The organism is Bacillus australimaris (genome assembly GCF_001307105.1).
Lineage (GTDB): Bacteria > Bacillota > Bacilli > Bacillales > Bacillaceae > Bacillus > Bacillus australimaris.
On record NZ_LGYN01000001.1, the window covers coordinates 456,255 to 513,925 of the forward strand.

At 41.1% G+C, this 57,671-nt stretch carries 66 protein-coding genes and 1 other annotated feature (1 of these 67 only partly in view); of the genes, 15 read left to right on the forward strand and 51 right to left on the reverse strand.

All coding sequences use genetic code 11. The annotated features are described in order from the left end of the window. Positions 1–141 precede the first annotated feature (141 nt). The 5 genes from AKG37_RS02455 to AKG37_RS02475 form a co-directional block, all read right to left on the reverse strand. Positions 142–333 carry a hypothetical protein gene (locus AKG37_RS02455; protein ID WP_060697416.1) on the reverse strand — a complete coding sequence of 64 codons (192 nt, stop codon included), beginning with the start codon at positions 331–333 and terminating at the stop codon, positions 142–144. Positions 334–430: 97 nt separating this feature from the next. Then, positions 431–1,834: a polysaccharide deacetylase family protein gene (locus AKG37_RS02460; RefSeq protein ID WP_060697417.1), complete on the reverse strand. Its 1,404-nt coding sequence runs from the start codon at positions 1,832–1,834 to the stop codon at positions 431–433. 161 nt (positions 1,835–1,995) lie between these two features. Beyond that, entirely contained in the window at positions 1,996–2,550 is a 555-nt protein-coding gene (locus AKG37_RS02465) for a hypothetical protein (RefSeq protein WP_060697418.1), read from the reverse strand. Between the two features lie 16 nt (positions 2,551–2,566). Next, positions 2,567–3,166 (reverse strand): GNAT family N-acetyltransferase, encoded by a 600-nt coding sequence (locus tag AKG37_RS02470; RefSeq protein ID WP_237697576.1) that lies wholly within the window; start codon positions 3,164–3,166, stop codon positions 2,567–2,569. A gap of 18 nt (positions 3,167–3,184) precedes the next feature. Further along, the gene (locus tag AKG37_RS02475; protein ID WP_060697419.1) at positions 3,185–3,463 is read right to left on the reverse strand and encodes a spore coat protein; all 279 of its coding nucleotides are present in this window, start codon (positions 3,461–3,463) and stop codon (positions 3,185–3,187) included. Positions 3,464–3,641: 178 nt separating this feature from the next. Between AKG37_RS02475 and AKG37_RS02480 the strand changes: the two genes are divergently transcribed. The 3 genes from AKG37_RS02480 to AKG37_RS02490 all read left to right on the forward strand — a co-directional run bounded on the left by AKG37_RS02480 (position 3,642) and on the right by AKG37_RS02490 (position 5,199). After that, a complete protein-coding gene (locus AKG37_RS02480) occupies positions 3,642–3,959 on the forward strand; it encodes a hypothetical protein (protein ID WP_060697420.1) in 318 nt (105 codons plus the stop codon). A 33-nt stretch (positions 3,960–3,992) separates the two neighbouring features. After that, positions 3,993–4,205 (forward strand): hypothetical protein, encoded by a 213-nt coding sequence (locus AKG37_RS02485; RefSeq protein WP_060697421.1) that lies wholly within the window; start codon positions 3,993–3,995, stop codon positions 4,203–4,205. 445 nt (positions 4,206–4,650) lie between these two features. After that, complete coding sequence (locus AKG37_RS02490) at positions 4,651–5,199, forward strand: GNAT family N-acetyltransferase (RefSeq protein WP_060697422.1); 549 nt, start codon at positions 4,651–4,653, stop codon at positions 5,197–5,199. A 354-nt stretch (positions 5,200–5,553) separates the two neighbouring features. Here the strand turns inward: AKG37_RS02490 and AKG37_RS19110 are convergent, their stop codons facing one another. From AKG37_RS19110 to AKG37_RS02515, 5 genes are all read right to left on the reverse strand, one after another. Beyond that, on the reverse strand, positions 5,554–5,826 hold the full coding sequence (locus AKG37_RS19110; RefSeq protein WP_237697577.1) for a hypothetical protein: 273 nt from the start codon (positions 5,824–5,826) through the stop codon (positions 5,554–5,556). Between the two features lie 166 nt (positions 5,827–5,992). Beyond that, positions 5,993–7,333, reverse strand: a complete 1,341-nt coding sequence (locus tag AKG37_RS02500; protein WP_060697423.1) for a sugar porter family MFS transporter — start codon at positions 7,331–7,333, stop codon at positions 5,993–5,995. Between the two features lie 84 nt (positions 7,334–7,417). Next, positions 7,418–8,839, reverse strand: a complete 1,422-nt coding sequence (gene araA, locus AKG37_RS02505; RefSeq protein WP_060697424.1) for an L-arabinose isomerase — start codon at positions 8,837–8,839, stop codon at positions 7,418–7,420. Between the two features lie 17 nt (positions 8,840–8,856). Continuing rightward, on the reverse strand, positions 8,857–9,561 hold the full coding sequence (locus AKG37_RS02510; protein WP_060697425.1) for an L-ribulose-5-phosphate 4-epimerase: 705 nt from the start codon (positions 9,559–9,561) through the stop codon (positions 8,857–8,859). Further along, positions 9,555–11,180: a xylulokinase gene (locus AKG37_RS02515; protein ID WP_060697426.1), complete on the reverse strand. Its 1,626-nt coding sequence runs from the start codon at positions 11,178–11,180 to the stop codon at positions 9,555–9,557. Before AKG37_RS02515 ends, AKG37_RS02510 begins: the two co-directional genes overlap by 7 nt. A 273-nt stretch (positions 11,181–11,453) precedes the next feature. Between AKG37_RS02515 and AKG37_RS02520 the strand changes: the two genes are divergently transcribed. Beyond that, entirely contained in the window at positions 11,454–12,554 is a 1,101-nt protein-coding gene (locus AKG37_RS02520) for a GntR family transcriptional regulator (RefSeq protein ID WP_060697427.1), read from the forward strand. An 18-nt stretch (positions 12,555–12,572) separates the two neighbouring features. Here AKG37_RS02520 and AKG37_RS02525 read toward each other — a convergent pair whose 3' ends face one another. The 12 genes from AKG37_RS02525 to AKG37_RS02580 all read right to left on the reverse strand — a co-directional run bounded on the left by AKG37_RS02525 (position 12,573) and on the right by AKG37_RS02580 (position 21,250). After that, complete coding sequence (locus tag AKG37_RS02525; protein WP_237697578.1) at positions 12,573–13,583, reverse strand: serine hydrolase domain-containing protein; 1,011 nt, start codon at positions 13,581–13,583, stop codon at positions 12,573–12,575. Then, positions 13,583–14,038 carry a MarR family winged helix-turn-helix transcriptional regulator gene (locus AKG37_RS02530; RefSeq protein ID WP_077233681.1) on the reverse strand — a complete coding sequence of 152 codons (456 nt, stop codon included), beginning with the start codon at positions 14,036–14,038 and terminating at the stop codon, positions 13,583–13,585. Before AKG37_RS02530 ends, AKG37_RS02525 begins: the two co-directional genes overlap by 1 nt. Before the next feature lie 94 nt (positions 14,039–14,132). After that, complete coding sequence (locus AKG37_RS02535; protein ID WP_060697430.1) at positions 14,133–14,858, reverse strand: DsbA family oxidoreductase; 726 nt, start codon at positions 14,856–14,858, stop codon at positions 14,133–14,135. 140 nt (positions 14,859–14,998) lie between these two features. Next, positions 14,999–15,556 (reverse strand): 6-phospho-3-hexuloisomerase, encoded by a 558-nt coding sequence (gene hxlB, locus AKG37_RS02540; protein ID WP_060697431.1) that lies wholly within the window; start codon positions 15,554–15,556, stop codon positions 14,999–15,001. Next, positions 15,553–16,185, reverse strand: a complete 633-nt coding sequence (gene hxlA / locus AKG37_RS02545) for a 3-hexulose-6-phosphate synthase (protein WP_024718772.1) — start codon at positions 16,183–16,185, stop codon at positions 15,553–15,555. Before hxlA ends, hxlB begins: the two co-directional genes overlap by 4 nt. 257 nt (positions 16,186–16,442) lie before the next feature. Beyond that, complete coding sequence (gene hxlR / locus AKG37_RS02550; protein WP_029708013.1) at positions 16,443–16,799, reverse strand: transcriptional activator HxlR; 357 nt, start codon at positions 16,797–16,799, stop codon at positions 16,443–16,445. A gap of 75 nt (positions 16,800–16,874) precedes the next feature. Further along, positions 16,875–17,741 carry an alpha/beta hydrolase gene (locus tag AKG37_RS02555; protein WP_060697432.1) on the reverse strand — a complete coding sequence of 289 codons (867 nt, stop codon included), beginning with the start codon at positions 17,739–17,741 and terminating at the stop codon, positions 16,875–16,877. Between the two features lie 37 nt (positions 17,742–17,778). Then, positions 17,779–17,988 carry a hypothetical protein gene (locus AKG37_RS02560; RefSeq protein WP_060697433.1) on the reverse strand — a complete coding sequence of 70 codons (210 nt, stop codon included), beginning with the start codon at positions 17,986–17,988 and terminating at the stop codon, positions 17,779–17,781. 18 nt (positions 17,989–18,006) lie between these two features. Next, entirely contained in the window at positions 18,007–18,354 is a 348-nt protein-coding gene (locus tag AKG37_RS02565) for a YxiJ family protein (RefSeq protein WP_060697434.1), read from the reverse strand. Positions 18,355–18,793: 439 nt separating this feature from the next. Then, positions 18,794–19,060 carry a hypothetical protein gene (locus tag AKG37_RS19115; protein WP_237697579.1) on the reverse strand — a complete coding sequence of 89 codons (267 nt, stop codon included), beginning with the start codon at positions 19,058–19,060 and terminating at the stop codon, positions 18,794–18,796. 112 nt (positions 19,061–19,172) lie between these two features. Further along, on the reverse strand, positions 19,173–19,961 hold the full coding sequence (gene blaBPU, locus AKG37_RS02575; RefSeq protein WP_060697752.1) for a BPU family class D beta-lactamase: 789 nt from the start codon (positions 19,959–19,961) through the stop codon (positions 19,173–19,175). Between the two features lie 125 nt (positions 19,962–20,086). Next, entirely contained in the window at positions 20,087–21,250 is a 1,164-nt protein-coding gene (locus AKG37_RS02580; RefSeq protein ID WP_060697435.1) for an acyl-CoA dehydrogenase family protein, read from the reverse strand. A 143-nt stretch (positions 21,251–21,393) separates the two neighbouring features. Between AKG37_RS02580 and AKG37_RS02585 the strand changes: the two genes are divergently transcribed. From AKG37_RS02585 to AKG37_RS02600, 4 genes are read left to right on the forward strand one after another with little or no spacing between them, the layout of a single operon-like run. Further along, positions 21,394–22,158, forward strand: a complete 765-nt coding sequence (locus tag AKG37_RS02585; RefSeq protein WP_060697753.1) for an amino acid ABC transporter ATP-binding protein — start codon at positions 21,394–21,396, stop codon at positions 22,156–22,158. Further along, positions 22,155–23,015, forward strand: coding sequence for an amino acid ABC transporter substrate-binding protein (locus tag AKG37_RS02590; RefSeq protein WP_060697436.1), 861 nt, complete (start codon positions 22,155–22,157; stop codon positions 23,013–23,015). The genes AKG37_RS02585 and AKG37_RS02590 overlap by 4 nt, the downstream gene beginning before the upstream one ends. After that, a complete protein-coding gene (locus AKG37_RS02595) occupies positions 23,012–23,710 on the forward strand; it encodes an amino acid ABC transporter permease (RefSeq protein ID WP_060697437.1) in 699 nt (232 codons plus the stop codon). Before AKG37_RS02590 ends, AKG37_RS02595 begins: the two co-directional genes overlap by 4 nt. Before the next feature lie 12 nt (positions 23,711–23,722). Next, positions 23,723–24,436, forward strand: coding sequence for an amino acid ABC transporter permease (locus tag AKG37_RS02600; RefSeq protein WP_060697438.1), 714 nt, complete (start codon positions 23,723–23,725; stop codon positions 24,434–24,436). 313 nt (positions 24,437–24,749) lie between these two features. On the opposite strand, the gene AKG37_RS02605 is transcribed toward AKG37_RS02600, so the two are convergent. From AKG37_RS02605 to AKG37_RS02635, 6 genes are all read right to left on the reverse strand, one after another. Beyond that, a complete protein-coding gene (locus AKG37_RS02605; RefSeq protein WP_060697439.1) occupies positions 24,750–25,790 on the reverse strand; it encodes a 2,3-butanediol dehydrogenase in 1,041 nt (346 codons plus the stop codon). A 70-nt stretch (positions 25,791–25,860) separates the two neighbouring features. Beyond that, on the reverse strand, positions 25,861–27,081 hold the full coding sequence (locus AKG37_RS02610) for an MFS transporter (protein WP_060697440.1): 1,221 nt from the start codon (positions 27,079–27,081) through the stop codon (positions 25,861–25,863). Between the two features lie 372 nt (positions 27,082–27,453). Next, complete coding sequence (locus AKG37_RS02620) at positions 27,454–28,203, reverse strand: glucose 1-dehydrogenase (RefSeq protein WP_060697754.1); 750 nt, start codon at positions 28,201–28,203, stop codon at positions 27,454–27,456. A 43-nt stretch (positions 28,204–28,246) separates the two neighbouring features. Further along, the gene (locus AKG37_RS02625) at positions 28,247–29,020 is read right to left on the reverse strand and encodes a class I SAM-dependent methyltransferase (protein WP_060697442.1); all 774 of its coding nucleotides are present in this window, start codon (positions 29,018–29,020) and stop codon (positions 28,247–28,249) included. A 98-nt stretch (positions 29,021–29,118) separates the two neighbouring features. Continuing rightward, positions 29,119–30,333 carry a formaldehyde dehydrogenase, glutathione-independent gene (fdhA, locus tag AKG37_RS02630; RefSeq protein ID WP_060697443.1) on the reverse strand — a complete coding sequence of 405 codons (1,215 nt, stop codon included), beginning with the start codon at positions 30,331–30,333 and terminating at the stop codon, positions 29,119–29,121. Positions 30,334–30,745: 412 nt separating this feature from the next. Next, positions 30,746–31,348 (reverse strand): class I SAM-dependent methyltransferase, encoded by a 603-nt coding sequence (locus AKG37_RS02635; protein WP_060697444.1) that lies wholly within the window; start codon positions 31,346–31,348, stop codon positions 30,746–30,748. 268 nt (positions 31,349–31,616) lie between these two features. Here AKG37_RS02635 and AKG37_RS19350 point away from each other — a divergent pair, with 268 nt between their 5' ends. Continuing rightward, on the forward strand, positions 31,617–31,742 hold the full coding sequence (locus AKG37_RS19350; protein ID WP_008342643.1) for a YjcZ family sporulation protein: 126 nt from the start codon (positions 31,617–31,619) through the stop codon (positions 31,740–31,742). Positions 31,743–31,785: 43 nt separating this feature from the next. On the opposite strand, the gene AKG37_RS18905 is transcribed toward AKG37_RS19350, so the two are convergent. The 7 genes from AKG37_RS18905 to AKG37_RS02660 form a co-directional block, all read right to left on the reverse strand. Further along, the gene (locus tag AKG37_RS18905) at positions 31,786–31,947 is read right to left on the reverse strand and encodes a hypothetical protein (RefSeq protein WP_160316318.1); all 162 of its coding nucleotides are present in this window, start codon (positions 31,945–31,947) and stop codon (positions 31,786–31,788) included. 160 nt (positions 31,948–32,107) lie between these two features. After that, on the reverse strand, positions 32,108–32,242 hold the full coding sequence (locus AKG37_RS18400) for a YrzI family small protein (protein WP_077233676.1): 135 nt from the start codon (positions 32,240–32,242) through the stop codon (positions 32,108–32,110). 452 nt (positions 32,243–32,694) lie between these two features. After that, a complete protein-coding gene (locus AKG37_RS02640) occupies positions 32,695–32,925 on the reverse strand; it encodes a YrhC family protein (protein WP_060697445.1) in 231 nt (76 codons plus the stop codon). Positions 32,926–32,996: 71 nt separating this feature from the next. Continuing rightward, entirely contained in the window at positions 32,997–34,145 is a 1,149-nt protein-coding gene (locus tag AKG37_RS02645; RefSeq protein WP_060697446.1) for a bifunctional cystathionine gamma-lyase/homocysteine desulfhydrase, read from the reverse strand. 1 nt (position 34,146) lies between these two features. After that, positions 34,147–35,070 carry a PLP-dependent cysteine synthase family protein gene (locus tag AKG37_RS02650; RefSeq protein WP_060697447.1) on the reverse strand — a complete coding sequence of 308 codons (924 nt, stop codon included), beginning with the start codon at positions 35,068–35,070 and terminating at the stop codon, positions 34,147–34,149. A gap of 46 nt (positions 35,071–35,116) precedes the next feature. Beyond that, positions 35,117–35,812: a 5'-methylthioadenosine/S-adenosylhomocysteine nucleosidase gene (gene mtnN, locus AKG37_RS02655; protein WP_060697448.1), complete on the reverse strand. Its 696-nt coding sequence runs from the start codon at positions 35,810–35,812 to the stop codon at positions 35,117–35,119. A gap of 15 nt (positions 35,813–35,827) precedes the next feature. Then, a complete protein-coding gene (locus AKG37_RS02660; RefSeq protein WP_060697449.1) occupies positions 35,828–36,469 on the reverse strand; it encodes a class I SAM-dependent DNA methyltransferase in 642 nt (213 codons plus the stop codon). Between the two features lie 185 nt (positions 36,470–36,654). Between AKG37_RS02660 and AKG37_RS02665 the strand changes: the two genes are divergently transcribed. Then, positions 36,655–36,858 carry a YrzA family protein gene (locus tag AKG37_RS02665; RefSeq protein WP_060697755.1) on the forward strand — a complete coding sequence of 68 codons (204 nt, stop codon included), beginning with the start codon at positions 36,655–36,657 and terminating at the stop codon, positions 36,856–36,858. A gap of 38 nt (positions 36,859–36,896) precedes the next feature. Here the strand turns inward: AKG37_RS02665 and AKG37_RS02670 are convergent, their stop codons facing one another. From AKG37_RS02670 to AKG37_RS02720, 11 genes are all read right to left on the reverse strand, one after another. Further along, positions 36,897–37,562, reverse strand: a complete 666-nt coding sequence (locus AKG37_RS02670) for a YrrS family protein (protein WP_060697450.1) — start codon at positions 37,560–37,562, stop codon at positions 36,897–36,899. A 68-nt stretch (positions 37,563–37,630) separates the two neighbouring features. Further along, positions 37,631–39,373 carry a peptidoglycan D,D-transpeptidase FtsI family protein gene (locus AKG37_RS02675; protein ID WP_060697451.1) on the reverse strand — a complete coding sequence of 581 codons (1,743 nt, stop codon included), beginning with the start codon at positions 39,371–39,373 and terminating at the stop codon, positions 37,631–37,633. Positions 39,374–39,423: 50 nt separating this feature from the next. Then, positions 39,424–39,897 carry a transcription elongation factor GreA gene (gene greA / locus AKG37_RS02680; RefSeq protein ID WP_047202506.1) on the reverse strand — a complete coding sequence of 158 codons (474 nt, stop codon included), beginning with the start codon at positions 39,895–39,897 and terminating at the stop codon, positions 39,424–39,426. Between the two features lie 639 nt (positions 39,898–40,536). Further along, positions 40,537–41,169, reverse strand: a complete 633-nt coding sequence (gene udk, locus AKG37_RS02685) for a uridine kinase (protein ID WP_060697452.1) — start codon at positions 41,167–41,169, stop codon at positions 40,537–40,539. Between the two features lie 7 nt (positions 41,170–41,176). Beyond that, entirely contained in the window at positions 41,177–42,445 is a 1,269-nt protein-coding gene (locus tag AKG37_RS02690) for a peptidase U32 family protein (RefSeq protein ID WP_060697453.1), read from the reverse strand. 20 nt (positions 42,446–42,465) lie between these two features. Further along, positions 42,466–43,395 carry a peptidase U32 family protein gene (locus AKG37_RS02695; protein WP_060697454.1) on the reverse strand — a complete coding sequence of 310 codons (930 nt, stop codon included), beginning with the start codon at positions 43,393–43,395 and terminating at the stop codon, positions 42,466–42,468. Beyond that, positions 43,392–44,057 carry an O-methyltransferase gene (locus tag AKG37_RS02700; RefSeq protein WP_060697455.1) on the reverse strand — a complete coding sequence of 222 codons (666 nt, stop codon included), beginning with the start codon at positions 44,055–44,057 and terminating at the stop codon, positions 43,392–43,394. The genes AKG37_RS02695 and AKG37_RS02700 overlap by 4 nt, the downstream gene beginning before the upstream one ends. Before the next feature lie 212 nt (positions 44,058–44,269). After that, the gene (mltG, locus tag AKG37_RS02705) at positions 44,270–45,355 is read right to left on the reverse strand and encodes an endolytic transglycosylase MltG (protein ID WP_060697456.1); all 1,086 of its coding nucleotides are present in this window, start codon (positions 45,353–45,355) and stop codon (positions 44,270–44,272) included. A 73-nt stretch (positions 45,356–45,428) separates the two neighbouring features. Then, the gene (locus AKG37_RS02710) at positions 45,429–46,517 is read right to left on the reverse strand and encodes an acetyl-CoA C-acyltransferase (RefSeq protein WP_060697457.1); all 1,089 of its coding nucleotides are present in this window, start codon (positions 46,515–46,517) and stop codon (positions 45,429–45,431) included. After that, positions 46,505–47,965: an acyl-CoA synthetase gene (locus AKG37_RS02715; RefSeq protein WP_060697756.1), complete on the reverse strand. Its 1,461-nt coding sequence runs from the start codon at positions 47,963–47,965 to the stop codon at positions 46,505–46,507. Before AKG37_RS02715 ends, AKG37_RS02710 begins: the two co-directional genes overlap by 13 nt. Then, complete coding sequence (locus tag AKG37_RS02720; RefSeq protein ID WP_060697458.1) at positions 47,965–48,531, reverse strand: biotin transporter BioY; 567 nt, start codon at positions 48,529–48,531, stop codon at positions 47,965–47,967. The genes AKG37_RS02715 and AKG37_RS02720 overlap by 1 nt, the downstream gene beginning before the upstream one ends. A gap of 297 nt (positions 48,532–48,828) precedes the next feature. On the opposite strand from AKG37_RS02720, the gene AKG37_RS02725 reads away from it, so the two are divergent. Beyond that, complete coding sequence (locus tag AKG37_RS02725; protein ID WP_237697580.1) at positions 48,829–49,944, forward strand: hypothetical protein; 1,116 nt, start codon at positions 48,829–48,831, stop codon at positions 49,942–49,944. Positions 49,945–50,005: 61 nt separating this feature from the next. Here AKG37_RS02725 and AKG37_RS02730 read toward each other — a convergent pair whose 3' ends face one another. The 5 genes from AKG37_RS02730 to AKG37_RS02750 form a co-directional block, all read right to left on the reverse strand. Continuing rightward, on the reverse strand, positions 50,006–50,290 hold the full coding sequence (locus tag AKG37_RS02730; protein WP_017358102.1) for a DUF1292 domain-containing protein: 285 nt from the start codon (positions 50,288–50,290) through the stop codon (positions 50,006–50,008). Between the two features lie 15 nt (positions 50,291–50,305). After that, entirely contained in the window at positions 50,306–50,722 is a 417-nt protein-coding gene (gene ruvX, locus AKG37_RS02735; RefSeq protein WP_060697460.1) for a Holliday junction resolvase RuvX, read from the reverse strand. A gap of 3 nt (positions 50,723–50,725) precedes the next feature. Next, positions 50,726–50,992 carry an IreB family regulatory phosphoprotein gene (locus AKG37_RS02740; protein WP_060697757.1) on the reverse strand — a complete coding sequence of 89 codons (267 nt, stop codon included), beginning with the start codon at positions 50,990–50,992 and terminating at the stop codon, positions 50,726–50,728. 89 nt (positions 50,993–51,081) lie between these two features. Further along, a complete protein-coding gene (gene alaS / locus AKG37_RS02745; protein ID WP_060697461.1) occupies positions 51,082–53,718 on the reverse strand; it encodes an alanine--tRNA ligase in 2,637 nt (878 codons plus the stop codon). 82 nt (positions 53,719–53,800) lie between these two features. Next, positions 53,801–54,008, reverse strand: a binding site (T-box leader). A gap of 43 nt (positions 54,009–54,051) precedes the next feature. Continuing rightward, the gene (locus AKG37_RS02750; RefSeq protein WP_060697462.1) at positions 54,052–55,116 is read right to left on the reverse strand and encodes an AI-2E family transporter; all 1,065 of its coding nucleotides are present in this window, start codon (positions 55,114–55,116) and stop codon (positions 54,052–54,054) included. A gap of 230 nt (positions 55,117–55,346) precedes the next feature. Between AKG37_RS02750 and AKG37_RS02755 the strand changes: the two genes are divergently transcribed. From AKG37_RS02755 to AKG37_RS02770, 4 genes are all read left to right on the forward strand, one after another. Further along, positions 55,347–56,075: an amino acid ABC transporter ATP-binding protein gene (locus AKG37_RS02755; protein WP_060697463.1), complete on the forward strand. Its 729-nt coding sequence runs from the start codon at positions 55,347–55,349 to the stop codon at positions 56,073–56,075. A gap of 14 nt (positions 56,076–56,089) precedes the next feature. After that, the gene (locus AKG37_RS02760) at positions 56,090–56,899 is read left to right on the forward strand and encodes a transporter substrate-binding domain-containing protein (RefSeq protein WP_060697464.1); all 810 of its coding nucleotides are present in this window, start codon (positions 56,090–56,092) and stop codon (positions 56,897–56,899) included. A gap of 79 nt (positions 56,900–56,978) precedes the next feature. Then, entirely contained in the window at positions 56,979–57,632 is a 654-nt protein-coding gene (locus tag AKG37_RS02765; RefSeq protein WP_060697465.1) for an amino acid ABC transporter permease, read from the forward strand. A 15-nt stretch (positions 57,633–57,647) separates the two neighbouring features. Beyond that, positions 57,648–57,671, forward strand: the start of a protein-coding gene (locus AKG37_RS02770; RefSeq protein ID WP_060697466.1) for an amino acid ABC transporter permease. 627 nt of this gene lie beyond the right edge of the window; 24 of the gene's 651 nt are visible here — the first part of the coding sequence; the start codon lies at positions 57,648–57,650; the stop codon falls past the right edge of the window.

The following is a 57,671-nucleotide window of genomic DNA, read 5'->3' on the forward strand; positions in this document are numbered from 1 at the left end:
ATCAATTGTCTAATATATGACACGAACTGTTCATTTTTTCTATTCTTATTATACTGTATCCTTGGTACAAGATAATGGAAGTGGGAGCAAAAAAATAAAACCTCACTCTACCAGCAGGAGGTTTTTTAGAAAGCAATCATCTCAGCGTTTCTCATCAAATAACATATATCTAATTTTCCGAATATAATGGAGCGCAATATGAACGAGACATAAAATGAGCCCAATCATCGCAAGAATATAGATGGGCAGCATCAAACCAGGTACATAGTTTATGACAAATGCTAAACTAAACGCTGTCAGCATATATATGCTGATCAACCTCATCAATACCATTCGAAGCCCTCCCTTTCTACACTCACTTTAACATATTTTCACATTTCATCTTAAAAAAAGATGCGAATTTTTGTAAATTCGCATCTTCATGACGTATTTAATTTCCCTTTTTCGCTCGCGCTTCCTTCCACTTTTCAAGCTCCGAGACTGTCAGTAATTGATATCCTTGTCTGGTTAATTCTTTGATGATCGTGACAGCTGCGTTTGCTGAAGTGTCATAGATGTCGTGCATTAAGACGGTTTCTCCGCTCGATGCATGTGTAAGAATGTAGTCTGCGACGTATTGGCTGTTACGATATTTCCAGTCTTCAGGATCTACGTCCCAAAGTGTGACTTTCATGTTGACTGCTTCGTTGATTTGCCCGTTTGTTCCACCATATGGCGGTCTAAAGTGAGTCGGTGTGAATCCGCCTGCTTTTTCAATGATTTGCTGCGTCTCTTCTACTTGTTTGACGGCTTGTTTTAATGGCAGCCTTGTGAGTAAAGGGTGGCTATAGGAATGATTTCCGATTTCATTTCCACCTTTTCTGATTTCACCTAGCATATCAGGATAATATTGAACCCTGCTGCCTAGTACAAAAAATGTCGCATGGCCTTTGTTTTCTTTTAAAGCTTTTAAAATTTTTGAGGTCGTTGATGGATTTGGACCATCATCAAATGTAAGGGCAATGGCTTTTTGATTTGGGTTGAACACTGCTTGTTTAGGTAATTTTACGATCTTTCTTTTTGGAATCGGTTCTTTTTTCTCGTTTTTGTTCTTTTCTTTATTGATATATTCTGGCTTTAACATTCCTTTAAGCAAGGTTTTCTTAATCGCCAGCACTTGAGGGCCTTGGCTGTCTGGTGCGATTTGTCCTGCCGGAAAGTAGAATTCAATAAAACGATCTTTGATGGCAAAATGCTGATAATGCTCTGCGGCAGGAGAGGTTCCTTGTTTGAGTAAATCCTCATTTTTAGCAAGAGAGTGATCCTTTTTTAACTCCTCAAATGTCATATGAGATAGTTTTTGCAGACTTTCTTTTTTTGATAAAAATAGATCATCTATCGATAAAAAATGCTGTTTCTTAAAATCAAAGTTGAACATCTTCGTTTGATGTACGCCTTTTACTCCGCCTTTCAATTCATATGTATTGAATTTGACCGCAACGGTTTGCTTGGCATAATGAGTGATCTCGTAATCTATGTTTAATTCATATCGATTCTCTTCATCGACATCGCTTGCTTCGCTAAATGATGTTTTGAATCTGTCCAGTGCTGTTTCTGCAAATCTTTTCATCTCTTGATCTAGCTTTTTTTGATGAAACACCGGATAGTTGACAGCATATCTCATGTATCTCCCGTCATTCACGAGGGTGACAATTTCAACTTCTTTATAGCTCGCATCTGGTTCTACTTTCTTCTTTTCTGTCCCGTTTGCCTGCTGGTTATGATAAAACGCAGCGGTCCCGATGATGACCGCAAGTACGCATAGGACGAGACTGACTTTCCATTTGATTGACACAATGATTCTCCTCTCGTGATGCCGTCATAACTGAATGACGTGTGTTTGTAGGATAGACTTTGCAAGCCTCCTTTTTAGTTTGCAACATACACACTTGTCACATTTTCGACACATTTATAGAGAGGAATAGAAAAAAGGACTTGATGTCTCAGCCCTTTGATTTATTTTTGCATATATAGTTGAAACAATTTCGTTTCTTCATCAATGGAACGTGCTTGATCAAATGCCGCTCTCACTGTCTTTGTATTGTTAATAAGCTCGTACAGCATCGTTAAAACAAAGATAAAGGCTGCATTCCCATCAATGTAATCATCCGGCGCCGTATAAGATGCTGCCCCTGCCTCTATAAAGGCATGTGCAAGATTTTTCTCTCCTAGTGTACAGCCTGTAGAAATGATATGAATTCCTTTTAATGAGGCGTACCGTTTGATTTCTTCCGCTCTAAAAGCAGTGCCTCTTGGCTCCCCATCTTCGTAAACATCTTCCCCTAATTCCGGCATGAGAAATGCTCCTTCTTCTCCATGAAACGATAGGAGAATGTAATCTATTTCTCCTCTATTTTTTCCAGATAACACATTGATCAGATCATTTGGTCTTCCGATCCAATGCATGTCGACTTTTACGCCGAAGTTTTCAAGTGCTGCACGCAGTGCAAAAGATTCTAGCTCACTATTGGGTCCTGCTGCTAATGTGATGTGCATGGCCTGTTGATCCATTTCTATCTCCTCCAGACTATGATAAAAATAAAACCATTTTCTCCTCATCTGTATATGTATCAGTCCACTTTAGTGCTTTTTCTTCGACAGCGTACGATTCAAATCCAACAGAGCAATACAGACGTTTGGCTGAGTGATTAGTTGTCACCACCGACAAATAAATTTGTTCAATGTCCTGCCGTTCTCGCGCAAAGGAAAGAGCTTTCGTCATTAAGGCCTTGCCTGCGCCCATTCCGCGGGCATCAGCTGTTACATACATTGCTGTCAGATTCGCTCGGTGCTTTAACTTCTGCAAGGATTCTTGGATGAGCGTGACCGCCCCCACAAGCTGCCCTTGATGAAATGCGCCAAACGTCCACATAGATTGAGCCGAAGCAAAACGCTCTTTATATTTGTCCTTTGTATTGAATTGCTCTTCCTCATAGCTCATCGCAAAACTCTCTGGATTTACTCGCAGTGCTTCTAGTCTGAGTGCTGTATATTCTTCAGCATCATCTGGTGTTAACAATCGAATATTCAGAAAATCGCCTCCAAACATATGATGGATACTTCCAATTTTATCTTGAAAGGAGATTTTGATCAAAATTTTATTCTTGAAAATAAAAAGGCACCCCATAACAGGATGCCCCCTTCATTACCACTTACAGCGCTTTACTGGACGGCAGCAAGGGTTTTTGATATCTCTGCCGCAGTCGTATTCTTCCACAATATACTCGTTATGAGTCGATTCCGTCACAGGATAGTAGTTTTCAATTCTTTTGATGTTTTTGTTGACGTTTGTGATATGCGTTGGATGAATTTTTCTGATCGTTTGTTCATTCGTTCTTGTGTTGACAATTTGACGTGTGGGGAAAACAACCGTTTCTTCTCTGCGAGGCCCAAAGAAAAAATCATCTAATCGATTCCGGCTCATCTCAACACCCCTTCAAGTTGTCTTTCACTTACACTCTATCGTATGTAAGGGGCCCCTTTTCTGATTAGATGCCTGTCTATTTTCTAAAAAATCCACTATCTCTCTTGTTTTCTCTTTCTTTACAAAAGGACAATTTTAACATATTATACAAATGATATATTACGCAGAAAGGACACTCATGAAAACAAAACATAAGTTCTTTTTATTCATTACATTCATCGTCATTATCATGGCTCTTCCACTGCTGTCACCTATGATCTTTACAAATGCAACTGAAAAAGGCGCCATCCGGCAGGCCATCTATCAAGAAGGGTATCCTTATCAAAGCTATTTTGCTATTTTGAAAAAAACGAAGCATGTAGATCCTGAGTATGGCCAGCTTTATGATGTGTATTGGCAGGCTTGGAAAAGTGAAACAGGGATGACGCCTTCTGTCTGCTATACAAAAAAGATAGAGGAAAAGGAATATAAGGTGAGCTGCGGAACTGCACCATAACCTTTCCACTCATATCAAATAGAGGTGAACGATATGATCAACACGACACAACCATTTGAACGAAACAAGCAAGACATCGCACTTGAACTGACCAAATTGCATTTGAATCAATATGAAACGAATCATCCTGATCAGCTGAGTAAAATTTATGCGAAATATTACGCACTGCTTGAAGTGCTGGATTTGTCTTCCTATGATCAATTGATTGATTTACTTCCAGATGAGCTAAAGCAGACGATTGAGTAAAAAAACCACCTATCTTTTAAGGTAAATAGTATAATAAAATAAAACCCGACCTTTTATTTGTATTTAAAAATACATCCATTAAATCTTTATTGAGATAATGGATGTATTTTTTATTGTGTTCTTTTAATAAAGATTGATAATTTATAATTAAGTTCGATCATTTAGCAGTTTTCTTATTCCACAATCGGGCCATATTGTTGCATAACAAGTATGAAAAATTTCAAGATTTTCACTTTAACTAACGTGGCAGTTTAGTAGAAGAAGGATTGTTTTTAAATCAATAAAAAGGAAGTAAACCTATTTTTAGAAATTTTATTGCTAAAAATTTAATAAATCACTAAGATTAAATTATCAAAAAATTAAGGGGCTGAGGTATTGCGTACGATTAGAGATTTATCACATAACGGTGAGGTATATAAAACTAAATACTATTAAGGAGATTCACATGACAACTATTAATTCTAATCTTTTTTACGGGAATAGTGTAAAACTTTCATTACCTAGAGAAGAAGACGTTGAAATTATGCTGAAGTGGGGAGAAGATTCTGAATATCTTCGTAATGTAGATACAGAAATAGCCCTTCCTAAAACTAAAGAACAATTGGTTTCAGAAGGAAAAACGGACTTAAATGAAGTGTATTTCCGACTAAGAACAATTGATAAAGATCGTTTAATTGGATTTGTTGCTATTCATAGTATTGAATGGAACAATCGTACGGGACTCTTGTCCATAGGAATTGGGGAATCTTCTAATCGAAATAAAGGTTACGGATCAGATGCTTTGAAGCTGATACTTCGTTATGCTTTCCATGAATTAAATTTGGATCGAGTTGGTTTGGAAGTTATTGAGTATAACAAAGGTGGAATAAGAGCGTACGAAAAGGTTGGTTTTCAAAAGGAAGGTAGAAAAAGGTCGGTAGTATATCGGGACGGAAAAAGATACGATGTTATTGTTATGGGAGTCTTGCGCAATGATTGGAAGGCTATCCAGTGATAGGATAATATAGGAAAATGATATTGTGAAATATTGCACTTAAACTATCTGTCTTATTTACTTCAATAACGATATTCAGCAATCGGGCGCGTTTCTCTAAGAAATGCGTCTGTTTTCATTTAACAGTATTACGAGCTAATTTTGCAGTTTCAGAGATTTCATGAACATCATTTAAATGCCCTAGAAATGAGTTCTGACTTTTGTTTATCTGTGCCATCCAGTTAAGTCGTTCTTCATATCTTGTGGCTTTTCTCCAAGAATTTAATTGAACAACTCCATATTCTTCATATAACCAATCTGAAAACCCATTTAAAGCAGATAAAAGCATATCCGATGGGTCTAAACCTTCTTCATTTATTGTTCCTGAATAAACAGACTCCGTAAATGTATCAAACTTGGAGAAGAATAATATTTCTGATTAGCTTCCATATAATCAAGCAATAGTCCAACAGCTTGTACTAACTTCTTATGCCAGCTTCTGCTTTTACTATGATTCTTTATTTGATATCTATGTAATTGCTCAAAAAACATTGTCTCTCCATTATACTCAACTAGAAGAGTAGGAAAATCTATGCTCCTGCCTGTATTATTCCTATATGTTTTTGAAGATACTTGAACATATCTCATCTATATCCTCCTATACTATAGTTTGATTATAATATTACATATAACACCACAGATGTTTATGTATAACTATAATAAAAAAGGTACTACATCATTAAAATGTAATACCTTTTAATAGTTTGATTATAAATATTTCACCCTAGATAACACATGGGATAGATGGTTTTCTTTATACACGTGCAGCCATATCGGTTTCGATTTGCTCTAAGCTTCGTCCTTTTGTTTCGACTAGTACGAATCGGGTGAACAACAGTCCGATTAAGCAGATGACGCCAAATGAGGAGAAAATGACCCCAAAGCTGAATTGATCTGCCAGGATAGGGAAAACGAGTCCAACTGCTAATGATCCCGTCCAGTTAAAGGCAGAAGAAATACCTGCTCCGATGCCTCTGACAGAAAGCGGGAAAATTTCCCCGATGATAATCCATGTAATCGGTGCCCACGAGAAGGCATAACACAAAATAAAGCAGCAAAGTGAGATCAATGTCACCCAGTTTAAAATACCTTCACTTACGCCAAGTGCACCTAAAGCGGCTGGAGCAAAGAAAGAAAGAGCCATGCCGGATCCCCCTACGGTGAGAATTGTGCGGCGGTCGAAACGGTCGACAAATTGTAAAAAGATGACGGTCGTGACGACAAAAATGACACCAACAATGACTGTAAATCCTGCTGCGACCTGCGGCGCAAGTCCTACATTCCGAGCAATACTTGTTGCATAGTAGACAATGGAGTTCGCGCCTTGAATTTGCTGAAGGGTAGCCATCCCAACTCCAATGAAAAGAGCCATTCTGAATTTCTTTTGAAACAATTCACGAATACCCGAGCGTTCTTCTTTGGCGACTTCTAAAATTTCCTGCATTTCTGATTCGATTTCTTCACGAGAAGAACGCAGTGATCCTAATACTTCCCGTGCTTTATGAGCCATTCCGTGTTTAATTAAATATCTCGGAGATTCAGGAAGTTTAAGCATACCAATATAAAGCACGATCGCAAATAAAGCGGCACTTCCCAGCATCCAGCGCCAGCTGTCTGGGATAGGTTCAAACACAAACGCAACAATATAACTCAGTAATAGTCCGCTCACGATCATGAGCTGATTAAGTCCAGATAATTTCCCGCGGATTTTAGCAGGAGCGATTTCAGACATGTAAGCCGGCACCAAAGATGAGGCTGTTCCTACCGCTGTCCCTAAAAAGATACGAGCAATCGTTAGTGAAATCTCTTCTGGTGCGATAGCTGATCCGATAGCTCCGACAAAAAAGATAACGGATGAGACCAAAATGAGCTTTCTGCGGCCAAATTTATCCCCTAAAAGACCGCTTAAAATTGACCCGATGATGGCTCCGCCCATTAATGAAGAGACAACGATTCCAAGCCATAATGGGCTGAGCTGAAATTCTTCCTGAATATGGCCTTCTGCTCCTGCAATAATACCAATATCATACCCGAATAGGATGCCTGCAAAGGACCCGAAAAAGAAGATAAATTTGCTTGACACTTTTTTCTCCAAGTGGATGACCCCCTCACTTAATTAACCGCTTTCATTTCTCCCTGTGCTTCCACTGTAAACAGTAGAAGACCTTTCACCCTTCTTCTATAAAACCACATATTCTGCATGGACAAGTTTTGCAAATTGAACAATTTGATCAACTGTTAAATGAAGAGACACGACGGTATGATGGCCCCCGCCTTGCTTAATCCATGCTTTGACGCCATCCTGAAAATTCGGTTTGATTTTCCACAGCACACGCGCAACTGGTAAATGAGGTGCTGCTTCCTCCGGCTCAAAGGCTTCGACTTCTTGTATAAGCCATTTGAAATGAGTTCCAAAATCGGCTATAGAGACAACTACGCCCTCTCCTGCTTTGCCATCAAACACAAGACGAGCTGGATCTTCCCGGTTTCCGATTCCAAGTGGAGACACGACTATGACAGGTTTCGTATGGGCGAGCGCTGGGTCTACTTCTAGCATATGAGATTGCAGCACCGCTTCCTGTCCGGAGGTCATTTCATACGTGTAGTCCTCCATAAATCCAGTGGATTGATGATGACTCATCACCTTTAATAAGCGGTCCAGTGCGGCCGTTTTCCAATCGCCTTCCCCAGCAAAACCGTATCCCTTTGCCATCAGCCGCTGTACCGCAAGGCCAGGCAGCTGCTTCATCCCATGTAAATCTTCAAAGTTTGTTGTAAAGGCATGATAGCCGCCTTCATCTAAGAAACGTTTAATGGCGATTTCATATCGTGCCTGTACCTTGACGCTTTTTTCAAAATCTTCAACGGAATACGTTCCATAATTCACATCATATTGCGTTAAATACTCAGCAAATAATGCATCTACCTCTGCTTCTTCTACTGCATTTACATATTCAACGAGATCACCTATTCCAAAGTAATCAACGGTCCACCCTAATTGAATCTGCGCTTCAATTTTATCGCCTTCTGTTACCGCCACATGGCGCATGTTATCTCCAAACCGGGCTACTTTGATGTGAAAGCTTTCATGATAGGCAGCCGCAACGTCCATCCAATCAGCGATTTGCTGCTGCACTTCCGGCTTAGACCAATGACCGGCTACAATTTGGTTTTGTTTATTTAAGCGTGCATTGATATAGCCATATTCTCTGTCGCCATGTGCGGATTGATGGAGATTCATATAGTCCATATCAATCGTGTCCCAAGGGATCTTTTCATAATATTGTGTGACAAGATGCAAAAGAGGTTTTTGCAAAAGATTGGTCCCGCGTATCCACATTTTCGCTGGTGAAAATGTATGCATCCACGTCATCACACCAATGACTTCATCGCGATAATTGACCTCTTTCATCAGCTTTGTGATTTGATCTGCGCTGACAGCCAGCTCCTGCAAAATCACTGGATAAGGAAGTAAGCCACTCTCATTTAAAGCATCTGTCATCTTTTGTGCATTTGCTTTTACCTTCTGCAATGCTTCATCACCATATAAATGCTGTGACCCAACGATAAACCAAAACTCTTTTCTCTGACTTATTAACATAGAAATCCCTCTTTTCTTTATCTTGAAGGTTTTTGTCCATAATACGCATGCTTGCCATGTTTTCTTAAGTAATGTTTATCTAAAATTCGCTGCGGCAATGGCTCAGCAAATTCGTTCAATTGCTTGGCAAAAAGATTCATTTTCGCAACTTCTTCTAGAATGACACTGTTTGTGACTGCACTTTTTGCGTCTTTCCCCCATGTAAATGGACCGTGACCTTGTAGCAATACACCCGGCACTGCCATCACATCTAGGTTTCTTTTCTCAAACGTTTCGATGATCAATCGGCCAGTTTCTACCTCATAACCGCGATTGACTTCTTCTTCTGTCAGAAATCGAGCACACGGAACAGCGCCGTAAAATGTATCGGCATGTGTTGTGCCCATTGCCTGTAAATCGAGACCTGCCTGCGCCCAAACAGTTGCCCACATGGAATGGCTATGTGAAATGCCGCCAATTCCCTCAAAATGTTTGTATAGAACTGCATGTGTAGCGGTATCTGATGAAGGGCTGAGTTCTCCTTCGACCACTTTGCCGTCAAAGTCGACAACGACCATGTCTTTTGCTGATAATTGGTCATACGCAATGCCGCTCGGCTTAATCACAAACAAACCACTGTCACGATCACATGCACTGACATTGCCCCATGTAAATTTCACAAGCCCGTATTTTGGCAAATCCAAATTCGCTTGAAATACTTCTTCTTTTAAGCGCTCTAGCATACGGTTGTCACTCCTTTCTTTGGCATTAGATGCGCTACTGCCGCTTGTTCAATCGGAAGCCCTTCTTGATAGCGCTTTAAAAATTCGTCAAAGCCTTTGACATCGAGTGGATTGGGCTCCATCAATTCTTCTGCTGTATGTGCAAACACTTGCTCGTCTAGAAATTCAGCCAATGTTTGCTGATGTTGATGGGCCATATATGAAGCAAGGACCGCCATCCCAAACGCACCGCCTTCTCCCGCTGTTGAAACGACCGATACAGGTGTATTAAGCGCTGCGGCAACCATTTTTTGTCCAACGAGCGGTGTTTTAAATAATCCTCCATGCCCTAGTAAGCGGTCAATCACGACATGTTCCTGTTCCTTTAAGCGATCCATGCCTATTTTCATTGCACCAAAAGCAGAGAATAGATGAGTTCGCATAAAATTAGCGAGGGTAAAGCGGCTTTCAGCAGATCTGACAAAAAGAGGTCTCCCTTCTGGCAATCTTGTAATATTTTCACCAGAATAATAGCCATAGCTTAACAGTCCGCCGGCATCATGATCTGCTTCTAAAGCTTGCTGCAATAAGGCTGCGTATAACCTTTCTGATGCGACTTGCATACCTAGTGCTTCAAATGCTTCTTTGAAGATATTCATCCAAGCGTTTAGGTCACTTGTACAGTTATTTGCATGAACCATAGCGACTGGAAGTCCATCCGGCGTCGTGACAAGATCCACTTCTGGATACACGCCTTTTAGATCCTGCTCCAGGACAATCATGGCAAAAACCGATGTCCCAACAGAAATATTCCCAGTCCGTCTTTCTACACTGTTTGTCGCCACCATCCCTGTTCCAGCGTCACCTTCCGGCGGGCAAAATGGAATGCCTGGCTGCAAATGTTTACCTTGATCTAAAATGGCTGCTCCTGCTGCCGTTAAGACGCCAGCCTCCTCGCCTGCTAAATAGACACGCGGCAAAAGGTGACGAAGCTTCCACGGATAGCCTTTTTCTGCAATCAATGCTTCAAATTGCTGGAGCATCACCTCATTGTAGTCCTTCGTTTGTTCGTCAATTGGAAACATTCCTGACGCATCGCCAATACCAATGGCCTGCTTTCCGGTTAAGAGCCAGTGAATGTAACCTGACAGGGTGGTCATATATTCTAATCGGGAAAGATGTTTTTCTTCTCCTAATATGGCTTGATACAAATGGGCAATACTCCATCTTTCTGGAATATGAAACTGAAATACATCTGTCAGCTTCTGACTCGCCTCGATTGTCGTTGCATTCCGCCATGTTCGGAACGGAACGAGGACCTCTCCTGTATGGTCACATGCGACATAGCCATGCATCATCGCTGATACCCCGATTGAACCAATGGTCTGGATGGTCACACCATACTTTTGCTTTGCTTGTTCCTTCATCTCTCGATACGCCACTTGCAAACCTGTAATGATCTCGATTAAGTTGTACGTCCATATTCCATCCTGGAGAGAACTTTCCCATTCAAATGCACCTTGTGCAATTGGCTGAAACGCCTCATCTATTAAAATGGCTTTAATTCGTGTTGAACCAAATTCAATGCCTAAAGATGTCCGTCCTTCCTTCAAGGCTTTGGTCGTCTCTTCGTGATTCAATCTGCGTTCACCCCCATGATTGATAGCGGTTTCATTTTTCTTTTTCTAGATTCATTGATTCTATGTGCACAATCACAATATAATATTTGTACGTACATATGTCAATAATTAATATAGTTGTACATACACAATGTGACAAAAACCTTCATTTTTTATGAATTGACATAACAGAAACTGAAGGCGCCTGTTTTTGGTTCGACAACCATGTTAAAATATGTCCATACAATTTCTTCTCAATCCGAGTAGATGATCAACTGAGAAAGAAGTGAAACGATGAAAAAGAAGTACCAGATCATTATCGATGATATAAAAAGCAAAATACTCACAGGGGATTATCCAATCGGAGAGCGTATTCCAACCGAATCAAGCCTGCAAGACATGTATCAAGTAAGCCGGCATACCGTTCGAAAGGCCATCTTAGAATTGTCCAGCGAAGGATTTTTGCGAAGTGAAAAAGGTTCGGGTACATTTGTGACCAATCAATATCAAACAAAACCGGCTGGACATGCACATATGAAGACGATTGGGGTCATTACAACATACATATCTGATTACATTTTCCCTTCCATCATTCGAGGCATTGAAAGTCGATTAAACGAGGAGAACTATTCTTTGTTACTGGCAAGTACAAATAACGATGTCGAGCAGGAGAAAAAAGCGCTGGAAATGATGCTGTCCTTTGGTGTGGATGGACTCATTGTCGAGCCGACGAAAAGCAATTTATATAATCCGAACATTTCTTACTATCTATCCTTTAAGGAACAGGACGTACCGCTTATTATGATCAATGCTTATTATGAGCAGTTAGAGGTTCCTTTTCTTTGTTTGGATGATGTGAAGTCCAGCTATTTAGCCACAAAAGAGCTGATCACCTCAGGGCATCGGCAAATCGGACTGATTTCAAAAACAGATGATTTACAGGGAAAATATCGGATGAAGGGCTATATTCAAGCGTTAGGTGAAGCTAAGCTTAATTTCCTGCCTGAGCATGTGCTCTTTTTCGATACAGAATCGAAGCAGCATTTGGGAGATGATATCAAAACATTCTTAATGACGCACCAGCATGAGCTGACGGCCCTTGTTTGCTATAACGATGAGGTTGGATTAGAAGTCGCCAATGTATGCAGCAAAATCGGACTGTCCGTTCCAAATGATCTCTCGATTATTGGACAGGATAATTCGTATATTGCCCAGAAAAATGCCCATGTAAAGATGACAACACTGACCCATCCTCAGGAGAAAATGGGCCGGGATGCAGCAGACTGGATGATTAAAAAAGTTCAAGGAAAAAAGAATCTACCTGATCAAACATTTTACGAGCCTGAATTGATTCCAGGTGAAACGATTAAACTGCTGAATGCACGAAAAAAATGAGCCCTTTTAGCCGGGGGCTCATTTTGTTTTAGATTCCAGCATATTCATCAGATCATATGCGATTCGGTCTGGGGAATCTTGTGTGAGTCGATTGCGGTAATTGGATAAGACGACCACACCTGTTTTTGAATTCGGGCGGAACCCCATAAAGCTGGAGAAGCCAGATGTAGCACCATTATGACAAATCAGTCCTGTGTCATCTATGACCCAGCCGAGTCCCATTGACATATTTATGCCCATTTTCCGTCTTGGTTCGTGCGTCATCTTCCACGGAGAATCCGCATCTACGCTTAGATGGGCAGAGAGAAATGACAATAAATCTTTGATGGTCGAGCGAATGGCGCCCGCTCCTTGATAGTCTTGCATGTGAAGCGGAGGAACTTCTTTCCCATTTTCTTGATGACCTAAAATCATCTTTTCTTTTACGTCATCATTGATGGCAATAAAGGTGCTTGATAGATGAAGCTCATCTGCGATATATTCCTTCAGAAGCTGTTCATACGTTTTGTGACAAGACCAGCCCATGATCAAACCAAGCAGCCCCATGCCCACATTGGAATAACGAGATGGAAAGTTGTTTAACTGATTCCATTTTTTCGAGTTTAACAGTTTCATTAATTCATCGAGTGAATATTGACAGTACATATCTCTTCTAACTTTAGGGAGGAAACATAGCTGCAGGTCTCTAAGGAGTCGATGTGGAGGAAGGCCAGACGTGTGTGTTGCTAGCTGCTCTATTTGAATGGGGTGATTCTTTCTAACGTGAGGACAGTAAAGCGAAATCGAATCATCGAGTTTCATCTGTCCTTTTTGCACCATGCTGGCCATTATACTTGTCGTAAAGACTTTTGAAATAGAGCCAATCTCAAAAATGACATCCTCTGGCTGGACCCGCTCTTGAATAGGATGATTCCCGAAATGAAAGACATATGTTTCCCCTTGATGAATGAGACCAATCATAAGCAGTGCCTGTTTCTTTTTCTCCGTATATGAAGAAGCAATTCGCTGAACTTCTTGTTTAAGCCTCATCATTCCTCATCCTTTCCCTTTTGTGCGATCCATTGATCAAGCTTTGCATAAATGGATCTCAATGCGCTGATCTCATCGAGGGTTAACTTTGAGTAATATTTTTCAATAATCGCTAGCTCTATCTTTCGCATATTCTCAAGATACGTCTTTGCCTTTTCAGAAAGTTCTACATGCAGTTCCCTCCGATTATTCGGGTTAATGCTACGCCGGATCCATTCCTTCTTTTCAAGAGTGTTTAACAGCTGGCTCACTGCACTTTGAGTGATCCCTAACTGCTGGGCAATTTGAATAGGAGAACTTCCGCGATTTTGCTCAATGAAATTCAGCACAATATGCTGCTTATCCGTTAACTCATCTACAAATAATTCCTCAAATTCTAATCGGAGTTTTTGATGAATACGTGCTTCAATATGGTTTATCTCTTGGATCAAAGCTGTTTTGGGTGTCACTGTCATCACCTTCATAGTTAAGATAACTTAATTATAAACATAACTTTATGATTAATCAAGAAAAAATCCCCATCTTATAAAAAGATAGGGAAATTGTCTATTATGCCTCTTCTTTAGGGGTAGGCACTGCGCAAACACCATCTGCACAGGCCGCTTCAAATGAATTGGCAGCCTCTTTCTCAGCCTGATCTGCTTCCTCTGTCCAAGCCGTTTCAAGTGCACGCAGGAAGGTCTCAGCTGGCTGTGCACCCGCAACTGAGTATTTGTTATTGATCAAGAAAAACGGAACAGCTTGAATACCCAGCTGTCTCGCTTCCTTTTCATCTTCTCGTACATGATCTGAAAATTCTTCGCCGCTTAAAACTTGCTGTACTTCCTTCAAATCAAGACCTGCTTTTTCTGCTATTTCTAGAAGGATTTGACGATCACCAACATGCTTTCCATCTGTAAAATACGCTTGAAATAGCTCTTCCATGACGAAATCACCTTTCCCCTTTTGACCAGCATATTGCGCCAATCGATGGGCATCAAAGGTGTTGGTCAACACGAGCGGATCGAATTGAAAATCGATTCCTTTCTCTTTGCCGGCCTGCTTCACCTGCTCATTCATCGCCATTGCCCGGCTGCGGCTCATGCCATATTTTTTGACAAGCATATCGTGAACGTCATGATCGACATCAAGAGGCGCATGTGGATCCAGCTCAAAGCTTTTAAACTCTATCTCTACCTGCTCATTCTCTGGGAATTGTCCAAGCGCTGTTTCCAGCTGTTTTTTTCCTATATAACAAAAAGGACAGGCGATATCTGACCAAATTTGTACTTTCATCTTCATCTTCCTTCCGTGCTGTGCTTTTTCTTTAACGATGTAACAATTATAGTTACATCAAATCATTTATGTCAAGATTCTGCTCTTGATTTAGACGAAAAAAGCCTTTCCTTCTTAGTAAGGAAAGGCTTTGAAGATATCTATTCTAAATTCGCATGGTGACCGTACATCGTATGTGTGTCGAGTTCTTTCATTTCCATTAACCGTAAAATAACCGCATCGTACATGAGAAGAAGCGATTGTTCAAATAGTGAACCCATCGGCTGAATGGTATGATGACTTCCTTCCTGTTGATCCTTTGGCGCACCTGACAGTAAGATGACTTCATCCGACAGATCAGCTATAGGTGACTCAGCTGAAAGCGTGAAAGCTGCCACTTTTCCGCCAATTGCTTTTGCCTTTTTTGTGAGCACAAGCAACGTCTCTGTTCGACCAGAGCCGCTCCCTACAATCAAGAGATCCTCTTCTGTAAAGGAAGGTGTATTCGTTTCACCGATGACATAAGCCTCTATGCCAATATGCGTAAGTCTCATCGCAAACGATTTCCCCATCAAGCCAGACCTGCCTGCACCTGCTACAAAGACCTTTCTTGCAGCTAAAATGCTTGAGACAAGACGCTCCGCTTGTTCGTCTTGAATAGCGGGCGAGTGCTCAGAAAGCTCATTCAAAATGGCCTTCACATAGTCACTAATTTTCATGATTGTGCGATCAACTGCTTCATTTGTGCAGCCACTTCTGCTTTATTGTCCTGGCTTGCGATACCGCCGCCGACAATGATTAGATCAGGATTTAATTTCACAACTTCAGGTAACGTATCAAGCTTAATGCCGCCTGCAATAGCTGTTTTCGCCTGTTTGACCACTTGTTTAATCGTCATAAGGTCAGCAAATGAGTTTTGACCAACCGCTTGTAGGTCATAGCCTGTGTGTACACAAATATAATCGACTCCCAGCTCATCCAGCTCTTTTGCACGGCCTGCGATATCTTTGATACCAATCATATCAACTAAAATCTGTTTTCCTCTTGCTTTCGCTTCTTTCACCGCTCCTTGAATGGACATATCTTCTGCAGCTGCAAGAATGGTGACGATATCTGCTCCAGCTTCGGATGCCTGCTGCACTTCATAACCGGCAGCATCCATAATTTTCAGATCAGCGAGCACACGTAAATTCGGAAAAGCCTGTTTGACTTCTTTTACAGCACGAAGCCCTTCGTTAATCACAACAGGTGTACCAATTTCGACCACATCAATGGATGCTTCTACTTCTTTGATCAGTTCAATTGCTTCTGGTATATTCACTAAATCTAATGCTAATTGTAATTTCATCAACTGTCACTCCCGTTTTTTCATCTCGTCTTCAAGAGCTCCGCGGATGATGCATCTTGAATCTTTCTTGCATGGAACGAGTATAACAACAGAAATGAAGCAATCCAAGTACGCACTTTTTTTTTACATACTATACTTTTTCGCATATGGTTACAAAAAAGATACTGTCTTTTGGCCAGTATCTCAGTGTGAATGAAAAGAAGACAAAGGGCGAAAATAAAGTTATTTTCGCCCTTTGTCTACAATCGGTGGTATGACTATTTATCGTCCTTTAAAAAATTGCTATCGAGATACTGTTTTCCCCAATCATACATCGCCTCTAAAATCGGCATTAAGCTTTCTCCAAGTTCTGTGAGAGAATACTCAACCTTTGGCGGGACGACAGGATAAACCTCCCGGTGCACAATGTGATCTTCCTCTAATTCTCTTAGCTGATTGACAAGCATTCTTTGCGTAATCCCTGGCATTAACGACTTTAACTCACCAAAACGTTTTGTCCCTTCTCTGCCAAGGTGCCATAAAATCAGCATTTTCCACTTACCGCCGATAATATTCAGCGTCAGCTCTTTTTCGCAATTGAACACTTTATTTTCCATTCGTGATGACAACAACATACACTCCTTTAATAACAAACCACTTAGGTTTTATCATAACTGCAACAAAATGGATTGTCGAACATACGGTCTTCGTTATTGATTTTGTTTTTTGACAAAAGCCATCACAGCCTCCGTCATTTTTTGTGCTTCTTTAGGCGCTCTGTCTGATCCAAACCATTTATTAAGGTCACTGTGGCTCAGTGTATGCACCCGAAAAACAAACCGAGAGCCTTTGTCATGATTCAGTTTTTCAGCAAACCGGTACACTTCAGGATTTTCCCAGCGTGTCACCAAATAGACAGGCGGTAAATTCGCTTGATTCATATAAGTGACAGGTGATGCCTTTGTCCAATTTTTTTCTTGTTTGCCAAATACTTTTTTATACGATGGTATGGCTTGTATAAATTGATTGATGTTTAGCGGTCCATCTAAAATAACGATGGAATTGATCGTTTTTGATGACAGCCCTACACGTTTTAAGTAGGTCGAATCTGTGGCAACCAATGCCGTCAAATGACCGCCCGCCGAGTGACCCATGACATTGATTTTTGATGGATCGATTTGATACTCATCCGCATGATCCTTGACCCATTTAATGGCATGTGCCGTATCATCTGCCATCTGCTCATAGTTGGCATTAGGGTGAAGCCGGTAATTCATTGAGACAAAGACATATCCCTGACGAGTAAAATAGTCAGCCTTCGAAGCAACTCTATTCTTATCGCCGCCTGTCCAGCCGCCGCCATGGAGATAGATCATGACTGGATGCTTCTTTTTGACTTCATTTTTGCCCTTCGGCATATACATATCGAGAGTTTGCTGTTTGTTTTGTGTGTCTGCATAATGGATGTTCGTCGTCGGCTTAGGCTGGTTGAAACGGAACACAAAGAATGCGCAAACCAATAAGCCAGCGATGACCGCCGCAAATAAGAGCCATTTCATGATTCGATTCAATGTCATTGCACCTTTCTGTGTTGGGATGGGGAAGGATAAATGTTTAAGTACAGACGATATATGGGCGAATTCCAGATGGTTTTCTGCTTGTTGAGTCGCAGATTCTATATGGGATGCGCAGGGCAATACAATTGATCAAGTCGTCATGTTCATTATACTCTTTAAAGTAGTGAGATTCATTGATTTGGTTTAGATGGGTAAAGTCAAAACCAGTGATAAATTGCTGGATTTTTTCATCTAATAACCATGCCATAGTTTGTCCTCCAAGAGTTTATTGTATAAGTGCAATGATTCGTTTTCTTGTTTCTTCATTGTATTGAACATAGGAATGTAATAAAGGATACGATTCAAGAATATGTTGAAACGTTTTGATTTGTGGATATTGTTCTTCAAATGACTGCTGCAGCACCTTTAATTGTCTTTTCGGTATCCGTTTGTTATCGACCACATAACTCAAACTGCCTGCCACAAGTGTGAAAAACATATAAAAATCTCCGGAGCACATTCCGGTTTCTTCCTCAAAAGAGACGATATCATCTGGATAAACGGAATGAAATAAGTATTGATAGCGCTGTTGCAAATCATTGATTAAGTCTTTTTTATCTTGTCTGACGTTCATAGACCTTTACACCTTTCTCTCAATGCTTTTTAAGATACTCATTAAATCGTCCTCAGTAATTGTTACTCCTCTATTCAAACCGCATGTTACATTACGAATAATTAGATAGCATTAGAGTGAAATATTCATTGAATGTTTTTTCATCCTTCAATAACAGCTCTAACCAATTTGCTAAAACAGGGTGATTCAATGGTTTCCATCCTTCTTCTAATAACATATTTTTTGCAGAATCTTTTGTTGATACCATACCTATTATACAAATTTCCATATCTCTATCTGCCCAAATCGCCCACTGCAAAGAATGAGATAACCAGATCACTATATTCGAGTTCGTAATGATATTATCAGCTATGGAACCATTTGGGTGCATCCAGAGGGCATTTACATAATCCTCACCTGAAATGTTTACACTCGCTTTCAGCCAATGATAATAGCCAAATTATTCCAAATAATATTCAGTTGGATCTGGTTGAAGGACTCCAGTCAAAAATTCTCTATCTTGTGTAACAGTTGATAACTCTTTTATGGTTGGTAAAATATCATCACTCAATGCCCAATCAAACTCTTGAAACAAAAAACAATCCATATTCTGACGAAAAACTTGTTGTGGCAGTTTTTTATCTTGATCAAATACACGATCCACTAAGTTCTGATAGAACCTGAATTCTTTTTCTGAACGAACAAATAAGTGCTCAAGCTGCTTCAAGCCAATGCCCCCTTTCTACATCATTCATGTGATTTTTCGTTCTTTCTCTAAAATAAATCCGTATATCATCATTTTATCAATACTTCTTCTTTTTTCCATATAAAAAAGCATCCTAAACGGATGCTTCTATCAAATGATATTTTTTTAAAATACGATAAGTGATTTCTTTTGCTTCTATACCGGTGCCTTCAATATTTGTGGCGAAGATGTAGGTTTTGTTTTTATGTTTGAGGAAGCCTACGTACCAGCCGATGCCTGAGCCGGAGCCTGTTTTTCCGTATAGAGTGGCATTTTCCTCTTCTTCTTGTATCATCATTCGTTTGACCGTTCTCATGGCAGATAGGTCAAATGGGAGACTTTCTTCATATAGCTGTTTGAGGAAATGGACTTGTTCTATTGAAGAAATGCGCAACGAACTGCTTAACCAAAATTGATCGATTCCGCCAGATATGTCTTCATTGCCATAGTGAATGGCTTTCACCCAATGGCTCATGTGTTCTTCCCCGATGTCACGCGCCATGGCTTGATAGTACCAGACGACTGAATCTCTCATGCCAGAGCCCAGTGTATGATCCTTATTCCAGTTATCAATTTCTCTTTTTACTCCGTCCCAATATTTGATGTCATATTCATCTCTCACCGCGCCGGTTTGGAGTCCGATGAGGGCATTTGCCACTTTAAATGTTGATTGTGGGGCAAAGCGCTTATTCGCTCTTTTTTTGTTATATACCCATGGCGATTTTTCTTTTACTTCTTGTATCACAAATGTGCCTTCCCTGTCTTTCAAGAATTCATCTACTGACCATGCTGGTGATGTTCCCTCACTTGATGACGGGTGACCGATACAAAGCGTCATCAGCATAATGGAGGAAACCAGCCATTTCATATGCTTTTTCTTCAAAAAAACCACTCCTTCTCCCATGATTTGTATCGATTGTAGCATGCCTGAGCGAGGAGACATAAGGTACGCTTGTCCTCTTTTCTACCAAATAAAAAAAGCCGGTTTCATCCGGCTTTCTGATCATATTAGCTTTCTTTTTTCTCTTCAATGGCCTGCTTTGCGATTTTTGAAATCGTCATATCATCCATTGGCGGGTTATGAAGTCCAGCACGAATATCGCGATAGTAACGCTGTAGCGGACAGCCGAGACTTAGGCTTTTCGCGCCAACTAAACGCATGGCTTTATCGACCACTTGCAGACTATGATTGACGACTGTATGTTTCACAACACCAAATTCATTGTTTAACAGTTCTCTTTTCTCTGGATGCTCATACAACGCTGCCGCTGAATAAATGACGTGACGTGCTTGCTTGAGCAGTAAATCGATTTCACCAATCAGTGTTTGGACATTTGGCAGATCACTAATCGTTCCGCTGATACTGTTCGGTGAATGTGTGATGGCATACTGAACAGCATAGTCTCTTGCCGCTTGCGCAATCCCTAAATAGCAGGAAGGAATATGAGCGATCCAAGGATTTAGCATACCGCCCCGAGGCCCTTTATGCACTTCAACAAGCATGTCATCTGAGACCTTTACCTGATCTAAGATTAAATCATGGCTTTCTGTTCCTCTCATGCCCACAACATCCCATGTTTCTTCTATAGATATACCTTCTGTGTCACGGTGAATTAAGAAAAATCCCATTGCCTCTTTTTCTTCAATCCACACGCCAACTAAAAAGTATGTGAGCGCTGGTGACATCGTTGTGAAAATTTTACGTCCATTGATCACCCATTGATCACCTGATCTAACCGCTGTTGTCCCAGGCTTGCCACCTCTTGTTGGACTGCCTGTCTGCGCCTCACTCACAGCACGGTTGACAAGAGCGCCCTTCTTCACTTCTTCCGCAAAGAATTGCAGCTGCTTCTCACTCCATTGTTTCTTTTCATAAATTTCGCCTACTACCCCTTGGTGCCAGCCAATCGATAAGGCAGTCGCTCCATCCATACTGCCAAGCGTTTCTTGAAACAGAACCATATCCTTGACAGATTGACCTCCGCCTCCATATTCACTAGGGAGAGACAAAGTTGTATATCCCATATCTACTAATGATTCGATATTCTTTTTAGGAAAATAAGCGCCTTCATCATGTTCTTTTGCGGTTTGTTCGATCGTTTCACGAAGAGATTCTAGTTGATTGAGCCATGTTTTTTGAAAATCGGTATCGACAAATAATGCTTTAGACAAAACGTTCCAACTCCTCTGTTTCTCACAATCTATGATATCTTATTTTTCCAATTGGAATGAATAAAACACACTTTACTTATAGGATTTAATGTGTTAAATTTTATCAATATTAAGTACATATGTCAAAGGAACGTGATGCTTTTATGATCTCAGCTACTAATCTACATAAATCTTATGGGCAGACCCATGTGTTAAAAGGCATTGATTTCGCCGTACAAGAAGGTGAAGTGGTCGCAATTATTGGACCGAGCGGATCAGGAAAAACAACACTTCTTCGCAGTTTAAACAGCCTCGACATTCCAGATAAAGGAGAGCTGACTGTTGGAGAAGCAACGATTCAATTTGAACGATACCATAAAAAAGATCTTTTAAAATTAAGACAGCAATCTTCCATGGTATTTCAGCATTATCACTTGTTTCAAAATAAACGAGCACTTGAAAATATTACAGAAGGATTGATTGTGTCTCAAAACATGTCTAAGAAAGATGCTGAAAAAGTTGGAGAGCAATTTTTAGCGCGGATTGGACTGCTGCATAAAAAAGATGCATTTCCGAGTGAATTATCTGGTGGTCAGCAGCAGCGCATTGGAATTGCCCGTGCTCTTGCGATGAACCCTGCTGTGCTTTTGTTTGATGAACCTACGTCCGCACTGGACCCAGAGATGGTAGGAGAAATCCTTGAAATGATCAAGGATATTGCGAGCCAAGGGATGACGATGGTCATTGTGACACATGAAATTTCGTTTGCAAAGGATGTAGCGGATACGGTGATCTTTATGGCAGATGGGGAAATTGTCGAAAAAGGCTCACCAGAAGACGTCCTGATGAAGCCTCAGCATGAACGAACGAAACAATTTTTATCCAGAATTCATCGTGGAATGTGGCAAGGATCGGAGGAAGACATATGAAGCAAAAGACAGCATTCATGACATCTGGTGTCCTTCTGTTTCTCCTCTCTCTTATTGGCTGCAGCAGTGTAAAAACAACAACAGATGATGGGAAACAAATTGTGAAAGTCGCACTGAGTGCAGAGGTCAATCCCCCCTTTTTAGCAACAAATGACCGAAACGAACCGATTGGCTATAACATTGATTATTTAAATGAAGTGGAAAAAAGACTTCCGCACATACATTTTGATTACATCTTTGGCGAGGAAGAATCCAATTTAATTGGTGTTGGCGCAGGGAAGTTTGAAATGGCAGCTAATTGGTTTTTTAGTAACCCTGAACGCGAAAAGCGGTTCCTTTATCCTAAGGTTCCGTACGGCTATTCAATGACAGGCTTAATTGTGAATGAATCAAACCAAGATATTCAATCGCTTGAAGATTTGACATCCAAAAAGCTCGCTCCTGTCAGTCCTAGCGGGGGCTTACGTTCGATATTAAATCAATATAATGAAGAACATGATCCGGATATTCCGCTGACAACCATTGAAAGCCCTTCAAATGAACTCAACTTAAAGCGCGTTGAAAGCGGACGGTCCGATGCGGCATTTATGAACATTTCGACCTTTGATACCATTCAAAAGCATCTGAACCTGAAGGTCAAGGTTGGCGGCATAGTGTCAAAGGAACCCATTTATCTCGTCTTACAGCCAAGTGAAAAGCAGCTTGCAGAAGATTTGGACCGGGTTACACAAAAGATGATTGATGATGGAACATTGCCTAAGCTTGCCAAAAAGTGGTTTGGGGTTGATTTCTTTCAAAATATTGACTACATCTCAGAGCAAGGCTACCAATATGAAGAAAGGAAGGAAGCGTCATGACGTTTACAGCTGGAGATTGGCTGCGAATTTTTTTACAGGTACTTGAACGCCTGCCACTCACTTTTCTTATTATTGCAGTGTCATTGCTATTTGCTATCATCATAGGACTCGTATTTGCATGCATTCGTATTAAACATATCCCAGTGTTGAAGCAATTGGCCGTCGTTTATTTATCTTTTACACGAAGTACGCCTTTAATTGTTCAGTTATTCTTAATTTATTTTGGACTGCCTCAGCTTTTACTTTTGGCAGGGATTGAAATCAATCATTGGGATCGTGTGTTATTTGTGATGATGACATTTTCTTTACATACGGGTGCTTATTTATCTGAAGTTTTTCGCAGTGCGTATTCATCTGTTGGGAAAGATCAGCTTGAAGCGGCCTACATTGTTGGGATGACAGATACTCAGGCCTTGATCAGGATCATTATTCCCCAGGCCTTTCTCATTGCACTGCCAAACCTCGGAAATTACACCATTGATCTCGTGAAAGACACGGCGATTGCGTTTACGATCGGGCTCATTGATATCATGGGACAGGTGAAGATCATTCTAGGTAATAACTATGGAATCGGCATGTTTGAAGTGTATGTGATCATTGCGATTGTGTACTGGCTTATATGTATGTGCATTGAACTGATCACCATGCTGCTTGAAAAGAAATTTGTGAAAGGCCGCACCAGCCTGTCACGCTAAGGAGGCGATTTGATGCAAACCATTGATATTCCATTTGCGATTGACCAAGTACCTCATATTCTAAAGGGCGTTCCTTTTACCTTATTGATTGCACTTGTTTCCATGGCTGTGAGCCTTTTAATTGGATCTGTTTTTGCTTTCATTCGTCTCTTTCGTATCCCTGTCTTTAGACAGTTTGTCACGCTCTATGTCTCCTTTTTTAGAGGAACGCCTCTTATTGTTCAACTGTTTGCTTTCTTTTATGGGCTACCTTTTCTTTTAACGAGCATGAGCGGCACATTCGGGCTGACTTTTCATCCGGATATCGTCTCCCCGTTAGCTGTTGCCCTTATTACCTTCAGCCTCCATTCAGCCGCCCATTTAACAGAGGTGGTTCGGAGTGCGCTTTTCGCGGTAGACAAAGGGCAGCTTGAAGCGGCAAAAATTGTAGGTATGACCACAAGGCAGGCGATGCTGCGCATTATTTTGCCGCAGGCATTTGTTGTCGCCTTACCGAACCTAGGCAATCAGCTCGTTCAGCTATTAAAAGCGACATCTCTTGCGTTTACAATTGGTGTACTCGAAATCATGGGTATTTCCCGAATCATTGCAAATGATGGGTATCAGTTTTTAGAAACTTACCTCGTCTCTGCTTTGATCTATTGGCTGCTGAGCATTTTCTTTGAATTAGCTTTTGCCTTGTTAGAGAAGCGTGTCAGCGTGTACGGAAGATCTCTCGGACGTTAAAAAATCGATCAGGCCCGAAAACCTGATCGATTTTTTTATTCATTCTTTTTGTTTGGTGTGTTAGACAGTTTCTTTGGTGCGGGTTTTAGTTTTGGGCCTGAGCCAAATACGACAGGTACAAATTCCATCTATGCTGCGGCCATCTGCCTTCCTTGCTTTCTTCCCCTCTTGAGAAGTTAAACAATTGCATCAATTAGATCAGGCTTAGAGGCATCTTTTCACTTATCACTATTCAACCACGGCTCTCTTTATGAAAATGACCTGATCACATAAAAAAAGAGAATGGCTTATGCCATTCCCTTTGTTATCCTACTTATTCAGCACTAACTAAAATTTTCACTTGATCTTTTTCATTGATTAATGCATGGAAACCATCCTCGATCACATCGTCCAGCTTGATTTTTTTCGTGACGAGCGTGTCTGCAGAGAAATAGCCTTTTCTCATTAAGTTTAATACAGATGGGAATACGTCTCTGTAGCCGATAATTCCTTTCACTGTACGTTCTTTAATGACGATGTCGTTTGGCATAATTTCTGCGCCTTTTTCCCAAATACTCACAATGACTGTTTCGCCTGCAATTTTAGTTGATTGAATTGCTTGCTTCAATACAACAGGTACACCTGTCACTTCAAAAGAAACATCGACGCCACCGTTTGTACGGCGTGCAATTTCTTGAACAACATCTTCATATTGAGAAGGATCTACAATGATAGCCCCGAGCTCTTTTGCTTTCTCTTGGCGTTCTTTTGATAATTCAACTGCATAAATATCAGTAGCACCAGCTGCTTTTAATGCTTCAATGACAAGCAAACCAATTGGTCCGCAGCCAAACACAGCCGCTGTATCTCCAGCTTGTACTTTACTAGAACGAACAGCATATAAAGCAACTGCAGAAGGCTCAACAAGCGCGCCTTGCTCATATGAGATTTCGTCTGGTAATAAATGAAGTAATTCTTCATCGACTGATACATATTCAGAGAATCCACCGCCGCCTCCGGCAAGTCCTAAAAAGCCCATGTTTTCATCTAAGTTATAAGCACCTTGATGCCCGTGAGTTGCAAAAATAGGCTCAACAACCACTCGATCGCCTACTTTGTAATTGCTCACGCCTTCTCCTACTTCAACAACCTCACCAGAGAACTCGTGTCCCAGTGTAACTGGTGCTTTTTCTTTTGTAAGTGGATGAGGTTCATTCACTGGAATGAAGATCGGCCCGCCTAAATATTCATGTAAATCACTACCACAAATGCCGCACCATTTTACTTTCAGTTTCACTTTTCCTGGAGCAACTGTTGGTTCGTCAATTTCCTCTAGTCGAATGTCCTTTTGATCGTGCCAGCGTAGTGCTTTCATTTGTAAGACTCCTTTTCTCATCAATTTAATTAACTTACTTAAATAATGATAACATAATTTTTTTAATTTTCTAAGTAGGATGCACTATTTTTTTTATAGTCAATGGACGAAAGATGACAAAACATAGCAATAAACAGACAAGAAGCATACATATACACCCAATGATGACGGAGGTTCTGATAGATAAAACATGAGCGAGTCCGCCAAATATCCCTGTCGTGGCTATTGTCAAAATGGCTTCAATTAAAGCATAAAAGCTGGCTATCCTCCCCATCACCTTTACTGGGATATTTGTTTGATAGAATGTCATAAAACCCGTGTTCGCAAATGCTAAAAAGAAGGCTAAAACAAAAAATCCAATGGCAGCTGCAAATAGTGTGCTTGAAACAGCGTAAAAGAGATAGCCAAATGCCACAAACAAGCTGCCGACCCCAAGCATCATCGAAACGGACAGCCTCTCGACAATGACCGAGTTAAGACTTGCCCCTGCGATGATACCTGCTCCCGCCACACTGACAAGAAGGCCATATTCTGTATCAGTCAGCATCAGTACTTCTTTTGCAAAAGCTGTTTCAAGTGAATCAATCGCAGTAGGCAGTACCGATATCGCCGCACTAAATAATAAATACACCGCCATGATCTGGCGTGATGTCAGACTAAATCGAAGAACAAGCTTTGCATCCTCTTTTAACATTGAAAGAGAAAACCCCTTTTCGCCAGCATCTGTTTTTAGCAAATTCGGTAAACACATCGTTAAAAGAGCAGATATCAACAGGCAGACTGCATTCACATAAATTGAAAGAATAGGTGTCCCAATTAGAAAGAGCAAGCCTGCTGCTGCGGGGCCAAGTAAAAATCCACCTGATTGTAATAAAGACCGAATAGCATTGAACCGCTTTCGGTTATCCGCCGGGATCAGCCCTGTCATATACACCATCGATGCTGGATGAAACATCGCCTGTGCCATCTGAATACAAAATACCATGACATAGAGTATCAGCAGATGTCCTGAAAATAAAGCAAATGGGATACATGCAATGAAAATAGCACGGATGATATCTAAACTGATCATCACATGCCGCTGATTCAGTCTGTCAATCAAACTGCCAGACCAGCTATTGGTCAAAAGTGCAGCCGCCGGTCTGAGCATATAGACAGTTGTTACAGCAAGCACAGAGCCCGTTTCTTGAAAAATGAGCAGATGGAGGGCGATCATATAAATCCATTCTCCTATGTTCGCAATCCCGATGGCTCCAAGTAAAATACTCATATCACGCCAATGTGTTTTCATGGTTGCCCCCTATTTTTTTGTCATAAAAAAATCCCGCCCCCAAGACATTTCTGTCTTGAGGACGGGATTTACTCCGTGTTGCCACCTCAGTTCATTCATCTGTTCCCAGATGAACCTTAGCAGGTCATCATTTAACCCTTCTCTGTAACGGGAGAAATTCGCTGCACCACCATCCGAAGGAATCCGGTGCAGAGCTAAGAGGCTTGGTTCCATCATGCTCCCCAGCTCCTTCCCAGCTTCGCGGAGTTCTCTGTGTGAGGCAGCTATGATGTACTTTTCTCTATTTACGCTGTGTCTTTTTTCATCACGATCTTCAGCTGAATTGTTACATATTGTACTGCGCCTCGATCAAAGCGTCAATGTTTTTTCATGTTAATCCACATAAATCATTTTTCTGGTCATGCCGCCATCAACAACTAAATCTGTGCCCGTCACAAATTGATTGTCTTCATCTGTTAAATAAAAACAAGCTTTCACAATATCCTTTGGCGTGCCGACTCGATTAGAAAGATGCTGCTGATGGTCAATTTCTCGAAGACTTTTCTCATCCTTCGTTTCAATCCATCCAGGAGAAATGCTATTCACCGTAATGTGATCTTGGCTGAAAGAAGCCGCCAATGCATGAGTCAATGCGGAAATCCCGCCTTTTGATGCGGCATATGCTTCCGTATGAGGCTCTGACATAGTCGCACGGGTAGATGAAATGTTCACAATGGAACCACCTTTTGGATTCTCTTTCATATAACGTGCTGCCTCTCTTGCACATAAAAAAGTTCCTCTCAGGTTTGTTTGCAGCACATGATCCCACTCATCGACTGATAACTCATAAGGCGATGCTGTGCACATGACGCCGGCATTATTGATGAGGATATCAATCGTTTTAAATTGCTCCGCCGCAAATGTCATCAAGCGCTGGATCTCCTTCTCTTGTTTCACATCCGTCTTGATAAAATAAACTTCAAAGGACTCTTTTCTCAGCTGCTTCTCCAAACGTTTGCCCTTCTCTTCATCTATATCCGCAAGCACCACACATGCTCCTTCTTTAGCATAGCCAGAGGCGATTGATTCACCAATTCCATTGGCTGCGCCTGTGATGATGACGGTTTTCCCTTTAAAATGCAGCATATGATTGATTCCTTTCTATAACTCGGATGAATGAAGTATTTTATTCTTTTCTGAAAAGTGCGATCCAGTCATCCACTTCTATTGATTCTATTTGTTCGTCTGTCATCTTTAACCTATAATATTGCTTTATTTTCTCGTTAGCATCTAACATGTAATCTGTAACGATCTCTTCTTCCTTTAACGATTTCGTTGTTCGTTTTACCCATTCCTGAAAAGGATAACGTTTTTTTCGTTCCACTGATCTCACTTCTTTTAATCCCTCTTCTAAAAACAATTTTCCCCATTGTTTTGTCGATAGACAGGAGACATGACTTGGGTCTCTCAATCGTTCTAGCTGATTGATAAAAAGAGCGAGCTCTTCATCATTTGGCGAAATATTATCAATAAAGAAAAACAGACCATTTGACTTTAATACACGAGCAGCCTCTTTGGCAAACTGCTCTGGGTGCGGGAAATGGTGTGCAGCAATTCGGCATGTGACCATATCAAAGGTTCCATCTAAAAAAGGGAGGCTTTCCGCATCCGCTAGTACATAAAAAATTTGTGGATATCCTTTTAAATGAAGTGCTGTATTAGAAAGCATCTCTCTCGTTAAATCCGTTGCAAACACTTGATTCACATATGGAGCTAGTGCTTTTGCTGTATGACCGCCACCGGTTGCGATATCGAGTACGACCCAGCTTTCTTCTGGTGCTGCCCATTCAACGATTACATCTAAGTCTGCTCCCTTTGCATGAGTTTGACTCGTCACATACTTTTCTGCATTTCTCCCGAATTGTTCTACAACTCTTCTTTTTGCCTGATCTGAATTCATCTGGTTCCTCCCCTTTAAATGATACTGTTTATTTTATGTGATTTTATCAAAATAAAGAGCCGTCCCATTTTATTGAGCGGCCCCTTTCATGTTAAAAATTATTGAGAAAGCATCCCATGCGGGTCAATCACAAATTTCTTCGCCACACCAGAATCAAAATCACTATATCCTTTAGGGGCTTGATCAAGGTCAATGACGGTCGCATTGACGGCTTTGGCGATCTGTGCTCTTCCGCTTAAAATGGATTTCATTAGACTGCGGTGATACTGCATAACAGGGGTCTGGCCTGTCACAAAGGTATGAGCTTTTGCCCACCCTAGTCCAATTCGCACTTTCAGAGAACCAACTTTTGCATCGGCATCCACTGCACCTGGATCTTCTGTGACATAAAGCCCTGGAATTCCGAGCTTACCGCCAACTTTGGTAATATCCATAATTGTATTTAATACTGTCGCGGGTGCTTCACCCTGATCTCCATGACCCGAAGCTTCAAAACCGACACAATCGACGGCACAATCGACTTCTGGCTCCCCTAAAATATTTGCCATTTGTTCACCGATTCGATCATGTTTCCGTAAATTGATCGTCTCGCAGCCAAAGCTTCTGGCCTGCTCCAGCCTCTGCTCATTCAGATCGCCAACAATCACAGCAGATGCGCCAAGGAGCTGCGCGGAATGTGCTGCGGCAAGACCTACTGGCCCAGCACCGGCAATATATACGGTGGAACCAGGCTTGACTCCAGCCGAATAAGCACCGTGAAAACCTGTCGGGAAAATATCAGAAAGCATCGTCAGATCAAGGATTTTTTCCATCGCTTGATCTTTGTCTGGAAATTTAAGCAGCTGGAAATCTGCATACGGAACCATGACATACTCGGATTGGCCGCCAACCCATCCGCCCATATCTACATATCCATAGGCAGAGCCTGGACGGTCCGGGTTTACATTTAAACACACATGGGTTTTTTGTTCCTTACACATGATGCAGCGTCCACAAGCAATATTAAACGGAACGGACACGAGGTCTCCTTTTTGAATAAATTCCACATCTCGTCCAACCTCAATGACTTCACCTGTAATTTCATGACCAAGGACAAGTCCCTCAGGCGCAGTTGTACGCCCTCTCACCATGTGCTGATCACTTCCGCAAATGTTTGTCGTCACTACTTTTAAAATAACGCCATGCTCACATTTGCGCCCCACATTGGCTTTAGGTACACCCGGGCCATCTTTTAAGATCAAATCAGGGTATCCAATATCCTCAACTGCTACATTTCCTGCTCCTTTATAAACGACACCTTTGTTTCCCGACATGATTTCATTCCTCCCTTTTTGTTTAAAAATGAAGTCTCTACAATTTTCTCTATTTCTTTCATCATTACCTGCTTCAAATGGCACAATTGATGAAAAAAAAGCGATGATTGTCTATCCGGGAGAGAAAAATGTGCCTTCCAGTGAAATAAAAAAGAAAATATTGAAAAAAAAGCTAAACTTTTGCAGAATGGTGTCGATATAAGAAGTAAGCCAGACAGGTATCCTTAATCGACAAACAAATTCCTTATATATACTATCATTCCTTACACACCTGGCTGGCGCCTACATCACATACAAAAGGCTCTTCTGCTGAAGAGCCTTTATTATTTTTAATTGGATTGCAAGCAAAGAGGCTCCTCTGACGATGAGCCTCTTCTTTGAGTGCTTGTTCATTACCTGGGAAATATTTTCATCACTTTAATGCTTTGATACAGATGTATGTATCATAATGATAAATCGAGACGTCTCTAAAGTGATACGCTGAAAATAGGCCGCTGATCTCCTGTTCACTGTACGAAGAAAAAGATTGTGAGCGTTTTTGTTCCTTTACCAGCTCCTGCTTTTGGAAAGATAAGAATACTTCTCCATCTACTTGAAGGACGCGGTACACTTCCTTCATGACTTGCTCAATATCCTTCAAATAATAGATCGTCTGCACTGTAAATAATTTATTGAATGATCTGTCTTCAAAAGGTAAATGCTCTGCCTTACCAAGTGTGAAGACGGCTTTGTCCTGTTCGGCAAGCTTCTTATGTTTTCTTTTTGCATATTTGACCATATGACGAGAGGCATCCACTCCATATATTTTTCCGCGGTCAAGCTTTTCTGCTACCTTTGATAAGGTGATGCCTCTTCCTGTTCCGATTTCTAAAATTCGGTCATTTTCTTGTATATTTAAGAGTTGAATCGTCCATTCATTGATATTATGATGATTTTTTTCCATATAGCGGGCAACCCATTTTGAGAACAAGCCTTTTGGTTCCCTCATTTGTTTTCCAATCCAGCTTTGAATCAATGTTAACACCTGCTTTACATGAGTAAATAAACCTATTTACGAATTTTCTTACTTTTCTTATCGGCTCTCACAGAACAAATTTTAAGACCTAGTCCTAATTCATTTGTCTTTTATAAGACGGCACCTTTTCAGAAAATGTTTCGCGGGAAGTGAAAAAATTTTGACCTAAATAGGCGTTTTCATTATTTGTGCTGAGATTGATTTCGTTTTCTGCATGAGCTGCATAATTTATAAATGTATCTTGATTAGATAAAGGTGGTGCTAGATTATGGGCTTTGGCGGTTATTCTGGAGGCTACTGCGGTGGCTACGGTGGCGGTTTTGCAGGCGGATTCGCATTGCTTGTTGTACTGTTCATTTTGTTGATCATCATCGGTGCAAGCTGGATTTGCTAATGTAAAAGGAGCAGGAAACGTCATGGTTTCCTGCTCCTTTTCTTTAATACCAATAAGCTCGGTACTGATACATATAACGTCTGAGCATTTCTTGTTGCTCTCTTTGCATTCGGTATGGATTGCCGTACCCGTGCTTTAAGGAATGCGGAATGGATGCATACCCGTGCCCCACAGACGGGAACCTCATATATGGTGACATCGACATTCATTGATCACCTCACAATCTCCTTTTACGGTTATCATATGTGCAGGTGATCAATGTGGAGCGTGTCTAAACCTGGTCCTTCTCCCTCGTATAACAATCTAGCATTGCAAGCATCATAAACATGTCAATCTCCTCCTTTTCACATTTTTCTTTTCCTGTTTTAGTTCATATACTTTAGTTGTTTCTGTTTCATTTCTTCGTAAAATGTTTCGACTTCTTGTTCGTAAAGAACGGTCTCAATATCCTTGTATTTACGCTGGATCGTCAATGTAATAAAAAATAAATGGATTGTCATATACGCTCACCTCCCTTCAGTTCGCAGCACGCGAAATAGCCCGCAGATCTTCTTTATCAGTTGACCTGCGGGCACACTAAAATGCAGCTCAAAAGACAATGTCTTCCAACCTGCAATGGATGATACGTGTGAAATCCTCGTTTACTACTTAAACAGTTATGAAGCGTGCACCGTATAAGGCAAAGGAAGGACACGAGCTCTTCCACAGGCTGATGACATGATGAAATTGTTGGTTGAATTGATTCCAAGTAGATACGAATAACATATTCTTCAGCCTCCTTTACGTTTTTTTTAATTACTTTGTAAGTATATCCAGCAAGAACCATTTTGTAAACCTGTTTTTAGAAATATAGATGATTTTTGTGTTTTTGACTAAATTTCTACAATTATTCTTGTCCAATTGTCCAATACAATAAAAAAAGCCCCCTCATGCACATGAGGAGACTTTCGAATTATTCTTCATCTAATTCTTGCAGTTTCTTTTGAAAGAAAATCGCGCGTTTAACACAAACAAAAGCTGCTAATAAGAAAACACAATCTATTGCCATCATCAGCATTTTTGGAGATGCTTCGATGTGCTGGTTCGGTAAGATCGTACCAATATATAAAAAGGTGCTGACAGCAAGCAAAATAAAAGCGTACTGCTTGTAATCTGTCACTAAATCACTCCACTTTTTCTTCACTTGTTTCACCTTCCAGTATTAATGTCTATTCATAGCTTAACATAGTGAGAGAAAGCGAGGAGCATGTAAATCTATCCATTCGCTAGTGCGCTTAGTCCTTGCTTGATATCATTTAGTAAATCATCAACATCTTCAATACCAACGGAAATACGAATTAAACCATCTGTGATGCCAAGCTCCTCCCGGCGATCTTTTGGAATGGACGCATGGGTCATCCGGGCAGGGACAGAAATTAAGCTTTCAACCGCTCCAAGACTTTCTGCGATCGTAAACAGCTTAAGCTGGCTTAAAAATACATCCACATGTTCTTCTTTTCCAATATCAAAAGAGATCATTCCGCCGAAGCCGGTTGCTTGTGTTTTCGCAAGTTCATGTCCAGGGTGTGCACTAAGGCCCGGGTAATAAACACGTGTAACCGCTGAATGTTGTTCTAAAAACTCAGCGATTTTCTGTGCATTTTGCTGATGTGCTTCCATTCTAAGTCCAAGCGTTTTCATCCCTCTCATGAGAAGCCATGAATCCTGCGGTCCGAGAATGCCGCCAGTCGAGTTTTGAACAAAGTGCAGTTCTTCTCCAAGCTCTTTCGTCGCTGTTACAACAAGCCCGCCTACGACATCACTATGACCGCCTAAATATTTAGTGGCACTGTGCAAGACAATGTCCGCGCCATATTCAATCGGCTTTTGGAAATACGGTGTGAAAAATGTATTATCGACAATCATCAAGATGTTGGCTTCTTTTGTCAATTGGCCGATGGCTTTTAGATCCGTCATTTTAAGTAAAGGATTGGTTGGTGATTCAATGTAAACGGCTTTTGTTTCAGGTAAAATTGCTTTTTTCACCGCTTCAGGATCACTTGTATCTACAAATGTCGCTTGAATACCAATACGGTTTAGCACTTTCGTGATGACGCGGTAGGTTCCGCCATATACATCATCTGTCAAGACAATATGATCCCCACTGTTAAACAGCATCATGACAGCTGTAATGGCTGCCATCCCTGAACCAAATGCGTAGCCGTTTGCCCCTCCTTCAAGATCACGAATGACTGTTTCAAGTGCTGTTCTTGTTGGATTTGCTGTTCTAGAGTATTCATACCCTGTATGTTCGCCTGCTTTCGGCTGCTTATAAGTGCTCACTTGGTAAATTGGAACTGACACAGCGCCTGTTCTTTCATCACCCGTTGTTCCACCGTGTATCATCATTGTTTTTGGTTTCATTCTATTTTCCTCCCTCATAAATTCCTTTACTTAAATATCGTTCACTGCTGTCAGGAAAAATGGTCACGATGACTGTCCCAGGCGCTGCCTTTTTCGCTTCCTCTAAAGCAGCAAATAACGCGGCTCCAGAAGAGCTTCCAATGAGAACACCCTCTTTTTCAGCGGCTTCTTTCACCATTTGGAAAGCATCATCGTCACTGACAGTGTAAATGTCATCGAATAAAGCCGGCTCCATATACTCTGGGATAAATTCAAGGCCAATTCCTTCCGTTCTATGCGGGCCTGGGTCTCCTCCATTTAAAATCGATCCTTCTGGCTCCACAACAACCGTTTTTAACGATGGATGCTGCTCCTTTAAATAGGCGGCACATCCTTGAAAAGTTCCGCCTGATCCTGCTCCTGCCACGAATACGTCGATGTTCCCTTTTAAATCGGACCATATTTCAGGACCGAGCGTTTTGTAGTAAGTCAATGGATTTACTTGGTTTTTAAATTGTAAAACGCAATAGGCATTATCAAGGCTTGCCTCTAGCTCAAGAGCTCGATCAATCGCACCCTTCATGCCCTCATTTCTTGGCGTGTGAATAATCTCTGCACCGAGTGCCTTCATAAGCTGTTGTTTTTCTTGGCTAAAATGTTCTGGCACACAAAAAACGGTGTGCAATTGATGCTTTCTTGCACTTAGAGCAAGCCCAATTCCTGTGTTTCCAGCGGTCGCTTCAATAATGGTTCCGCCTGGACGCAGTTTGCCAGATGCTAATGCTTCTCTTATGAGCATATCACCTAAACGATCCTTAATACTTCCACCTGGATTCATCATCTCAAGCTTCGCATACACCTCAACGCCTTCCGGGATGCCAATCCCTGACAGCTTTAAAAGCGGTGTGCGGCCAATTAATTCTGTAATGTCCTTTATGACAGCCATATAATTCCCTTCCTTTGCATGGAAAAGAAGGGGGAAACCCCTTCTTTTATTGTGTTTGCTTTATCATACGCAGGACAAGATCGGTTGAGTGAATCGCTGCTTGCTCAAGGAATTGATCAAAAGAGACATTGGATTCTTTCCCTGCAATATCTGAAAGGGCACGAACGACAACAAATGGCGTTCCAAAGAGCTGGCATACTTGTGCAACGGCTGCAGCTTCCATTTCCACCGCATATAACTCTGGAAACTTCTCTCTCACAAACGCAACACGACCCGGATCATTCATAAATGAATCTCCAGTTGCAATCGTTCCTTTTGCCACTTGAATATGATCAATCTCTAAAGCAGATTCCTCTGCAAGCTTCACAAGCTTTTCATCCGCAATGAAAGCAGCTGGAAGTCCTGGCACTTGTCCATATTCGTAATTAAAGATGGTCACATCTACATCGTGATGTCTCACATCAGTAGAGATGACAATATCCCCTACATTTAATGAGTGATGGAAACCGCCAGCAGATCCTGTATTGATCACATAATCTGGCTGAAAGCGGTCAAGCAGTAAGGTAGTGCTGACCGCTGCATTTACTTTTCCAATCCCTGATTTTAATAAAATCACTTCTTTATCTTCATAAACACCTGTTGTAAATTCACACCCAGCGATGTTTTCTTGTGTAGCATTCTTTAGTTGATCTCTTAAAATCGTTACTTCTTCTTCCATTGCACCTATAACTGCGATTTTCAAAACAAAAACATCCTTTCATTCCCTTTTCTTCGCTTCAACGATCCAAACAAAATCATTCATTTGATGAAAGGACGTGCTAAAACCTTCTTCTTCAAAGATTTTCTTTAGCACATCAATCGTTGGATAATATTCCGTTTCTAAATCCTCTGCAAGCTGATCGAATCCTGCGGCTTTTGCTTTACCTATTTCAGCTTGATGTGCTGCTTGATTTTGAAACATTGTATCAGCAAAGACTATTTTACCATCTGAGTGAAGGATGTTGCTATAGGTGTGAATGGCTTGTTTTTTTTCTTCGTCCGTTAAATGGTGGAAAGCATATGAGCTAACAATCGTATCTGGCTCAAAAGGCGGCGATGGAAATGATAAAAAATCCCCATCATGAAACACATCTGGTACTCCTTTTTGAAGAGCCGCTTTCTTCATGGCATCTGATGGTTCAACACCAAACACCTTCTTATCAGCCGCAAGTAGTAGCGCTGTTAAATTTCCCGTACCGCTTCCAAACTCAAGAACATATTGGCCTGAGCGGCGGGCAATCTCTTTTAAAATAGCCGGATACCGGCGAAATACTTCTTCATACTGCTCGTCATGACCACTTACCGTGTCATCATAAGAGTCAGCCCAATGATCAAATAAAGAAAGAAACTCACGTCCCATTTTCTTTCCCTCCACTTTATCTATTTATTCCTATGTGTATAGTATGTTTTATTCCGTCGAACAGTTCCTATCCTACCACATCTTCTGTTTCTTTCCTACTAAAAAATACTGGGAGGGGCAGAAAATATTTGCCCTTCTGAAGGAGAGAGATTAAGATGAATGGAGAGTATAGAGAGGTGAATCAAATGGATTTTCAGCTGGATTTTTTAAAGGATAAAATTGAATTTTTTGAAGCAGCATCTTTAAAAGAACTTGAACAAAAGATCCAAAAACAAATTGAACATAATCAGGCGATTCTGCTGACCGTTCATTCTGTCAGTCATCAAACGACTGTGATCGATGATCGGATTTTGTATACAGCGGTTGTTCATTTTAAAGCAAAGGTCTAAATAAAAAAGATAGCACCGCTGCTATCTTTTTTTCATGTTTATTTTAATTTTTCAACCTTCACAGGTTTCCACCCTTTTTCATCTACCCACGTAATTTCCACGCGGTAGCGTTCACCTGTTGATTTATCACGGATGGTTCCTTTTGCATCTTGAGGGCCTCCGTTATTTCCTAACCAAAGGACTGTCATTTGATCTTCTGAAATTCCTGTCGCATAAGACATCGCTTTGATCATTTCTTTCCAGTCTTTTGATTTAGAATCATAGGTCGCTGTATGTGAACCGGATTGCTCTGTTCCTACAGGCTCCCAGTCATCGTTTTCGTATGTTTTGTCTACGTCACTCGTTTTGCCGCCGTCTGTTTCTTTGGCATCTTTTAACGCATCTTTATTAGGCTTTTCTTCATCATCTGTCTTCTTCGTATCGTCGTTTTGATCAGATGAATCATCTTTTTTTGCATCTGAATCATCGGATGTGTCTTTCTTTTGGTCTTTCACATCTTCTTCTGACTTTTGTTTATTTTCACTTGTTGCAGGTGCCGTTTTTGATGGTGCATCCGCTACATCTGTGTCTTTCGGTTTATTAAAAATTAACAAACTCGATGCGACAACCAAAATAAGCACCACAACGATACCAATTAATATGTTAAGCACCATATTTGCCTTTCTGCGCTTATCACGATGTTCAAATCGAGAATTTCTACTCAAAATCTCTGCACTCCTTTGCCTCTGTTCCCTAAGTCGTTTACTATTCTAACATGACATGAAGGGATGTTCTATGTCTGTTTCTTTTCAATTTCATTGACCTTTTTTACAATATCATAAAACGCATCATTTGTCTTAGCCCGGCCACTTGTCTCGTCAAGGTGAACAACGACAAGGGCGTATTTTGGTTTTTCTACCGGAAAGTAGCCAGCAAACCACTTATGATAAAGCGGATTCCCCTTTTTGTCTTGACTGCCTGTTTGGGCAGTACCTGATTTCCCCGCCACAGCGTATGGCAAATCTTGAAACCTTCTTCCGGTTCCCTTGTCAGAGGTCACCACCTGTCTTAAGTATTTTTGCAGCTTTTGAGCTGTATAGCGGTCTATGCTGTCCCCTTCAGACCGTTTGTTTTGAAAGGACAGCATCGTTGTTCCGTTTTGATACAGCACTTTTTCTGCGATTTTTACTTCTTTTCGTTCTCCTCCTCTCGCAATCGATGCCATCATATTGGCGATTTGCAAAGGAGTCGTTTTGACATTTTTTTGTCCTATTGCGGTTTGGGCAATGGCTTTTTTGACATGCTTGTCTCTTTTATCTCCCCACACACTGCCTGATTCTTCACGATCTAACTGCCTGAAGTGCTGCTGATGATAAACATCTCCCTCCCAGCCAGCTCGATCTATGAGCCCAAGCTTTGCAGCTGTTTTTTCGATGATTTGCTCATCTTTTTGGATCAGCTTGCCGGCAAGTGTCGCAAAGGTATAATTGCAGCTTTGCGAGAAGCTGTCAGCCAGATTTAGCACGTCCTGTTTTCCTTCAGGCTCTCCATATAAATTCTTTCGACAGTCATACATCGTTTGTGGCTGGTCAAGGTTTTTTTCTATTGCTGCGGCAAGCACAGCCGTTTTAAAGACAGAGCCTGGAGCGATGGCTGTCAGCATATAATTTCTTGCCTCATGCCGATTTTCACTGGTGACATTCGGAGTACTCGCCATTGCCAGCACACTGCCGCTTTCAATGTCGAGCAGAACAGCACCGCCTTTTTCAACTCCTTGTTCTTTGAGCACCTTCTCCATTTCAGTTTGCATGTCTTCATCTATTGTTGTCTGTACTTGAAGCGGATAAAAGGAATGGGCTTCTGCTGTATATTTGACGTCCATCCCGAACAAAGGGTTTCCCCTCCCGTCCACATGATATAACAATTTTGTGTCTTGCTCGGGTAATAGAAATTCGTCAAAGGTACTTTCCAGCCCAAATGTGCCAATTTCAGTTCGAATGGAAAGCTCTTTTTTGTCAGGATAACGCTTTCTGAGCAATTCTGGATTCTCACTTGTGAAGCCTAGCGTGTGGAGGGCAAGTCTTTTTTTGTCCTTCTCTTTCATATATACGCCGTACACACCTGAATATTTCATATCATTGATGTCTTTCAGCTTTTTTTTCGTGATGTCATCTTTTAAAATGAGAGGTTTTTTCGATTCTGTCAGCTGTTTTTTGAGTTCATCTTCTTCCATCCCAAGAATAGAGGCGGTTTGCTTTAAGTGCGGAAGATCATATTGCAGGAAGGGGAATAAGATGACCGCGGGCTGTTCTTTTGTCAGAAGCGCTTGACCGTTTCGATCTAAAAACTCACCGCGCCCGTCTGAAATAACGACTTCTTCTGTTCGCTGTTTGACACTTTCTTGTATTAAATTGATATCAAGCTTTGAAAACGATTCTGTGAAAAACAGCTGAATTTCTGCCAGTCTAATGAGAAGACCAAGCAATAACACAAAAATAATTGCACCTGTCCATTGGATTCTTCTTTTTTTGCGCATAAAAACACCTCGTCCCTATTGTGGACGAGGTGTTTATCGTATAAACGTGATTATGAAATTTTTACAATTTGGACGAACATTTCTCCGCCAGGTGTTTGAACGGTTACTTTGTCGTCTACTTGTTTGCCTAACAGGCTTTTTGCAATCGGTGAATCGTTTGAAATTTTACCTTCAAACGGATCAGCTTCTGCACTACCCACAATGGTGTAAGACTCTTCTTCGCCATCTGGTAATTCAACGAATGTCACCGTTTTACCAAGTGAAACAACATTTGAATTCCCTTCATCTTCGATAATTTTGGCATTACGAATCATATTATCAAGCGTTGTAATACGACCTTCTACAAACGCTTGCTCTTCTTTCGCTGAATCATATTCCGAGTTTTCAGAGAGGTCTCCAAAACTTCTAGCAATTTTAATACGCTCTACAACCTCTTTACGTTTAACCGTTTTCAAATGTTCAAGTTCTTCTTCTAATTTACGCTTTCCTTCTTCTGTCATTGGAAATACTTTCTCTTGTGCCATGAATCATTCACTCCTTCTATTAATCCTCATCATACAAACTTTCTGCACGTGAGTGACGACTGAAATATACAAGAATGAGGACATGTTCAGGCCCTCATTCCTTCTGTACCATATTCGTAAAAGTCCATCTTACATGGCGTCCCTTTTAGATGCAACTATTATGCCTTTTATTAGACAGGACCACTCCGCAGCGGTCTAAAATCGCACAAACTGTGGAAAGGCACAGGAAGCTCCTGTACCTCGTTCGGCCATTTCGATCATATGTAGAAGAATAGCTTACCCATTCTCCATCTTCCAATACATAATATGGTCAGTGTACGATATGTCTATGCTATATTATTACAAAATTGCGTTTTGATCAAGAATTGTTTGAAAATTTGTGATGATTTGTTTGTTGGTTTTTTAATATAGTTTTACAAATTCAAAACAACTTTGATATTCAGCTTAAAAACAGCATTTTTCTACATCTATTTCACATCATTGTTTTCCTATCATACCTAATCTACCATTTAAGCTGTGATTTGTTCAAAATACATACAAATCATCTATCAATAGAAACAAGTGAAATATTGGTAGATTCTCTGCATCACGATGCTGAAAAGACCTTTACAATGTAAAGGTCTTTTTCTTCTTCACCATTTACTCTGCTCGATCTTGAAGAATCGTTTGAATTTTTGTCACCATGAGATCAATTGCCACATGGTTTTGCCCGCCTTCTGGGATGATGATATCGGCGTATCGCTTTGTCGGTTCAATGAATTGATTATGCATGGGTCTGACAACAGATACGTATTGTTCAATCACAGAGTCGATCGAGCGGCCTCTTTCCTTCGTATCGCGTAAAATACGGCGAATGATGCGAAGGTCTGCATCTGTATCGACATACAGTTTAATGTCCATTAAATCTCTTAGACGTTCGTCTTCAAGTGCAAAGATGCCCTCTACGATGATGACATCCTTCGGCTCAACATGAACAGTCTCTTCTGAACGTGTGTTTAGTTTAAAATCATATATTGGTTTTTCAATGGATTCGTACCTTAGGAGCTGTTCCAAATGCTCAAACATCAGGTCATTGTCGAATGCAAGCGGATGATCATAGTTCGTGAGCAGGCGCTCTTCAAATGGCATATGACTTTGATTTTTGTAATATAAATCTTGCTGAAGCATGAGGATGGAATGTCCTTTAAATTTTTCATAGATTGAATTGGTGACGCTCGTTTTACCTGAACCCGAGCCGCCAGCAATTCCAATGACAACTGGTTTACTCCTCATGTGACTGTTATTTCCCCTTTCTCATCATGTTGCTAGGGTATACTTTTTGATCAAGCTTGAATTTCACGATTTGCAGCGGATGACGAGCGGCATCTAGTTCATTTCCTTTTTCATCCCAAATCGTCTCAATTTTGCATGTAAAATTCTCAATTTCTGGTCCGAAGAATTCGACTTCATCTCCAGTTTTAAAGAAGTTACGCTGCTGCAATGTCACGATTTGTTCTTTTTCATCATAATGAAGAACAAGACCTGCGAAATCAAATGTCGTTTTCTTTCCATGACTGCCAAACATTTGTTCATCTGTTCCTGGTACGCCTTCGAAAAAGGCCGGCGCTGTGTCACGGTTTGCACATTTATCTAATTCATCTAACCATTCCTGCTGAATGACAAAATTGTCTGGATCAGCACAATAGGCATCGATGACTTTGCGGTACACACTTACAACAGTGGCTACATAATGAATGGATTTCATCCGTCCTTCGATTTTTAAGCTGTCAATTCCCATTTCGATCATTTGGGGAATGGATTCAACAAGCTTTAAGTCTTTTGGACTCATCGCAAATGGTGCATCTTCTTCACCAAATAATGGCGCTTCCTCAGATCCTTCTAGTTTATAAAGATCATAATCCCAGCGACAAGACTGGCAGCAGCCTCCGCGGTTAGAATCTCTTGCCGTCATATGGTTACTAAGCACACAGCGGCCAGAGTAAGCAATACACATCGCACCGTGAATGAACGTTTCGATTTCAATATCGACTTTTTCTTTCATTTCTCTAATTTCTAACGCACTTGTTTCGCGTGCAAGAACTACGCGCTCAAGCCCTTCTTCCTTCCAAAATTGAACTGCTTTCCAATTCGAAAGAGATTGCTGTGTGCTTAAATGAACTTCCAGCTTCGGTGCGACACGTTTACATGTTTCAATGATGAGTGGGTCGGCCACGATAATACCTGCTACTCCAGCGCCTTCAATCCCTTGAAGGTATTCCTCCAGCCCATCCATGTTCTCATTGTGTGCAAAGATATTCGTTGTCACATAAATTCGTGCACCATATTTGTTTGCAAATGCGACGCCTTCAGCCATTTCTTCAATTGAAAAGTTATCTGCATTTGAGCGAAGTCCGAATTCTTTTCCGCCAATAAAGACCGCATCTGCTCCGTAATGTACAGCAACTTTCAGCTTTTCCAAGTTTCCTGCGGGTGCAAGCAGTTCTGGTTTTTTTGTAATGACACGTTTCCCATTAATCATTTCAGAAATACCATCTTTCAATAATGCCATTTCTTCTGCCTCCTCTTATATTAATAAACCGTTTCTTTAAAGAAGAATCCTGTATCAATCGAACGATTCACTGGCTGAATCTCTTCAATCCGTTTCACCCAGTCCTCTTTCTGATCTTCATACGCGTCTTTGTCAGTCGTTAGTAAATCAATTGCTTTTCGATATAGTGATGTCACTTCTGTCATATAAGAGAGTGACTTTAAAATTCCGTCAATTTTAAATGATTCAATGCCTGCGTCAACAAACTCTTCTAATTCGTCAATCATGCACACGTCGTTTGGACTCATAATATGGGTGCCGTTTGCATCCTCAAAAATAGGGTATTTGTTTTGACGCTCTTGGTCATGTAGGAATAGTCCTTCCTCCATATTTCTGCCTTCGACGTCCATTTGTTTGCCTTGGTATTCAAAATAGTTCCCGATGAGCGTACGTTTCGATTGAAACATACATGTCATGCCATGAACCTGAATTTCGATTTCCACCTCAGCATTTTCTTTGATGTCGATCACACTGTCCATGTTTAGCTCTTTGGCAAGAACAGCACGTGATGCGCCTTTTCTGCCCCAGTAGTTACAAGTGTAATAGTTTGTCCCAGTCGTTTCTGTACTCCAGTGCAGATTCAGGCTGACCCCTGTCTCCTTTGCAGCCATGATCACAGCTGGGTCTCCAAAGACAACGCCATCCACGTCTATTGAATCGAGAAAGGTTAAATAATCTCCAAGAAGCTGGACGCGGTCATTATGAAAAATCGCATTCATAGCCACATACACTTTTTTGTGATGGGCATGTGCAAGCTCAACTGTTTTTTTCACATCTTCTCTTGAAAACTCACCTGCAAGACGAATACCATATGTTTGTTCGCCTATTAAGAATGCATCAGCTCCTGCCTCGATTAATGGCAGTACGTCTGACACGCCGCTTGGCGTCACAAGCAATTCTGGTTTCTTCATGATTGGTCACCTCTTTTTGTACTAATGGCGATGCCGTCTCCCACTGGAATAATGCACGTTTGGAAATCAGGGTTTGACATGAGCCATTGATTGTATCGATCAATTTTTCCGATTAATTGTTTTTTTCGTTTATCTTCAATCTCTTCTTCATAATTCGTCGCCACTAAGCCTTTGAATAATACATTGTCTGTAATAATCATTCCGTCATGAGCGAGCATCGGTTCAAACAGTTCAAAAAAACGCTTGTACTGCCCTTTTGCGGCATCAATAAAGATCACATCATAGGGCGCCATCGTTTGGACCGTTTTAGCCGATTCCATGGCATCACCAAAAAACACGTGTATTCTTTCTTTTAACTTTAATTCCTCAATGTTCCGTGTCGCTTCTTCATAGCGTTTCGCATTTCGCTCAATCGTATAAATCTCAGCATCTGGCAGAGCTGTCGCCATTCGAATAGCAGAATAGCCAATTGCTGTCCCAACCTCAAGAATTTTCTTCGGCTTTTTCATCGAAAGAAGCTGCAGTAAAAGTTCGATGCTTACCTTTTCCATGATTGGCACATGATGCTCTTTTGCATATTCCTCTAATTGAGCGATTGCATCAGGACTTGGGTGAATTAAATGTTCAATATAATCATTTATTCGATCATCTTCGATAGTCATTATCTGTCTAGCTCCTTCATGACCTGAAAAAGAAGAGTCCTGCCTATTGCAGCTCTCTTTCTCGTCAATCTTTCGTTCATCTAAGTAAAAACAACCCGATATATTTTACCACAAAGAAGTGGTAATTGCGAACCTATAAAATGGATATTTCAACCGAAAAAAACTGCAGGCAATCTCTTATTGTCTACAGTCTTTTTCGATTCACTTGTACGTCAATTGGTACTGCCTGTGATGTATTTCGCTTTCGCTTTGTTGTGTTCATTTAACGTTTTCGTAAATACGACTTCTCCATTTTTCTTTGCAAGGAAATAAACGTAATTCGTTTTCTCTGGATGCAGTGCGGCTTTCCAAGAGGATTCACCAGCATTTGCAATAGGTCCAGGCGGCAGCCCTTTGTTGTTATACGTATTATAAGGAGATTTCACCTTTAGGTCTTTGTAATAAACGCGGGATTTATGCTCACCCAGTGCATAAAGAACAGTTGGGTCGGTTTGAAGCGGCATGTCCTTTTTCAACCGATTATAAAATACACTTGAAATTTTTGCCCGATCCGTCTTTTCCGTTGCTTCCATTTCAATGAGTGATGCCATCGTTAACACATCATGTATGGACATATTTCTCTTTTTCATGTCTTTTTCATACGTTTTCACGTATTGATCTGTTTGTTTAATCATCGTTTCAATGATCGTTTCGAGTGATTCATCCTCACGATAAAATGGATACGTAGCAGGGAATAAATAACCCTCTAACGGATGTTTCACCTGTTTTCCATTCACCTGTGAAGTCACGGTTTTCGGATATTTTTTCATTAACGTTTGAATAAAAGCAGGATCATCCAGCTTCGCTTCAACTTCCTTTGCTGAAAAATCAGTCTGGTTTGCAATAATGGCTGCAATATCAGACAGCTGTCTTCCCTCTGGAATCACAAGCTGAAAGGCGTAATCTGTCCCGCCGGATGTCAGCTTTTGAATAAGCGTATCTGCATCCATTGTTTGTTTTAAATGAAAGTATCCTGCTTTAAAGCCGGACGCATTTTTGTATTTTGCATAATAAGTGAAAATCGTATCATTCGAAATGAGCCCATTTTCTTTTAAAATGCCCGCAATGTCACGGACAGATGTCCCATTTGGAATATGAATATTAATCGTTTGTTTGCTTTTTTGATCGACCGGTCCGAGTGCTGATTTAACATATAAAAAGCCTGATAATGCTGCAATGATGATGACAGCAAGGACAGATAACAGGACGATCCCCATTTTTCTTTTGAAGAATGGTCGTTTCTTTTGTTCTGAAAACATGCATGGCCCTCCTCACATCTAGCTTTTATAGTACATGATTCGACGGAGTTCGGCAATTCCTTGCTTATGCATGTCATGACAGAACTTGATACAAAACGGCTAAACCAACACCGCCACCGCTTCCAATGGCCGCCATCACATAGCTTCCATTTGGTAAAGCGTGCGCTTCATAAAATAGCCTCACCATCATAGCAGCTCCTGATGCGCTGTAAGGATGCCCAAGGCAAAGAGCACCTCCTCTTCTATTGATCCGATCATATGGTATACCCAGCGTACGGGCAATCAGCGCTACTTTCAGCGCAAACGCTTCATTGATTTCAAATAGCGCCACATCTTCTACCTCTATCTTCTCATTATGTAAAAGTTTCTTGATGGCATCAATCGGCGAAGCAGCTGGAAAATGAGGATGCATTGCGGTCACAGCACTTCCGACATACCTCAGCATAGTCTGACATCCATTCACTTCTGCTAACGATCTTTCCATCACTGCGACGGCAGCTGCTCCATCTGCTTCCTTGCAGCTATTAGCGGCAGTCACAGTTCCTTTTCCCGGTAAAAATACAGGCTTTGCCCGCTCGATCAGCCTCGCCATCGGCCTTATTTTGGCGGCCGCTTCATCTATGCTCAGCCCACCAATCGAAACGATTTCTTCTGAGTATGTACCATGTTTCATAGCGTCTATACTTCTTTCCCAGCTTAAAAGTGCATAGTCATCTTGTTCTTTTCTCGTAACACAAAACCTCGATGCCGTCAGCTCTGCTGCCTCTCCCATATGCGGATCTCCTATCCACTCAGGTGAAAAACGAGCTTTCTCTTTCATTGGTGATCTGGATATGCTCTCAGTTCCGCCAGCGATATACATCGATCCCTCCCCAGATTGAATCATGACGCATGCTGTTCTGATGGCTTCAAGACCAGAGGCACACTGCCGATCAATCGTCATACCGGGAACGTGTAAGGAAAGCCCTGCTTCTAATGCGGACAGACGGGCCATATTTCCACCACCTCCTACAACATTGCCTAATATGACGTCATCCGGCGTCATCATTTGAGACAAATGTCGAATAAGAGGTGTGGCTAATTGCTCTGGGCGATAATCCTTCAGCATCCCATTTTTATCACCGAAGGGTGTCCGTTTTGCTTGAACAATCACTGCTTGCACGACAATTGTTCCTCCGCCCACTTTTTCATACTAGCACGGGCTATTTTTCCACCGGATGTTTCAATCATATGATCAATGACCAGCCATTTTTTCGGTACCTTGTAGGCCGCCAGCTTTTCTTTTACGGTTTGCCGAACAGCCTTTAGTTGCTGCACTCGCTCGATAATGGCAACAGGGATTTCACCCCAATATGGATCAGGAAGGCCGACCACAATCGACCGCTTCACCTCTGGCTGTTCATTTAGTACGCGCTCAATTTCCTCTGGGAAAATATTCAGCCCTCCATAGACGATCATACCATTCTCACGGCCGCTCATATAAAGATAGCCGTCTTCATCCAGCCATCCCATATCGTAAACTGTCAGCCACTCCTGCGGCGGCTTCTCTTCATGTAAGTAGCCTGAAAAAGACATCGGGCTCTTCACATAAATTCTCCCTGTTTCATTTGGCTGACAAACAGATTGATCGGTCCGCCTCACTTCAACTTGAATAGAGGAGAAGGGCCGTCCAACAGAAGAAGGTTTTTGCCGAAAATCATGTGAAGACAAATAGGAGACAAAGCTTAACTCTGATGTGCCGTAAAAATCAAAAAAAGTGACTTGCGGAAAGTTGGTGACGAGTTGTTCTTTTGAAGAGATACTCCAATCTGCTCCCGATGACATGACAAGAAGCGGACTGTCTCCTTTAAAAGCATCGATTTGCAGTAACGATTCTGTCATTGTGGGGACAGTAAACACAACTGTGATATCACTTGTCTCTAAGGCTTTCTTTGCTTTTACGGGCGTAAATTTTTCTAAAAGCGTCACCGTCCCGCCAAAGTATAATGTACTGATGGCACCGTATAAGAAGTGAGAGGATAAAAGTGTGCCTAAGATGAGAACATGATCTTGATGATTGATCCCGAATGCATCGGCTGTCATTCGAAAGCTTTCGATCCATGACTGCTGACGTCTGATAAAGGCTTTTGGTGAGCCCGTTGATCCTGACGTAAATCCCATATAAAAAACAGGGTCACTCTCGGTATCGCATTTGTTACATGGGCTGTGTGTGAGTAGGCTCAATCTTTCCTTCCATTCAGATAAAGAAAGAACCGGTATGTTCACACTATGTTGTTCAAATCTTTTCATAAATCGATCCTCTATAATGACGAGATCTGCCTCACTTAACATGAGCTTTTTCACGCATTCCTTGTGACTCCACCTCGGATCAAGCGGAACGGCTGTCCATCCTGAACAAGCAGCGCCAGCAAATATTTGCAAGAAAGAAGCGCCATTTGATAATAAAAAAGCGATTCTTTTTTGCTGATGATCCGTTTCTTGTAACCACTGTGCCGCTCTCTGCACACGCTCATACCAATCTTGATAAGTGATGCTTTCTTGCTCATCTATGATCGCCATTTGATTTCGTTTCATTTTTGCATGTACTGCATAGCTTTCCGTTATTCTGATCAAACCGCACGCCTCCCTTTATACAAGTCCTTTTTTCGATAGGACATGGCCTGAATGATTTTCACCGTTAAGACAGCACACATTCCCGCTTTGATGAGATCACCTGGAAGATAAATCAAACTAAAAAAAGCAGCCTGCGAGACCTTTATATTCATTATCATCGCTTGAAAAGGAATGCCGCTTATATACAAAATCCCGATGCTGCATACCGCATAGATCATAAAAAGACGCAGAGCAGTCACTTTTTTCAGCCGGTTCAGCCACAGGCTGATCATGAAGGCGGCCACAGGATAAGCAAGTAAAAAACCACCGCTTGGCCCAAAAAAGACCCCAATTCCGCCTCTTCCCCCAGATAAAAGGGGTGCACCTGCTGCCACAACCAAGAGAAAAAGCAGTAAACTGATCAATGCTTGTTTTGGCTTTAACAGCCCTCCGGCAAGCAAAAGACCTGCGGTTTGCAATGTAATCGGTACAGGTGTAAATGGAAGTAAAATCGGCGGGATCAATCCTAACATACCGATAACTGCTGTCATTAACGCCATTTGCATCATATCTTGAATTTTCAATCCTCATACCCCTCACTCAATTCATTTCTAAAAATAGAGTAAAAGGTAGAGTTATTTATGTCAACTAAAATTAAAATCAAGTTGACATAAATGCAGTAAAAAAAGACCTCACTAACAATTTGTGTTCCTCTAGGCCTGAAGATGAAGATCATTTATTTTTAATGTTAACTAACGGCAGATCTTTAAATTAAACTTAATTAACCGTGTATCTATTTATTCCACGAATAGATACATGCTATTATTTACTAATCAAGGATATATTTCTATAAATACATTTATCTGATTAGGATATACCAAATGAATGAAAGTACACATGGAGGAACTATTTTGCGTAAACTCTCTTACATATTTATGATACTACTTGGTACAGTAACTATTTTATATCTAGACGGATGTAGTCAAAAAAAGACAGCTTCAGAAGATCATAAAATAAATTTTAAAATTGAAGACAACGAATTAGGTCATACAACTACGCTCAATTATATTGTGACAAACTCTGTTTCAGCCGTTGGAGATCGTTTGTTCTTAAGTGTAGATGATCATAGCCCTTCAAATATGGCAAATAAAGTAATTGAATTTAATAGAAAGACACAGAAAAGCAAAATACTATTTACAACAACTTTCAAGCGTTCTTCGATCCAAGCCTTAAAAGCTAATAAAGACTGGGTCGTTTGGATTGACAGCGATGAAGAAGGCGGTCAAATGAATTACTACGCGATGAACATCCGCACACAAGAAATAGAGTCGATCAAAAAGAATAACACTTCGGAGACATTAAGTGACACACTTGAATTAACTGATCATCGAGCAGTATGGGTATCACATGATGAAGAAAAAGATGAAACTCATATTTATATGAAAGATCTCAAAAAAAAGCAGACGAAAAAACTGTTTAAACTAGACTCAATGAAGAACGCTCATCTCTCTGTTCACCATGATAACGTTCTCTTTTTTAATAAAGACTATGGAAAGCAGCAAGCATACATTTACAATCTTACTACTGAGTCTCTCAAAAAAATTCCATTAAATCAACACTTGATCAGTAATGGTCAGCTCATTAACGACCATCAATTTGTGTACGAAAAGTCTTTTACTGACTCTGAAGGAACAATCAATAAAAGCCAATTGATCTTTTATGACATAAACGCCAAACAATCTAAAGTAATTAAGAACACTAACTCGGATGTCGGATCGATCGTGATTGATGATCATAATCGATTTTTTGTCGAAACAGAACCTAAAAAGAGTGGTTACACTATACTTAAAGAGATGAACGGTTCAATCAAAAAAGTTGGTTCTCTAAATAAAGAAAGTTATTTTTATTTAACATTTCATCATGGTCTGTATCTCCTTAACTTTCAAAATGCGCAACGAAATAATCAAAAGCTGACCATTACTTCAAAGCTTCCATAAATAAAAAAAGACCTGTGATCATGCAGATACTCTCATCTGTTTCACAGGCCTTTTATTCGTTCTATTCTTCTTCGTCTTCTTGATCTAAGAACGTGTTTAACGTTTCTTCAATCATGTCCCACTCTTCATCTGTTTCAATCGGCTCTAGTTCGCCATCTTCACCGTCTTCGTTTGGTGTGAAGCTTGATGCATGAATTTCAATTTCTTCGTTATCTTGTTCAGAAATTGGGTAGTAAAGAACATATGATTTGTTAAAATGGTCGCTTTCAAAAGTAAATAGTACTTCGCAAAGCTGTTCATTTCCATTATCATCAACGATTGTAATTTGTTTTTCTCCGTGTTCCATTTGATTCACCTCATTTTAATTTAAGCTGTCTAAAAATCCTTGAAGAATCATGACAGCCGCCATTTTATCAATGACTTTTTTACGCTTTTGTCTGCTCACATCAGCAGAGATGAGCATTTTTTCCGCTGCCATAGTCGACAGACGCTCGTCCCAAAGCACAACAGGAACATTGTACGTGTTTTCTAACACTTTCGCAAATGATTGGCTGGCTTCGCCTCTAGGACCGACCGTACCATTCATATTCTTTGGAAAGCCAAGTACAATTTTATCTGCTCCGTATTCTGCAACAATCTCAGACAGGCGGCTGAGACCGAAGTCTCCGCCTGCTTCATCAATTTTAATGGTTTCAATCCCTTGTGCTGTCCATCCCATTTCATCACTGATCGCAACACCAAGGGTTTTCGTGCCCAAATCTAAGCCTAAAATTCTCATGTTTTACGCCTCTTTATGTGTCTCTAAGTACGATTTAACCAATTCCTCAATTAATTCGTCTCGTTCTAGTTTACGAATTAGGTTGCGTGCATCCCGATGTCTTGGAATATAAGCAGGGTCGCCTGACAGCAAGTATCCGACAATTTGATTGATCGGGTTGTATCCTTTTTCTTGGAGTGCGTCATGAACTGTAATGAGCACTTCATTCACATTGGTTTCAGCTGAATCATCAGAGAAGTTAAACTTCATTGTCTTATCAAATGAACTCACTGCTTCTTGCACCTCTCTTCCAACATTCTACTAGCAAGCTTTGTTCTAACCGCTCATCTAATACCATTATTCTACACTACATCGCCTGATTATAAAACGGATTTGACAGATTCTTCGACAGATGCCAGTGCTTCTTCAAGTTTTTCTGGTTGTTTTCCGCCTGCTTGTGCCATATCTGGACGTCCGCCACCGCCTCCGCCACAGATTTCAGCTGCCTGCTTCACAAGCTTCCCTGCGTGTAGACCTTTTTCGATCACGTCTTTTGTCACTCCTGCTGAAATGTTTACTTTTCCGTTTTGAACGGCTCCAAGCACGATAACAGCTGATCCTAATTTAGCTTTCAAGTCATCGACCATTGTTCTTAAATGGTTCATGTCCTTGGCGTTTACTTTTTGTGTTAAGACGTTCACTCCGCCAACTTCTATTACTTTTTCTAAAATAGAGCCTGCTTCTGCCTGGCTTAATTTCGCAAGGAGAGATTCGTTTTCTCTTTGAACCTCTTTTAACTCTGCCTGTAATGAAGCAATACGTTTTGGTACATCCTTCGTATTTGACTTCAGCTCACTTGCTGCCTGCTCTAAAATCGCCAGCTGGTCATTTAATTCTTCGTAGGCACCTTGACCAGTTACTGCCTCAATTCGGCGTGTTCCAGCACCAATACCCGATTCAGACGCAATTTTAAACAAACCGATTTCCGCAGTGTTTTGCACGTGACAGCCGCCGCATAGCTCAATGCTGTAATCGCCGACTTGAACGACGCGGACAATATCACCGTACTTCTCGCCAAACAGCGCCATTGCACCCATTTCTTTCGCTTCAGCAATTGGCTTCAGGTCAATCGCAACCGAAATGCCTTCCCAAATCTTTTCGTTCAAAATTTTTTCAATTTGAGACAATTCTTCTTTCGTTACTTGTCCAAAGTGAGAGAAATCAAAACGAAGTCTGTTTTCATTCACAAGTGAACCTGCTTGATTCACGTGGCTGCCCAATACATCTTTTAGTGCCTGATGTAAGAGATGTGTCGCTGTATGGTTTTTCACAATGCCTTTTCGTAGAGCTGATTCCACTTCTGCTGTGACTTCAAGACCTTTTTTGGCCGTACCGCTTACGACGACTCCTTCATGGACATGCTGACCGTTTGGCGCTTTTTTCACATCTTTGATATCAATGATGACTTCTGCGCTTTTTAATGTCCCTTTATCAGCCACTTGTCCGCCGCTTTCCGCATAGAAAGGTGTTTCATCTAACAAGATTTGCACCGTGTCGCCTTCGTGTGCTTCCGAGACAATTTCACCATTTTGAAGCAATTCAATAATACGGGCATCTGCTGTTAGATTTTCGTAGCCAACGAAAGTACTTTCTACTTTAATATCCCCTAGAGCACCGCCTTGAACCTGCATACTGCCGACATCTTGTCTTGCATTTCTTGCACGTTCACGCTGCTTCTCCATCTCCGCTTGGAAGCCTTCTCGATCAACTGTCATGTTCTCATCTTCTGCGTATTCTTCTGTCAGCTCGACAGGGAATCCATACGTGTCATACAGTTTAAATACATCTTCACCTGAAATTTGTGAGCTGCCTTTGTCTCTTTCTTTTTTGATCACTTCTGACAAAATGGCTAACCCTTCGTTCAGTGTTTCATGGAAACGTTCTTCTTCATTTTTGATGACTTTAGCAATAAATTCTTCTTTTGCTTGAACATCTGGATAGAAATCCTTCATGATCTCAGCCACAACTGGGACTAAATCATACATAAATGGACGGTGGATATGGATCGTTTTTGCATAACGCACAGCGCGGCGCAGCAAACGTCTTAAAACATATCCGCGGCCTTCATTGGAAGGAAGCGCTCCGTCACTTACAGCAAAGGCAACAGTCCGAATGTGATCAGCAATGACTTTAAACGCTGTATCCTTTTCCTTCGCCAAACCGTAGCTTTCTCCAGAGATGGTTTCGACTGCGCGAATAATTGGCATGAATAGGTCTGTATCGAAGTTCGTCGGCACGTTTTGAATGACAGATACCATTCGTTCAAGACCCATCCCTGTATCAATGTTTTTCTTCGGCAGTGGTGTATATGTACCATCTGGATTATGGTTGAATTCAGAGAACACAAGGTTCCACACTTCTAAATAACGCTCATTTTCCCCGCCTGGATATAATTCTGGATCGTTTATGTCGTCACCGTAAGATTCGCCGCGATCATAAAAAATTTCCGTATTCGGTCCACTTGGACCCTCTCCGATGTCCCAGAAGTTTCCTTCCAGACGAATAATACGTTCTTCAGGGACACCAATTTTATCTCTCCAAAGAATATACGCTTCTTCGTCTTCTGGGTGAACTGTCACAGATAACAAATTAGGATCAAAGCCAATCCACTCGTCACTTGTGAGGAATTCCCACGCCCATTCAATGGCTTCTTCTTTAAAATAGTCACCAATAGAGAAGTTGCCAAGCATTTCAAAGAACGTATGATGACGTGCTGTCTTCCCTACATTTTCAATATCATTTGTACGAATTGATTTTTGCGCGTTACAAATACGCGGATTGTCAGGTACGACGCGGCCATCAAAGTATTTCTTTAATGTTGCCACACCACTGTTGATCCACAAAAGTGTCGGATCGTCATGCGGTACGAGTGACGCACTCGGTTCTACAGCATGTCCTTTTTCTTTAAAAAAGTCTAAAAACATTTGACGTACTTGAGCTGAAGTTAAAGTTTTCATTCAAAAAAATCCTCCCTTATCATTCATCAATCTTCACACAAACACAAAAACATCCCGCCCTATGCAAGCACAAAACGACTTACACAGGGACGAGATGTTCTCGCGGTACCACCCTGATTATAGACCTATTCGTCTATCACCTTCACATCCGATAACGCCGGAAGAGAGCGGCAGTGTTTATCTGCACTCGGGACTAGCTTCCGTTAAAGGTCTGATAAGGCTTTTCTCAGCAAATAAAGCCTCTCTCTGCATCAGCTTTTTAACGTACTCGGGTCCGTCATTGAATTCAATATGTATGAATCGAAATTATTATAGACAACTCGGCTCGTCTTGTCAATGAACGCTTCGTCTCATCAGGATATATTGCACAATGATCACCCTGATAATCGCAGCTGCTGGTACGGCTAAAATCATCCCGATTAAGCCAAACAGCTCTCCTCCTGCAAGCAAAACAAGCATAATGACGACAGGATGCATATGAAGACTTCTCCCTACAATGATCGGGCTGAGGACATTGCTCTCTAAAAATTGCAGCACGGCTACTGTAATCAGCACAATGATGACCGATTTCACTGAGATAGTAAACGCAATAAAGACAGCAGGAATCGCGCCAATAATCGGTCCAAAATACGGAATCACGTTCGTTGCCCCTATCAGCATGCCAAGGACAAGCGGATACGGAATATGAAACAGCCAGAGCACAATGGCTGCTGCACCACCGATTAAAGAACAGACAAGCAGCTGTCCTCTAATATAATCACCAAGCGATTCATCCACGGCTTTTACAAAAGCATGTCCCCTCTTTCTGAAGGATGGTGGTGTTAAATACCATGCAGCACGCTTCATCGTATTCATATCTTTCACCATATAAAAAACAAGAAAAGGTATGAGTGCTGCGACTAATGCATAATCAAGTAAAACTTTACAGCTTAAGATCATCCGTTCTGCGCCGCTCGCTGCATATGTCTCCGATTGAACAATCAAGCGGTCAAGCCGGTCATGAAGCCCGTCAGGCCAATGGCTTGTATGACGATGAATATGTGATAAAGCGCCATTGTACGTTTCAGCAAGCACAGGAATTTGTTCTGACAGCTCATTTAACTGCGCGATCATAACAGGCGCCCCTCGATACACTGCAAAACCAATCCCGCCAAAAAACAGCACATATATGAATAAAAGGCCGACTGTTCTCGGCAAACCTCGCGCATGGAGTCTTTCCACAATTGGATAAAGCAGATAAGAAATAAAAATGGCGATGAGAAGCGGAATCAGAACCGCCTTCAGCAATAAAAAAATCGGCATCCATAACTCGTCGAGCTGCAATAAAATGAGTAGGGATGCAAGGACGAGCAGGACCCCTGCAGCATATATCAGAAATTGGATCGGACGTTTCTTCACCTTTTTCACCTCTTTTCTTATTGTTTAACCATCTTCCGCAATTATCCACGTAAATAAAATTTGTCCTAACTTTGTTAAAAATGAATACACATGAAACATACAGCTCCATCCAAAGTCACTGTTTGCTGTAAAATCTCGTCAGAAAATATTCCATTATTTACTTCTTTTTACACAAGGTATGCTAGAATCCACTTTAGCTTTAGCCAATGAAACACAAGAGGAGGTTCTTCATGATCACATTCGAAGAAGTCAACAAGCATTATGGCCAGTTCCATGTACTTAAGGACATTAACCTACATATTCAAAAAGGTGAGGTTGTTGTGATCATCGGTCCTTCAGGATCTGGTAAAAGCACGATGCTCAGATGTATTAATCGTCTTGAAAGCATTGATGAGGGAAAAGTCCTCGTCAATCAAGTGTCTGTACAGCATCCGAAGACCAACATCAATCTTGTCAGGCAAAATATCGGTATGGTGTTTCAGCATTTTCACCTCTATCCGCATAAGACGGTGCTTGAAAACATTATGCTTGCACCGATGAAGGTCAAAAAAGTAAGCAAAGAAGAAGCGAAGGAAACAGCCGAATTTTATTTAAATAAAGTCGGCATTCCTGATAAGGCTAACGCCTACCCTTCAAGACTTTCGGGCGGACAGCAGCAGCGGGTTGCCATTGCAAGAGGGCTTGCGATGAAGCCAGAGGTGATGCTTTTCGACGAACCGACATCCGCACTTGACCCAGAAATGATCGGCGAGGTACTAGATGTGATGAAGCAGCTAGCCCGCGAAGGGATGACGATGGTTGTCGTCACACATGAGATGGGCTTTGCCCGAGAAGTGGCCGACCGTATTGTTTTTATTGATGAAGGCAGAATTCTTGAAGAATCAACACCGGCTGCCTTTTATGAAAAACCGCAAGAGAAACGTGCTCAATTATTTTTAAGCCGTATTTTAAATCATTAAGGGGGAATGTTTTGATGAAAAAAATGAAACGCTTTGGTCTACTGCTCTTTATGACTTGTTGTATTGCCGCTTTAGCTGCTTGTGGTTCTGCTGAAAAAGGCTCAACTGATGCGAAACAAGGAAGCTCATTAGAAACCATTAAAAAAGACAAAAAGATGATTTTCGGAGTAAAAAATGACACCCGTCTATTCGGTCTAAAAAACCCTAGCAGCGGCGATATTGAAGGATTTGATATTGATATCGCAAAAGCCATCACAAAGGAAATACTCGGCGATGATGGAAAAGCAGAATTCAAAGAAGTCACATCTAAAACAAGAATCCCTTTGCTTCAAAAGGGTGATATCCATGCGATTGTTGCGACCATGACGATTACAGAAGAGCGTAAAAAAGAAGTCAATTTCTCAGATGTTTATTTTGAAGCAGGACAATCACTGCTTGTGAAAAAAGGAAGCGATATTCAATCCATTGATGATCTTAAAAAAGGGACGAAGGTGCTTGCCGTGAAAGGATCTACTTCTTCTCAAAATATTCGCAAGAAAGCACCTGAAGCATCCGTATTAGAATTCGAGAACTATCAGGAAGCTTTTACAGCCTTAAAATCAAACCAAGGGCAAGTGCTGACTACAGATAATGCGATCTTATTTGGTATGGCAGACGAGGATTCAAATTACGAAGTGGTCGGCGGCACTTTTACGGATGAGCCTTATGGCATTGCTGTGAAAAAAGGCGACCAAGAATTAACGGATGCGATCAATAAAGCATTAAAAACATTAAAGGAAAATGGAGAGTACGACAAAATACATCAAAAATGGATCAAAGAATAACGGTTTGACTCGTACAAATCAATGCCCTCAGGTGAGCCGCTCATTGGCTCCCCTGTTGATCAGGAAGGAAGTGAACTGATTGCTGCGGTTTTCCATTCTCACTGAAAACTTCAATCTTTATTTAGAAGGCTTTAAATATACCATTGGTGCAAGTGTCATTGCTTTGATTGGAAGCTTTTTGATCGGTACACTCATTGCCATTATGAGAATTGCGCCGCTCAGGCCGCTCAACTGGTTAGGAACGGCTTACGTGGAATTTATTCGGAATATTCCGTTATTATTGATCACATTTGTTTTCTTCTTTGGTTTACCGGTGCTAGGCATTGTCGCAGATGGCTTTACCGCTGGAACGATCGCCCTTGCCATTTATACGTCTGCCTTTATTGCCGAAGCCATTCGTGCAGGGATACAAGCTGTACCGCTTGGCCAAATGGAAGCAGCACGCGCTTCTGGTCTGTCATATTGCGGGACAATGCGGTATATCATTTTGCCGCAGGCGATTAAAATTGTCATCCCCCCTCTTGGGAATCAATTTATTAACCTTGTCAAAAACTCCTCTATTTTAGGAGTCATTGCCGGATTTGATCTCATGTATCAAGGGGATCTCATCGCGTCTAGAACATTTGTGACGTTCGATGTCTACATCTTTGTTGCCATGTTCTATCTGCTGTTAACAATCCCACTCAGTCTAGGTGTTGGTTATTTAGAAAGAAAATTAGCAAGAAGCCACTAGAAAGGAGGAAACATTATGGATTTTATAGGTGCCTACCAG

Coding starts and splice junctions, on each gene's coding strand:
- AKG37_RS02590 (WP_060697436.1), top strand. CDS start 22,155: ATGAAGCAAAAGACAGCATTCATGACATCTGGTGTCCTTCTGTTTCTC.
- araA (WP_060697424.1), bottom strand. CDS start 8,839: ATGTTAATAAGTCAGAGAAAAGAGTTTTGGTTTATCGTTGGGTCACAG.
- hxlB (WP_060697431.1), bottom strand. CDS start 15,556: ATGAAAATTAGTGACTATGTGAAGGCCATTTTGAATGAGCTTTCTGAG.
- hxlA (WP_024718772.1), bottom strand. CDS start 16,185: ATGAAATTACAATTAGCATTAGATTTAGTGAATATACCAGAAGCAATT.
- AKG37_RS02725 (WP_237697580.1), top strand. CDS start 48,829: ATGAATGAAAGTACACATGGAGGAACTATTTTGCGTAAACTCTCTTAC.
- AKG37_RS02665 (WP_060697755.1), top strand. CDS start 36,655: ATGGATTTTCAGCTGGATTTTTTAAAGGATAAAATTGAATTTTTTGAA.
- fdhA (WP_060697443.1), bottom strand. CDS start 30,333: ATGTCGGGAAACAAAGGTGTCGTTTATAAAGGAGCAGGAAATGTAGCA.
- alaS (WP_060697461.1), bottom strand. CDS start 53,718: ATGAAAACTTTAACTTCAGCTCAAGTACGTCAAATGTTTTTAGACTTT.
- greA (WP_047202506.1), bottom strand. CDS start 39,897: ATGGCACAAGAGAAAGTATTTCCAATGACAGAAGAAGGAAAGCGTAAA.
- AKG37_RS02565 (WP_060697434.1), bottom strand. CDS start 18,354: ATGAACGTCAGACAAGATAAAAAAGACTTAATCAATGATTTGCAACAG.
- AKG37_RS02645 (WP_060697446.1), bottom strand. CDS start 34,145: ATGAAACCAAAAACAATGATGATACACGGTGGAACAACGGGTGATGAA.
- mltG (WP_060697456.1), bottom strand. CDS start 45,355: ATGTTTTCAGAACAAAAGAAACGACCATTCTTCAAAAGAAAAATGGGG.
- AKG37_RS02610 (WP_060697440.1), bottom strand. CDS start 27,081: ATGAAAACACATTGGCGTGATATGAGTATTTTACTTGGAGCCATCGGG.
- udk (WP_060697452.1), bottom strand. CDS start 41,169: ATGAGGAGTAAACCAGTTGTCATTGGAATTGCTGGCGGCTCGGGTTCA.
- AKG37_RS02730 (WP_017358102.1), bottom strand. CDS start 50,290: ATGGAACACGGAGAAAAACAAATTACAATCGTTGATGATAATGGAAAT.
- AKG37_RS02595 (WP_060697437.1), top strand. CDS start 23,012: ATGACGTTTACAGCTGGAGATTGGCTGCGAATTTTTTTACAGGTACTT.
- AKG37_RS02605 (WP_060697439.1), bottom strand. CDS start 25,790: ATGAAAGCACTACGCTGGCACGATCAAAAGGACATTCGACTAGAGGAA.
- AKG37_RS02520 (WP_060697427.1), top strand. CDS start 11,454: ATGAAAAAGAAGTACCAGATCATTATCGATGATATAAAAAGCAAAATA.
- AKG37_RS02690 (WP_060697453.1), bottom strand. CDS start 42,445: ATGGCATTATTGAAAGATGGTATTTCTGAAATGATTAATGGGAAACGT.
- AKG37_RS02530 (WP_077233681.1), bottom strand. CDS start 14,038: ATGACAGTGACACCCAAAACAGCTTTGATCCAAGAGATAAACCATATT.
- AKG37_RS02660 (WP_060697449.1), bottom strand. CDS start 36,469: ATGGGACGTGAGTTTCTTTCTTTATTTGATCATTGGGCTGACTCTTAT.
- AKG37_RS02755 (WP_060697463.1), top strand. CDS start 55,347: ATGATCACATTCGAAGAAGTCAACAAGCATTATGGCCAGTTCCATGTA.
- AKG37_RS19350 (WP_008342643.1), top strand. CDS start 31,617: ATGGGCTTTGGCGGTTATTCTGGAGGCTACTGCGGTGGCTACGGTGGC.
- AKG37_RS02510 (WP_060697425.1), bottom strand. CDS start 9,561: ATGCTAGAGCGCTTAAAAGAAGAAGTATTTCAAGCGAATTTGGATTTG.
- AKG37_RS02600 (WP_060697438.1), top strand. CDS start 23,723: ATGCAAACCATTGATATTCCATTTGCGATTGACCAAGTACCTCATATT.
- AKG37_RS02455 (WP_060697416.1), bottom strand. CDS start 333: ATGGTATTGATGAGGTTGATCAGCATATATATGCTGACAGCGTTTAGT.
- AKG37_RS02475 (WP_060697419.1), bottom strand. CDS start 3,463: ATGAGCCGGAATCGATTAGATGATTTTTTCTTTGGGCCTCGCAGAGAA.
- AKG37_RS18400 (WP_077233676.1), bottom strand. CDS start 32,242: ATGACAATCCATTTATTTTTTATTACATTGACGATCCAGCGTAAATAC.
- AKG37_RS02760 (WP_060697464.1), top strand. CDS start 56,090: ATGAAAAAAATGAAACGCTTTGGTCTACTGCTCTTTATGACTTGTTGT.
- AKG37_RS19110 (WP_237697577.1), bottom strand. CDS start 5,826: ATGAGATATGTTCAAGTATCTTCAAAAACATATAGGAATAATACAGGC.
- AKG37_RS02555 (WP_060697432.1), bottom strand. CDS start 17,741: ATGACATTGAATCGAATCATGAAATGGCTCTTATTTGCGGCGGTCATC.
- AKG37_RS02700 (WP_060697455.1), bottom strand. CDS start 44,057: ATGACTATCGAAGATGATCGAATAAATGATTATATTGAACATTTAATT.
- AKG37_RS18905 (WP_160316318.1), bottom strand. CDS start 31,947: ATGTCGATGTCACCATATATGAGGTTCCCGTCTGTGGGGCACGGGTAT.
- hxlR (WP_029708013.1), bottom strand. CDS start 16,799: ATGTTGTTGTCATCACGAATGGAAAATAAAGTGTTCAATTGCGAAAAA.
- AKG37_RS02560 (WP_060697433.1), bottom strand. CDS start 17,988: ATGGCATGGTTATTAGATGAAAAAATCCAGCAATTTATCACTGGTTTT.
- AKG37_RS02470 (WP_237697576.1), bottom strand. CDS start 3,166: ATGGGGTGCCTTTTTATTTTCAAGAATAAAATTTTGATCAAAATCTCC.
- AKG37_RS02525 (WP_237697578.1), bottom strand. CDS start 13,583: ATGAGGCTTAAACAAGAAGTTCAGCGAATTGCTTCTTCATATACGGAG.
- AKG37_RS02480 (WP_060697420.1), top strand. CDS start 3,642: ATGAAAACAAAACATAAGTTCTTTTTATTCATTACATTCATCGTCATT.
- AKG37_RS02695 (WP_060697454.1), bottom strand. CDS start 43,395: ATGAAGAAACCAGAATTGCTTGTGACGCCAAGCGGCGTGTCAGACGTA.
- ruvX (WP_060697460.1), bottom strand. CDS start 50,722: ATGAGAATTTTAGGCTTAGATTTGGGCACGAAAACCCTTGGTGTTGCG.
- AKG37_RS02585 (WP_060697753.1), top strand. CDS start 21,394: ATGATCTCAGCTACTAATCTACATAAATCTTATGGGCAGACCCATGTG.
- AKG37_RS02490 (WP_060697422.1), top strand. CDS start 4,651: ATGACAACTATTAATTCTAATCTTTTTTACGGGAATAGTGTAAAACTT.
- AKG37_RS02465 (WP_060697418.1), bottom strand. CDS start 2,550: ATGGATCAACAGGCCATGCACATCACATTAGCAGCAGGACCCAATAGT.
- AKG37_RS02625 (WP_060697442.1), bottom strand. CDS start 29,020: ATGAATTCAGATCAGGCAAAAAGAAGAGTTGTAGAACAATTCGGGAGA.
- AKG37_RS02675 (WP_060697451.1), bottom strand. CDS start 39,373: ATGCGCAAAAAAAGAAGAATCCAATGGACAGGTGCAATTATTTTTGTG.
- AKG37_RS02535 (WP_060697430.1), bottom strand. CDS start 14,858: ATGAAAGTACAAATTTGGTCAGATATCGCCTGTCCTTTTTGTTATATA.
- AKG37_RS02650 (WP_060697447.1), bottom strand. CDS start 35,070: ATGGCTGTCATAAAGGACATTACAGAATTAATTGGCCGCACACCGCTT.
- AKG37_RS02485 (WP_060697421.1), top strand. CDS start 3,993: ATGATCAACACGACACAACCATTTGAACGAAACAAGCAAGACATCGCA.